General features: G+C 66.5%; 52 protein-coding genes (1 of these 52 cut by a window edge). 23 read left to right on the plus strand and 29 right to left on the minus strand.

Annotation, left to right across the window (positions count from 1 at the left end; translation table 11 throughout):
- Positions 1 to 89 precede the first annotated feature (89 nt).
- The gene (locus C7402_RS02040) at positions 90 to 1454 is read right to left on the minus strand and encodes a tyrosine-type recombinase/integrase (RefSeq protein ID WP_116609462.1); all 1365 of its coding nucleotides are present in this window, start codon (positions 1452 to 1454) and stop codon (positions 90 to 92) included.
- Between the two features lie 718 nt (positions 1455 to 2172).
- Between C7402_RS02040 and C7402_RS02045 the strand changes: the two genes are divergently transcribed.
- Together C7402_RS02045 and C7402_RS02050 are read left to right on the plus strand one after the other, a co-directional pair.
- Entirely contained in the window at positions 2173 to 2481 is a 309-nt protein-coding gene (locus C7402_RS02045) for a hypothetical protein (RefSeq protein ID WP_116609463.1), read from the plus strand.
- Between the two features lie 451 nt (positions 2482 to 2932).
- Positions 2933 to 3157, plus strand: a complete 225-nt coding sequence (locus tag C7402_RS02050; protein ID WP_116609464.1) for a SymE family type I addiction module toxin — start codon at positions 2933 to 2935, stop codon at positions 3155 to 3157.
- A gap of 132 nt (positions 3158 to 3289) precedes the next feature.
- On the opposite strand, the gene C7402_RS02055 is transcribed toward C7402_RS02050, so the two are convergent.
- Positions 3290 to 3736 (minus strand): SRPBCC family protein, encoded by a 447-nt coding sequence (locus tag C7402_RS02055; RefSeq protein WP_112170178.1) that lies wholly within the window; start codon positions 3734 to 3736, stop codon positions 3290 to 3292.
- Between the two features lie 152 nt (positions 3737 to 3888).
- Here C7402_RS02055 and C7402_RS02060 point away from each other — a divergent pair, with 152 nt between their 5' ends.
- Positions 3889 to 4182, plus strand: coding sequence for a hypothetical protein (locus C7402_RS02060; RefSeq protein ID WP_116609465.1), 294 nt, complete (start codon positions 3889 to 3891; stop codon positions 4180 to 4182).
- A 286-nt stretch (positions 4183 to 4468) separates the two neighbouring features.
- Here the strand turns inward: C7402_RS02060 and C7402_RS02065 are convergent, their stop codons facing one another.
- On the minus strand, positions 4469 to 4777 hold the full coding sequence (locus tag C7402_RS02065; protein WP_112170180.1) for a DUF4148 domain-containing protein: 309 nt from the start codon (positions 4775 to 4777) through the stop codon (positions 4469 to 4471).
- 254 nt (positions 4778 to 5031) lie between these two features.
- Here C7402_RS02065 and C7402_RS02070 point away from each other — a divergent pair, with 254 nt between their 5' ends.
- From C7402_RS02070 to C7402_RS02095, 6 genes are all read left to right on the plus strand, one after another.
- A complete protein-coding gene (locus C7402_RS02070) occupies positions 5032 to 5286 on the plus strand; it encodes a BufA1 family periplasmic bufferin-type metallophore (protein ID WP_112170181.1) in 255 nt (84 codons plus the stop codon).
- 40 nt (positions 5287 to 5326) lie between these two features.
- The gene (gene bufB, locus C7402_RS02075) at positions 5327 to 6175 is read left to right on the plus strand and encodes an MNIO family bufferin maturase (RefSeq protein ID WP_116609466.1); all 849 of its coding nucleotides are present in this window, start codon (positions 5327 to 5329) and stop codon (positions 6173 to 6175) included.
- Positions 6172 to 6951 (plus strand): HvfC/BufC family peptide modification chaperone, encoded by a 780-nt coding sequence (locus C7402_RS02080; RefSeq protein WP_116609467.1) that lies wholly within the window; start codon positions 6172 to 6174, stop codon positions 6949 to 6951. Before bufB ends, C7402_RS02080 begins: the two co-directional genes overlap by 4 nt.
- A 282-nt stretch (positions 6952 to 7233) precedes the next feature.
- A complete protein-coding gene (locus tag C7402_RS02085) occupies positions 7234 to 8736 on the plus strand; it encodes a sensor domain-containing diguanylate cyclase (RefSeq protein WP_116609468.1) in 1503 nt (500 codons plus the stop codon).
- A 102-nt stretch (positions 8737 to 8838) separates the two neighbouring features.
- On the plus strand, positions 8839 to 9456 hold the full coding sequence (locus tag C7402_RS02090; RefSeq protein WP_116609469.1) for a DUF2239 family protein: 618 nt from the start codon (positions 8839 to 8841) through the stop codon (positions 9454 to 9456).
- Between the two features lie 411 nt (positions 9457 to 9867).
- The gene (locus tag C7402_RS02095; protein WP_116609470.1) at positions 9868 to 11172 is read left to right on the plus strand and encodes a solute carrier family 23 protein; all 1305 of its coding nucleotides are present in this window, start codon (positions 9868 to 9870) and stop codon (positions 11170 to 11172) included.
- 19 nt (positions 11173 to 11191) lie between these two features.
- Here the strand turns inward: C7402_RS02095 and C7402_RS02100 are convergent, their stop codons facing one another.
- Positions 11192 to 12856 carry a Na+/H+ antiporter gene (locus C7402_RS02100; protein WP_112170187.1) on the minus strand — a complete coding sequence of 555 codons (1665 nt, stop codon included), beginning with the start codon at positions 12854 to 12856 and terminating at the stop codon, positions 11192 to 11194.
- A gap of 589 nt (positions 12857 to 13445) precedes the next feature.
- Here C7402_RS02100 and C7402_RS02110 point away from each other — a divergent pair.
- Complete coding sequence (locus C7402_RS02110) at positions 13446 to 14711, plus strand: EAL domain-containing protein (protein WP_116609472.1); 1266 nt, start codon at positions 13446 to 13448, stop codon at positions 14709 to 14711.
- A 49-nt stretch (positions 14712 to 14760) separates the two neighbouring features.
- Positions 14761 to 15462: a copper homeostasis protein CutC gene (locus C7402_RS02115; protein WP_116609473.1), complete on the plus strand. Its 702-nt coding sequence runs from the start codon at positions 14761 to 14763 to the stop codon at positions 15460 to 15462.
- 71 nt (positions 15463 to 15533) lie between these two features.
- On the opposite strand, the gene C7402_RS02120 is transcribed toward C7402_RS02115, so the two are convergent.
- The 7 genes from C7402_RS02120 to C7402_RS02150 form a co-directional block, all read right to left on the minus strand.
- Positions 15534 to 19160 (minus strand): indolepyruvate ferredoxin oxidoreductase family protein, encoded by a 3627-nt coding sequence (locus C7402_RS02120; protein ID WP_116609474.1) that lies wholly within the window; start codon positions 19158 to 19160, stop codon positions 15534 to 15536.
- Positions 19161 to 19370: 210 nt separating this feature from the next.
- Positions 19371 to 20300 (minus strand): ion channel, encoded by a 930-nt coding sequence (locus C7402_RS02125; RefSeq protein WP_116609668.1) that lies wholly within the window; start codon positions 20298 to 20300, stop codon positions 19371 to 19373.
- Positions 20301 to 20645: 345 nt separating this feature from the next.
- The gene (locus C7402_RS02130; RefSeq protein WP_112170192.1) at positions 20646 to 20891 is read right to left on the minus strand and encodes a hypothetical protein; all 246 of its coding nucleotides are present in this window, start codon (positions 20889 to 20891) and stop codon (positions 20646 to 20648) included.
- A gap of 51 nt (positions 20892 to 20942) precedes the next feature.
- Positions 20943 to 21164 (minus strand): hypothetical protein, encoded by a 222-nt coding sequence (locus tag C7402_RS02135; protein ID WP_091993821.1) that lies wholly within the window; start codon positions 21162 to 21164, stop codon positions 20943 to 20945.
- A 222-nt stretch (positions 21165 to 21386) separates the two neighbouring features.
- Positions 21387 to 22370, minus strand: a complete 984-nt coding sequence (locus C7402_RS02140) for a carbohydrate kinase family protein (protein WP_116609475.1) — start codon at positions 22368 to 22370, stop codon at positions 21387 to 21389.
- Positions 22371 to 22374: 4 nt separating this feature from the next.
- Positions 22375 to 23718 carry an AGE family epimerase/isomerase gene (locus C7402_RS02145; RefSeq protein WP_425273763.1) on the minus strand — a complete coding sequence of 448 codons (1344 nt, stop codon included), beginning with the start codon at positions 23716 to 23718 and terminating at the stop codon, positions 22375 to 22377.
- A 78-nt stretch (positions 23719 to 23796) separates the two neighbouring features.
- Positions 23797 to 24897 (minus strand): LacI family DNA-binding transcriptional regulator, encoded by a 1101-nt coding sequence (locus C7402_RS02150; protein ID WP_116609476.1) that lies wholly within the window; start codon positions 24895 to 24897, stop codon positions 23797 to 23799.
- Positions 24898 to 25127: 230 nt separating this feature from the next.
- Here C7402_RS02150 and C7402_RS02155 point away from each other — a divergent pair, with 230 nt between their 5' ends.
- Positions 25128 to 25283, plus strand: a complete 156-nt coding sequence (locus C7402_RS02155; RefSeq protein WP_112170195.1) for a DUF3309 family protein — start codon at positions 25128 to 25130, stop codon at positions 25281 to 25283.
- A 107-nt stretch (positions 25284 to 25390) separates the two neighbouring features.
- Here C7402_RS02155 and C7402_RS02160 read toward each other — a convergent pair whose 3' ends face one another.
- Both C7402_RS02160 and C7402_RS02165 read right to left on the minus strand, forming a co-directional pair.
- Positions 25391 to 27256 carry an EAL domain-containing protein gene (locus C7402_RS02160; RefSeq protein ID WP_116609477.1) on the minus strand — a complete coding sequence of 622 codons (1866 nt, stop codon included), beginning with the start codon at positions 27254 to 27256 and terminating at the stop codon, positions 25391 to 25393.
- A 253-nt stretch (positions 27257 to 27509) separates the two neighbouring features.
- A complete protein-coding gene (locus C7402_RS02165) occupies positions 27510 to 28556 on the minus strand; it encodes a bile acid:sodium symporter family protein (RefSeq protein WP_116609478.1) in 1047 nt (348 codons plus the stop codon).
- 699 nt (positions 28557 to 29255) lie between these two features.
- On the opposite strand from C7402_RS02165, the gene C7402_RS02170 reads away from it, so the two are divergent.
- The 3 genes from C7402_RS02170 (at position 29256) to C7402_RS02180 (ending at position 32615) form a co-directional block, all read left to right on the plus strand.
- Complete coding sequence (locus C7402_RS02170; RefSeq protein ID WP_244314719.1) at positions 29256 to 29744, plus strand: hypothetical protein; 489 nt, start codon at positions 29256 to 29258, stop codon at positions 29742 to 29744.
- A 607-nt stretch (positions 29745 to 30351) separates the two neighbouring features.
- Positions 30352 to 31449 (plus strand): porin, encoded by a 1098-nt coding sequence (locus C7402_RS02175; RefSeq protein WP_112170199.1) that lies wholly within the window; start codon positions 30352 to 30354, stop codon positions 31447 to 31449.
- 182 nt (positions 31450 to 31631) lie between these two features.
- A complete protein-coding gene (locus tag C7402_RS02180; protein WP_112170200.1) occupies positions 31632 to 32615 on the plus strand; it encodes a LysR family transcriptional regulator in 984 nt (327 codons plus the stop codon).
- A gap of 27 nt (positions 32616 to 32642) precedes the next feature.
- On the opposite strand, the gene C7402_RS02185 is transcribed toward C7402_RS02180, so the two are convergent.
- Positions 32643 to 33608, minus strand: a complete 966-nt coding sequence (locus C7402_RS02185; RefSeq protein WP_112170201.1) for an NAD(P)H-dependent flavin oxidoreductase — start codon at positions 33606 to 33608, stop codon at positions 32643 to 32645.
- Positions 33609 to 33897: 289 nt separating this feature from the next.
- On the opposite strand from C7402_RS02185, the gene C7402_RS02190 reads away from it, so the two are divergent.
- Positions 33898 to 34791: an alpha/beta fold hydrolase gene (locus tag C7402_RS02190; protein WP_116609479.1), complete on the plus strand. Its 894-nt coding sequence runs from the start codon at positions 33898 to 33900 to the stop codon at positions 34789 to 34791.
- Positions 34792 to 34829: 38 nt separating this feature from the next.
- Here C7402_RS02190 and C7402_RS02195 read toward each other — a convergent pair whose 3' ends face one another.
- Entirely contained in the window at positions 34830 to 35309 is a 480-nt protein-coding gene (locus C7402_RS02195) for an Lrp/AsnC family transcriptional regulator (RefSeq protein ID WP_116609480.1), read from the minus strand.
- Positions 35310 to 35468: 159 nt separating this feature from the next.
- Here C7402_RS02195 and C7402_RS02200 point away from each other — a divergent pair, with 159 nt between their 5' ends.
- On the plus strand, positions 35469 to 36377 hold the full coding sequence (locus C7402_RS02200; RefSeq protein ID WP_116609481.1) for a DMT family transporter: 909 nt from the start codon (positions 35469 to 35471) through the stop codon (positions 36375 to 36377).
- 114 nt (positions 36378 to 36491) lie between these two features.
- Positions 36492 to 37802, plus strand: a complete 1311-nt coding sequence (locus tag C7402_RS02205) for a DUF445 domain-containing protein (protein WP_112170205.1) — start codon at positions 36492 to 36494, stop codon at positions 37800 to 37802.
- A gap of 266 nt (positions 37803 to 38068) precedes the next feature.
- Here C7402_RS02205 and C7402_RS02210 read toward each other — a convergent pair whose 3' ends face one another.
- The 6 genes from C7402_RS02210 to C7402_RS02235 form a co-directional block, all read right to left on the minus strand.
- Positions 38069 to 39001, minus strand: coding sequence for an MBL fold metallo-hydrolase (locus C7402_RS02210; protein WP_116609482.1), 933 nt, complete (start codon positions 38999 to 39001; stop codon positions 38069 to 38071).
- Entirely contained in the window at positions 38998 to 39459 is a 462-nt protein-coding gene (locus tag C7402_RS02215) for a MaoC family dehydratase (protein ID WP_112170207.1), read from the minus strand. The genes C7402_RS02210 and C7402_RS02215 overlap by 4 nt, the downstream gene beginning before the upstream one ends.
- Complete coding sequence (locus C7402_RS02220) at positions 39456 to 39635, minus strand: DUF1289 domain-containing protein (RefSeq protein WP_244314732.1); 180 nt, start codon at positions 39633 to 39635, stop codon at positions 39456 to 39458. The genes C7402_RS02215 and C7402_RS02220 overlap by 4 nt, the downstream gene beginning before the upstream one ends.
- A 71-nt stretch (positions 39636 to 39706) precedes the next feature.
- Positions 39707 to 40213: a YbaK/EbsC family protein gene (locus C7402_RS02225; protein WP_116609484.1), complete on the minus strand. Its 507-nt coding sequence runs from the start codon at positions 40211 to 40213 to the stop codon at positions 39707 to 39709.
- Positions 40214 to 40253: 40 nt separating this feature from the next.
- Entirely contained in the window at positions 40254 to 41177 is a 924-nt protein-coding gene (locus C7402_RS02230) for a hydroxymethylglutaryl-CoA lyase (protein WP_112170210.1), read from the minus strand.
- A 66-nt stretch (positions 41178 to 41243) separates the two neighbouring features.
- Positions 41244 to 42191 carry a 2-hydroxyacid dehydrogenase gene (locus C7402_RS02235; protein ID WP_116609669.1) on the minus strand — a complete coding sequence of 316 codons (948 nt, stop codon included), beginning with the start codon at positions 42189 to 42191 and terminating at the stop codon, positions 41244 to 41246.
- A 286-nt stretch (positions 42192 to 42477) separates the two neighbouring features.
- Here C7402_RS02235 and C7402_RS02240 point away from each other — a divergent pair, with 286 nt between their 5' ends.
- Positions 42478 to 43113 (plus strand): RBBP9/YdeN family alpha/beta hydrolase, encoded by a 636-nt coding sequence (locus C7402_RS02240; protein ID WP_116609485.1) that lies wholly within the window; start codon positions 42478 to 42480, stop codon positions 43111 to 43113.
- Positions 43114 to 43120: 7 nt separating this feature from the next.
- On the opposite strand, the gene C7402_RS02245 is transcribed toward C7402_RS02240, so the two are convergent.
- The 4 genes from C7402_RS02245 to C7402_RS02260 all read right to left on the minus strand — a co-directional run bounded on the left by C7402_RS02245 (position 43121) and on the right by C7402_RS02260 (position 46009).
- On the minus strand, positions 43121 to 43444 hold the full coding sequence (locus tag C7402_RS02245) for a type II toxin-antitoxin system RelE/ParE family toxin (RefSeq protein ID WP_116609486.1): 324 nt from the start codon (positions 43442 to 43444) through the stop codon (positions 43121 to 43123).
- Entirely contained in the window at positions 43441 to 43710 is a 270-nt protein-coding gene (locus C7402_RS02250; protein WP_112170213.1) for a CopG family ribbon-helix-helix protein, read from the minus strand. The genes C7402_RS02245 and C7402_RS02250 overlap by 4 nt, the downstream gene beginning before the upstream one ends.
- A gap of 104 nt (positions 43711 to 43814) precedes the next feature.
- A complete protein-coding gene (locus C7402_RS02255; RefSeq protein WP_224045073.1) occupies positions 43815 to 45071 on the minus strand; it encodes an acetate/propionate family kinase in 1257 nt (418 codons plus the stop codon).
- A complete protein-coding gene (locus C7402_RS02260) occupies positions 45068 to 46009 on the minus strand; it encodes a bifunctional enoyl-CoA hydratase/phosphate acetyltransferase (protein ID WP_112170214.1) in 942 nt (313 codons plus the stop codon). The genes C7402_RS02255 and C7402_RS02260 overlap by 4 nt, the downstream gene beginning before the upstream one ends.
- A 468-nt stretch (positions 46010 to 46477) precedes the next feature.
- On the opposite strand from C7402_RS02260, the gene C7402_RS02265 reads away from it, so the two are divergent.
- The 3 genes from C7402_RS02265 to C7402_RS02275 all read left to right on the plus strand — a co-directional run bounded on the left by C7402_RS02265 (position 46478) and on the right by C7402_RS02275 (position 51339).
- Positions 46478 to 49216 (plus strand): DUF3141 domain-containing protein, encoded by a 2739-nt coding sequence (locus tag C7402_RS02265; RefSeq protein ID WP_341869216.1) that lies wholly within the window; start codon positions 46478 to 46480, stop codon positions 49214 to 49216.
- A gap of 161 nt (positions 49217 to 49377) precedes the next feature.
- The gene (gene fabI, locus C7402_RS02270; protein ID WP_112170215.1) at positions 49378 to 50157 is read left to right on the plus strand and encodes an enoyl-ACP reductase FabI; all 780 of its coding nucleotides are present in this window, start codon (positions 49378 to 49380) and stop codon (positions 50155 to 50157) included.
- 162 nt (positions 50158 to 50319) lie between these two features.
- On the plus strand, positions 50320 to 51339 hold the full coding sequence (locus C7402_RS02275) for a sulfate ABC transporter substrate-binding protein (RefSeq protein WP_112170216.1): 1020 nt from the start codon (positions 50320 to 50322) through the stop codon (positions 51337 to 51339).
- A gap of 81 nt (positions 51340 to 51420) precedes the next feature.
- Here the strand turns inward: C7402_RS02275 and C7402_RS02280 are convergent, their stop codons facing one another.
- Positions 51421 to 51747, minus strand: coding sequence for a hypothetical protein (locus C7402_RS02280; RefSeq protein WP_116609488.1), 327 nt, complete (start codon positions 51745 to 51747; stop codon positions 51421 to 51423).
- A 388-nt stretch (positions 51748 to 52135) separates the two neighbouring features.
- On the opposite strand from C7402_RS02280, the gene C7402_RS02285 reads away from it, so the two are divergent.
- A complete protein-coding gene (locus C7402_RS02285) occupies positions 52136 to 53161 on the plus strand; it encodes a hypothetical protein (protein ID WP_116609489.1) in 1026 nt (341 codons plus the stop codon).
- A gap of 112 nt (positions 53162 to 53273) precedes the next feature.
- Here the strand turns inward: C7402_RS02285 and C7402_RS02290 are convergent, their stop codons facing one another.
- The 3 genes from C7402_RS02290 to C7402_RS02300 form a co-directional block, all read right to left on the minus strand.
- Complete coding sequence (locus tag C7402_RS02290; RefSeq protein ID WP_116609490.1) at positions 53274 to 54902, minus strand: ABC transporter substrate-binding protein; 1629 nt, start codon at positions 54900 to 54902, stop codon at positions 53274 to 53276.
- 230 nt (positions 54903 to 55132) lie between these two features.
- A complete protein-coding gene (locus C7402_RS02295) occupies positions 55133 to 55915 on the minus strand; it encodes an SDR family oxidoreductase (RefSeq protein ID WP_116609491.1) in 783 nt (260 codons plus the stop codon).
- Positions 55915 to 56479, minus strand: partial view of a thiol:disulfide interchange protein DsbA/DsbL gene (locus tag C7402_RS02300; protein WP_112170221.1) — the 3' portion only. 89 nt of this gene lie beyond the right edge of the window; the window shows 565 of its 654 coding nt (coding positions 90-654); its start codon lies beyond the right edge, outside the window; it ends in the stop codon at positions 55915 to 55917. The genes C7402_RS02295 and C7402_RS02300 overlap by 1 nt, the downstream gene beginning before the upstream one ends.

A 56479-nucleotide genomic window follows, 5' to 3' on the forward strand; every position in this document is an offset into this window, starting at 1 on the left:
GTCATCCATGACCTCGATCTCATTTCCGGGCGCATTGGTCTATTTGATCCACGGGCCCGGGAGTGAAAAGGCGGACAGTTCGCTCGGCGTCACTTCGGCGGCTCAAACCTGATCTGCGCTTGATCCAAGATCCAAGACTCGATCTTGTCGTGCCACATTCGCAGCAGATCAAGTGGGCGGCGCCGGTAGTGTTTCTCGGCGATTGCCGATGGCTTATGTCCTTGGATTTGGGCGACGACGCCGACAGGAACCTCGACCCACTCAGAAAGCGTACCGAATGATCGGCGCAGACCGTGGAGCGAGATGTGTGGTAAACCCGTCGGTGCCAACGCGCGATTATGTGCGTGACGCGGCTCAGCAATCTTCCCGTCTGCCGCAGTCTTGCTGGCGAATACCCACTCGGACGGTTCCCACTGATTGCCTCTTTGTGCAAGACGGGCGACGTGGCGTTTATTGGGAGGGGTTTCATTAAGTCGTTGAAGATTCGACAATAGGCTCGCTAAATACGGAGTCAGCGGAATAGTCCGACCGCCGGTGCCTTCCACTTTGTCGTTCATCGTCAGACTCCGCCACCGAAAGTCCACGTCTTCCCAGCGCAATGCGGCTAGCTCCTCCCGACGGGCTCCGGTGAGCAGGAGCCCTTGTAGGTATGCGCTGATGACTGGATTCGCGATACCACGTACCGCGCTAAACCAAACAGACAGTTGCTCGCGCTGCAGGCAATCGTCCTTCGCGGTGGTGCGAGGGAGAATGCCCTTGACCTTTGGCGAAGCATAGGCATCTTGGGGGATGATGCCCGCGTACGTCTCGTGAGTATCGCACCACCGAATGAACGCCTTGAAGAGGCCGAAGGCATGGCCGGCATTCGTTGGTCCCCGGGGTATTTCGACCTCGAGCCACTCGGACATGGATGTTGCCGTGATCTCGGTCAACCTGCGCGGCATGAGCGGAGCCAATGGTCCACGCACTTTTTCTTTGCCGCCGCGTTTTGCAATACCGCCACCGGGCGACGAGAGGTTGATATGGTCGAGGATGTATCTTTCCGACCGCGGCTTTTTCGTTTTGGGAGAGATCTTTGTTCGCAGATGCTCCAAGTAATGCTCCCACGCTTCGCCGACAGTTACGTCCTGACGGCGCTTCGCCGCCTGCCGGGCTTCGTGTGCGGCCTTCTGCTCTGCCTCTTGTTCGCGCGGATCAACGCCACCGTCAATAAGCGTCTGGAGACTTCGTGCGCGCTCCTGAGCCTTGTCGATCGTCCAGCTCTTCGGATCGCCGATCGTAATCCGCACGGTCGAGCCATGGATCTTCCCTTGGAAAATGTAAGCCTTTGCTCCGCCAGTTGTGGCTCGCAAACCGAGTCCGGGAGTCTTGCTATCCCAGAGAAACGACTGCGACTTACCCTGTTCGCAGCGATGCGCCTCTACCCGAGCCGCAGTGAAGTTTACCTTCGCCACCTAACCTCCATATCCGTAAGCCGGCAATCTCATGTAACCGCCATGTAACCGGATTATGGAGCAATGAAGGGATGTAGATCAACATCAACGGGAAGGTCGGTAAGAAAAAATCATTGAAATACAATAAGTTGCTGAATCTGTTCAACTCGAATCCATCTCAAGAAATGTCGACTTTTTCGCATTCGCAATGCGAAGGTCGGGAGTTCGATCCTCCTCCGCGCTTTCAACTTCGCGCAAAAGTTTTATCGATGTGACTAGTTCCCCACGGTTAGTCCAATAACCGTATAGAGCTCGTTTAATCTGCTTCAATCCACTAGCCAATAAAAATTAGAAAGATCCAGCACGATTTCGGGTAATTCCAACGCACAACTAAAGACGGCTACACGGTAGCCACGCAGGCGGCGAAGCGGTAATGAGCTCTCAATTGAGCATGCTGCGACATCTTGGGCGCCAGACTGCGGTATGAGCGGCAATACACGTTTTCGCTTGGGCGACCGATCGAACGAGACGGCTGAATCATGGGCGCGTTATGCCCCCATATTGCAAAGACTGATGAGTTAGAGAGCCGGGCGACAAACTCAGATCGAAAAACACGAAAAACACGTTCTGTCTCAAAGACTTAACGCACCACCCCACCGCATGAAATAATTACCCCTTTGAGCGACTGTCGCGAACCGCATCACCCACCGCGACGTCCCCCCGATGCACCAAGGATCAAATGAACGCGTTGCTTTCCCTCTCCGAGGCCTTGCGGCTTACCGTTTCAAGTGAGACGAATCGGACCCACAAAAGCAACTTTGGTCAATTCATGACGCCGGCCGCTACGGCCGGGTTCATGGCTTCGCTACTGGATCTCGATCAGCCCAACATCGCATTGCTCGACCCCGGAGCGGGTCTCGGCGCGCTGACCTGTGCCGTCGTCGATCGTTGGCAGCAAGTCCGCGCGAAAAGGAGCCAGTTGACAGCCGTCGCCCACGAGTTGGACGACGATTTGCGCCAGCACCTGGCGGCAACGCTACCCGAATGAAAAAAACGCGTAGTAAAGGGAACCCCGCTCCGGCGGGGTTCTTTCGTTCAAGCGCGAATCTCCGACATGGCGAGCATAGCCAATCTGTCTTGCATCAAGCAATATTCAAAAGAAAAAGTAGATAAGATCAATGCAATTTACTGCAACGAATATTCCTATAAAATAGGATTGATAATAATAATTTAAAATATTTGAGGAAGTGAATTATTAGGCAAACGGGTAGACCCGCCGCGCACCAGGCAAAGCCCAACGTCTCACCTACACCAGCAGATCGCAGCACTACAACAACTACCCAATCCCAAACAGCAACTCGTCTCAGAAATATCGGAATCCGTGCTCACCGTGGCACAGAAGTAGAAGGAGCATCAAGGCAGTAAACGAAGCGCGGGCTGTGAGTGTTACCAGCACTCACAGCCCGCTAACCAAAACCAACTCACACTAGGAGTTGACCATGGCTAACGCCAATCTTAAAGCATCGCACGCTCACCCTGAGCGCCGCGTAACCATCCAGCAGTCGTGGCGGTACCGCCGCTTGAGCGCGCGAACAAGAACAGATCCTCCGCTATACCCCTGGATCAAACTAGCCGGCCGATGGCTCGAACAAGCAGGCTTTGAGGCAGGCCAGCGCGTAAGAGTCAGCGTGGAGCACCAAAGGCTGGTAATCACCCCAGACTGACCCACGCAGCAACTGCAAAAACCCCAAACAACACGAAGGCCGCGACTCCCCAGGATTCGCGGCCTTCATGCTTTCCAATTCTCACCTCAACCAGCCGTCAAACAAAGACAGCGCCAACCGCCCGAGTGCCCCTCACTGCTTGATCTCCGCCTCAACAAGCTTCGCAAGCAACGCCAGCGACTCCTGCCAGCCGAGATAGCAGGCCTCAGTCGGAATAATCTCCGGTATCCCTTCCTGCACCACCGTCATCTCCGTGCCAAAAAACACCGCACGCAGATCCACGGTCGTTTGCATCGTGCCGCTCAGATGCTGATCCTCGAACACCCCGGTGTAGCGAAGCCGCTCATTCGGCACAAGTTCCAGATACTCGCCCCCAAAAGAATGCCCATGACCGGTCGTAAAGTTCGTAAAGGACATCCGATACCGGCCGCCCACCTTCGCATCGAGCTGATGAACCGTGCAGGTGAAGCCATTCGGCGGCAGCCATTTCACGACCGCGGCGGCGTCGAGAAAGGCGCGATAGATGCGTTCCGGCGGCGCGCGCAGCACGCGATGAAGGCGAACGGTGTTCGATGCCATCTCCAGACTCCCAGGGTGGTGGTTCACCCTGCAATGGTAGGCCACTCGCCCAAACCCATCGCCTAAACTTCCCAATACCGAAGAGGGCCCGGCCGCTCACCCCCGGCCGGGCATTGCCCGCAGCCGCCCACCGGCGGCACCCGGAGGCCACCATGAGTGCTCAACCGCTTGCGATGCATCAGGTCAATTACGAAGGCTTCGAGATCCACGTCAGCGCCACGCCAACCGAAGAGGGCGCGAGCCGCTACACCTACACCGCCTACGTCTGCCATCCCGGCGCTAATCCCGCGCAGCCGGGCCACACGGTCACCTACCACGCCGACGGCGACGAGACCTGGCGCAGCGAGCAGGACGCCACCGACGAGGCGGTGCACGTGGGCCGCAGCATCATCGACGGAACCCACCCCGATCTTTCCGTGCTGTCGCTCGTCACGCACGGCTTCTGAGCGCGGCGCGGCGCCTTCGCGCGCGCCGCCGCAACCCGTGTTCGAAACAGCGGGCCGCGTGCGGTGCGAGGGGAAGGGGAAAAAGGCCCGGACCGAAGTCCGGGCAAAGCCACCGGACATCCGGCGGCGGAGGTTTCGGTGCGTGCGCCGCGCGCGTTGCACGCGGGGCGCGAAAATAGCAACGGGCCCGCTCTCTCTCAATCAGGAGAGCGGGCCCGTGGGGCGGCACGCGCGCGATGCGCGTGCCGTCGTGCACGTGTCAGCGCGCACGACGCGTGAGCCGCGATTACTGGCCGAAGTAGGTCGGCTTGATGTTCGGTGCGCGATTGCCGGCTTGCGTGCTGCCGTTGGTCGATGCGCCGTAGGCCGTCGCTTCAGCGGCGTTGTTCTGCTGCGCAACGCGTGCCTGGGCCGCTTGCATGTCGGCCGGGTAGTACGGGCTCGACAGGCCCGGGCGGTAGCCAGCCTTTTCGAGTTGGACCAGTTCGGCCTTGACTTGAGCGCGCGTCACGGGCGCCTGGTCGGCTTGAGCGAACGACAGGGCCGGAGCGGCGAGGACGGTAGCGGCGAGTGCGGCAGCGATCAGATTCTTCATGGTAACAACCTCCAAAAATTATGTGTTCGATTCGTAACAATCGTGTTGTTCGAGTCGTTGGTGAGACTTTATTGCAGTGCACTTCAAAGAGAAATACTGTAATCCAGCAAACATCGTTACTGGAATCGCAACAATTTCGGTGCTCTGCGGCGATGTAATCGGGTCGCGCCCCGCGCGGTGAGGCAAAATAGTGCGCGCGCAGGCCAGCACGCCACGCGCTGCAAACCCCATTTCGAAGCTCAAGGAGAATCGCCATGAAGAACCCAATCGGCCGTCAGGCGCTGATTGCCGCCGCGCTGGCGGGGCTTGCGACGGCCGGCGCGAGCGTAGCCCACGCCGACGACACCGTGAACTGCTACGGCGTCGCCAAGGCGGGCCAGAACGACTGCTCCAGCAAAACCGGCGTGCACGACTGCGCGGGCCAGGCCAAGGTCGATCACGACAAGGGCGACTTCAAGACCATGCCGAAGGGCACCTGCCAGAAGCTGGGCGGCACGCCGGAAAAATGAGCATCGCGGCCGACGTGGCGCGCGCGCCCGAGCGCGTGAAATGAACGCGGCGCGCGCCCCGCACGGCGTGGGCATCGGCCTGCGTCACGCGCACTACGAGGCCTTCATGGCGGGGCCGCCGCATGTCGACTGGGTCGAGGTGCACAGCGAGAACTATTTCGGCGATGGCGGCTACGACCTGCACGTGCTCGAAACGGTGCGCCGCGATCTGCCGGTGAGCCTGCACGGCGTGGGGCTCGGGCTCGGCTCGGCCGCGCCGCTCGACACGGCGCATCTTGCGAGGCTCGCGCGGCTCGTCGGGCGTATCGAGCCCGCCGTCGTTTCCGAGCATCTTTGCTGGGGCGCGAGCGCGCAAGGCGCGTTGCACGATTTGCTGCCGATGCCGCTCACGCAAGCCTCGCTCGATCATCTTTGCGCGCGCGTGGCGCAGATGCAGGACGCGCTGGGCCGCACCGTGCTGATCGAAAATGTTTCGACCTACGTAAGATTTCGCGACGACGCATACGGCGAGGCGGAATTCCTCGCGGCGCTCGCGCGGCGCACGGGTTGCGGTGTGCTGCTCGACGTGAACAATCTGTACGTCAACCAGTGCAACCACGGCGAGGACGCGTTCGCGGCCATGGCCGCGCTGCCGCCGCAGTTGGTCGGTGAGATCCATCTGGCGGGCCATACGGCAACGGCCGCCGCCGTGATCGACGATCATGGTTCGCGCGTCGCACCGGCGGTCTGGGCGCTGTACGAAGCGGCGCTCGTGCGATTTGGCAACACGCCCACGCTCATCGAATGGGACACGGCGCTACCGGCGCTCGACGTGCTGCTCGACGAGGCGCGTCTCGCGCGTGAGCGGCTCGCGAAGCACGCGCATCCCGAAGCGGAGCCGCGCGCATGACGTCGCACGATACGCTGGAGGCGGCACAACAGGCGTTCGCCGCCGCACTCGATGATCCCGCCGCCGACACCGCATTGGCCAGCCGATTGCTGCCCGCCAATGCCGAACGGCTGCACGAACGCCTCGGCCTGTATCGCGGCAACGCTCGCGCCGCGAGGCGTCTTGCGCTCGCCAACGCCTATCCCGTGCTCCTGGCCCTGACCGGCGACGCCTATTTCGACGCGCTCGCGCTCGCCTACTCACGCGATCATCCTTCGCGCGACGCGGACCTCAATCGCTTCGGCGCGCAGTTGCCCGAGTTTGTCGAGCGCTACGAAACGCAAGCGCGCTACGCGTATTTCGCCGATGTGGCGCGGCTCGAATGGGCGCTGCACGTCGCCGCCTATGCCGCCAACGCCACGCCGCTCGATGCGCAGCAGTGGCAGGCGCTCGGCGCGCAGCGCCTCTCGCAGTCGCGGCTCCATGTGCATCCCGCGTGCGCGGCGCTCGCCCTGCGCTTCGATGCGGCGGCGATCCTGCGCGCTCACGAGCCAGGCGGCGAGTGGCCGGAGCGAGTGGATACACCGTGCTGGGCGCTCGTGGTGCGGCCACACTGGCATCCCGCCGTGCTCATGCACACGCACGCCGCGCACGCCGCATTCCTCGCTCTGGGCGACGGCGCAACGCTCGACGCGGCGCTGGCGCTTGCCTTCGACATCGATCCTGCTTTCGACTTCGGCGCGCAGTGGCGCGCGTGGATCGAGGCGCGCGCAATCGTCGGAGTACGCAACGACTGAACGCCCGCAAACCTCCACCTTTGCGCGGCCCGAAATAAAACAGAGGAATCCGGATGAATTGCTCAGGACAATGAGCATGCAAAAGCGAGGCCCGGTCATCCCATCGGGCTCGCCAACAGCAACCGGACTTGCCCGCATGGCGGCGCGCGCCACCGCATGCGACGATGCGCGAGGATGAATGCATACACTCGGCGAGCGCCCGTTCGCCGATGTACACTCGATTGCATACCGGCGTGCGCGGCGCCGGGCATTTCCCGCCAGGCCAGCCCCCGAAGGCCCGACATGATGACACGCCGACCCTACGCCGTGATCGCCATCGGCATTGCGCTTGCCGGGGCGCTGACGCTCATCGCCGCGTGGGTCATGGCGCAGATGCGGCACGACGCGCTCGCGAGCGCCCGCGCGTCCGCCTACAACATGGCGCTGCTGTTCGAGCGCGACACGGCGCGCAATTTCGACGTCTACGCGCTTTCGCTGCAAGCCGTGGTGGATGCCATCAACGACCCGCGCCTGGCCGCGCTGCCCCCCGACATTCGCCAGAACGTGCTGTTCGATCGCTCGGCCACGGCGAAGAATCTCGGCGCGATTTTCGTGACCGACGCGGCGGGCGCCGTCGTTTTCGATTCGCGCGCGGTGCCGCCGCGCGAGCTCAACGTGGCCGATCGCGACTACTTCACGGCGCAGCGCGATTCGCCGCACGTGGGCCTGTATCTGAGCCGACCGTTCATTCCGCGCGACGGCCCGGCCAATGCGACCATCGGCCTGAGCCGCCGGCTCTCGAACCCCGACGGCTCGTTCGCGGGCGTGGTGGTCGGCACGATGCGGCTCGACTATTTCCGCCAACTCTTCAGCGGCGTGGACATCGGCCGGGACGGCGCGGTGGCGCTCACGCTCGCGGACGGCACGCTGCTCATGCGCAGCCCTTACGATCCCGCGCTGATCGGCCAGAGCGTCGCCGAATCCGCGCTCTACCGGCAATTCGGGCACACGCAGTCGAGCGGCTTCTTCGCCGTCGGCCCGCTGGACGGCGTGCGGCGCTGGTTCGCGATCCGCCGCGTGGGCGGGTATCCGCTGGTGTTCACCGTGGCCGTTGCGGCGGAGGACATCTACCGCGAATGGCGTGTGCGCGCCTGGATCATCGGCACGCTCACGGCGGTGCTCGACGCTTCGCTCATCGCGCTCGCGGTGATGTTCACGCGCCAGTTGCGCCGCCGCGGCGCGGTGGAGGCCGAACTGCGCGTGCAGGCGGGCACCGACGCGCTCACGTCGCTTGCGAACCGGCGCGCCTTCGAAACGCGCGCCGACCACGAATGGGCGCGCGCGCGCCGCTCGGGCACGCCGCTTTCGCTGGCGTTGCTCGATGTGGACCGCTTCAAGCTCTACAACGACCGTTATGGCCACCTCGCGGGCGACGACGCGCTCGCGGCGGTCGCCCACGCGATTGGCGCGCATGCCCGGCGCGCGGCCGACTGCGCGGCGCGTTACGGCGGCGAGGAGTTCGTGATGCTGCTGCCGGAGACGGGCGAAGCCCAGGCGCTCGTGCTGGCGGAGAAGGTGCGCGCGGCGATCGAGGCGCTGGCGCTGCCGCACGAGGGCAGCCCGAACGGCGTGCTGACCGTGAGCGTGGGCGTGGCCAGTACGACGCAAAGCGCGTTCGCCAACTGGCGCGCGCTGACCGACGCCGCCGACGCGGCGCTCTACACCGCGAAGCGCTCGGGCCGCAACCGCGTGGCGGCATGGCTGCCCGCCACCTCCGCCGACATCGCGGACCGCTCGGGTTCGTAACGCATTGCGTCGACCTTGAATAAATTTTACCCGGATGATATTGCATTGCATAATTTACCCGGATAAAATTCGCCATCCATTGCACAAAACAAGGAGTGAGTCATGGTGGCGAAACACGGTTGCACGGCGTTTGCGGGCACGCGCCTGATCGCGCGCGGCGCGCCGCTCGCGGTGGCGCTGGCGGTCAAGGCGGAAATCGAGCGTGAAGGGAATGAACACGGCGCGGCGGTGCTGGTCTTCGACGACCGCGACGCGCGCCCGGTGGAGTTCGACCTGCGCGGCACGGAGCGCGACATCGCGGCACGCCTCGGCGCGCAAGCGGGCGACGAGGAGAGCGACGCAGTCCCCGCGCCTGCCGAAACGCCCGACGACGCCCCGCGCGGCCGTGGCCGCCCGAAGCTCGGCGTGGTCGCGCGCGAAGTGACGCTGTTGCCGCGCCATTGGGACTGGCTCGGCGCGCAACCTGGCGGCGCTTCGGTGGTGTTGCGCCGGCTCGTGGATTCGGCACGCCACGCGAGCGAAGCGCGCGAGCGCGTGCGTGCGGCGCAGGAAGCCGCGCATCGCTTCATGACGGCGTTGGCGGGCAATCTGCCCGACTACGAGGAAGCGCTGCGCGCGCTCTATGCGGGCGAGCGCGCTCGCTTCGAGACGTCGCTCGCGGCCTGGCCGCAGGACGTGCGCGACTACGCATTGGGCTTTGCCGAAGCGGCCTTCGCGTGACGGGCCAAGACCACGCGACCAGGCGAGCGCGCAAAAAAAAACCGCTCGAGCCGAAAGGCAAGAGCGGATAAGTCGGAGAGTTTACAACTTACAACCTCTGCATGAACTGTCATGGGGTCACGCAGCCATGTCAGTGTAGGTCTGGCTTCTCGCGCCTAATATAGGAGGAGTCTTAAATGCCATTCGGCATTTACTTAAGACCCGATCGCCCGGCCCACAAGACATCCGGGCGGCATTCACACGCGATGAAGCCTGCCGCGCGCGCCGTGTTTCGGACACCCGACATCCGGCTTGCCACGCCGATTGCGGCTCCGTACACTCGCGCGTGACCTGCATCAAGGTCGGCCGCTTCGTTCCGTGCGCGCCAAAAACCAGAACCAAACCACAAAATCCCGCCGACAAGAGGAACCCATGTCCGACTCCTATTTCCCCCGCTGGCGCGCGCAGACCGGCCCGGCCCGCAGCGTCGTGGCCCCCGACGAGCGCCTCGCCTGGCCGCAGATGTTCGCCATGGGCGTGCAGCACGTCGTCGCCATGTTCGGCTCGACCGTGCTCGCACCGCTGCTCATGGGCTTCGACCCGAACCTCTGCATCTTCATGTCGGGTGTCGGCACGCTGCTGTTCTTCGTGGTGGTGGGCGGGCGCGTGCCGAGCTATCTCGGTTCGAGCTTCGCGTTCATCGGTCTGGTGATCGCGGTGACGGGGTATGGCGGGCAGGGGCCGAACACCAACATTCCCGTCGCGCTGGGCGGCATCATCGCGTGCGGCGTGGTGTACGCGCTGATCGGCGTGCTCGTCTCGGTCATCGGCACCAAGTGGATCGAAACGCTCATGCCGCCAGTGGTGACGGGTTCGATCGTGGCCGTGATCGGGCTGAATCTCGCGCCCATCGCCGTGAAGGGCGTGAGCGCCTCGACCTTCGACTCGTGGATGGCCATCGTCACCGTGCTTTGCGTGGGCGGCGTGGCCGTGTTCACGCGCGGCATGCTGCAACGCCTGCTGATTCTCGTCGGCCTGCTGATCGCCTATGCGATCTACGCGATCGTCACGAACGGCATGGGCCTCGGCAAGCCGATCGACTTTTCGATCGTCGCCAACGCCGCGTGGTTCGGCATGCCGAAGTTCATGGCGCCCGTGTTCGACCCGCACGCGATGACGCTGCTTGCGCCCATCGCCGTGATTCTCGTCGCGGAGAACCTGGGCCACATCAAGGCCGTGTCGGCGATGACGGGCTACAACCTCGACCGCTACGTGGGCCGCGCGTTCATCGGCGACGGGCTCGCCACCATCGTCTCGGGCTTCGCGGGCGGCACGGGCGTGACCACCTACGCGGAAAACATCGGCGTGATGGCGGTGACGAAGATCTATTCGACGCTCGTGTTCGTGATCGCCGCGCTCATCGCGCTCGTGCTCGGCTTCTCGCCGAAGTTCGGCGCCGTCATCGCGACGATTCCGGGGCCGGTGCTCGGCGGCGTGTCGATCGTCGTGTTCGGCCTCATCGCCGTGACGGGCGCGCGCATCTGGGTCGTCAACAAGGTGGACTTCTCGGACAACCGCAACCTCATCGTCGCGGCCGTCACGCTCGTGCTCGGCGCGGGCGACTTCTCGCTCAAGCTCGGCGGCTTCGGGCTGGGCGGCATCGGCACCGCCACCTTCGGCGCGATCATTCTCTACGCGCTGCTACGCCGCAAGCCCGCGCAGGAAGCGGCGCTCTGAGCGCGTAACGGAGGTCTTGCTAGCGATTGCGCCCGCGCGACGTGATCGCCGTTTCCGTCAGATCGACTTCGCGCATCAGCTTCGCCAGCGTCTCGTCGTTGATCTGCATCTCGTTGCGCAGCTTGAGCAGCGTGGCGCGCTCGGCGCGCATCGCGGCGAGACGCATCTCCAGTTCCAGCGCGTCCGCGCGGCGCGCGTTCGCGCTGCGGTCGCGGTCGGCGTCGAGCGAGGCGAGGCGCCTGCGGTACGAGTCCATCACGCGCGCGGTCGTGTCGGCGGCGTAAGCGGCCTGCGATTCGTCGAGATCCTCGCTCACCTTCTCGTGCACCGCGTCGACGGCGCGAATGGCGGCCTGCGCCGCCTGGATGCGCGCCGTGCGCTCCTCGGCCGCGTGCGGCGCCTGTGCGCCGCGCCGCACGCCGCGCAGCAAGAGCGGCAGCCCCACGATCGCCACCAGCAGCGAGGCGAGGATCACACCCGTCGCGATGAAGATGGCGCTGTCGCGGCCCGGCAGCGGGCTGCCGTCGTGCAGCACCTCGGGCAGCGACAGCACGCCCGCGAGCGTGACCGCGCCGCGCACGCCCGCCACTGTCGTGATCGCCACGGTGCGCAGTCCAGGCACCGCGTTCGCCACGCCATGACGCGCCGCGCCGCGGCTCGCCACCCAGCGCAGCAGCCACACCCAGCCGAAGCGCATGGCGTAGAGCGCGGCCAGCACGGCGGCGATGTAGCCGAGCAGACGCAACATCTGCACGTTGCTCGTGTGGTGCGCGTCGAGCAGCGCCTTGCCAAGAATGCCGGGGAACTGGAGCCCGAGCAGCGTGAACACCATGCCGTTGAACACGAACTCGATCATCGACCAGGTGCTCGACGCCCGCACGCGTGTCGACACCGGCCCTTTGTGCGCGACGCTCGTGTAATTCATCATCATGCCGGCCGCCACGGCCGCGAGCACGCCCGACACTTCGAGGTGCTCGGCGAAGAGATACGCCGCGAACGGAATCAGCAGCGTCAGCACGACGCCGGGCGCGGGGTCGCCGTCTTCGGTCACGTTGAGAAAGCGCGCCGAAACGAAGCTGAAGATCCAGCCGATCGCGGCGCCCAGCGCGAGGCCGCCCGCCGCGATCAGGAAGAAGCTGAGGGTTGCCTCACGCAGCGAGAAATAGCCCGTGAGCGCGGCCGCCACGGCGAACTTGAGCGCGACGAGGCCCGACGCGTCGTTCATCAGCGCCTCGCCTTCGAGGATATGCATGAGCTGCGCGGGAATGCGGTCCTTGCCCGCGATGGCCGAGAGCGCCACGGCGTCGGTGGGCGAGAGCACGGCCGCGAGCGCGAAGGCCACGGGCAGCGAGATCTGCGGCACGAGCCAGTGCACGAAATAGCCCACGGCCACCACGGTGAGCAGCACGAGGCCGAGCGCGAGCATGAGGATCGCGCGGCGCTGCATGAAGAACTCGCGCTTGGGCATGCGCCAGCCGTCGGCGAACAGCAGCGGCGGAATGAACAGCGCCATGAAGATATCGGGATCGAACGTGACGTGCGGGTTCACGCGCGGGAAGGTGAGCAGCGCGCCAATGCCGATCTGCATGAGCGGCAGCGGCAGCTTGATGGGCAGGATGCGCGTGACGACGCCCGATACGGCGACGGCGAGGAGCAGAATGAGAACGGTAAAAAGGATTTCCATCGACAAATGTAGCGGGGGCCAAACGGACACCGGGCGGGACTGGACGAAACCAGCGGGAGCGAACCGGGCAGGGAGAGGAAGCCGGAGTCTCCCTTCGCGGGCGGTGAGGGAGTGCGTTCTGGCGCGCATGAATGGCGCACGCCGGTCGGGGGACAGTTTAGCCGGATGAGGTCGAATTGCGCCGCGAAGCGCGCAGGAAGCACCGCGAAGCACGACGATTTGGCCCGCATTTGAACGCTTCGGGCGATGGCGTCGACGGTGGCGAAGCGGATGCGCGAACTGCGCGCTTATGTGGGCTTAGGCGCGCTGATGTGCGCGGATGTGCGCCACCATCGAAGCAAGCGTGGCCGGAAAGGCGCACGATATCGGTGCATTGTGCGATCGCTCGCGCGGTGCACGGCGTGCCCCGTCACGGCGCACGCGCTGGGCGTTTGTGCATTGGCCGATGCGTGCCAGATCGCGACGCAGTGAGCACGGACCTTGCTTGATCGGTTGCCAACGAAGCAACGGAATCAGGATATGGGCGAACGCGCAGGTCGTGCGAAGGTCGGGCGGATTGCAGCGTCGTTCCTACGCGCTAGAGGATGGCATGATCACAGAGCAACAGGACAAGACGGCCGTGACCCCTCACGGCTTCGATCTCAGCGTGACCTCGGGGATGCAGCGCTACAGTGCACACCATGGCGACCTCACGCTCACGAGCGTGTTTCAGCCCGTGTTCAGTCTTTCGCACATGCGCGCGGTGGGCTACGAAGGGTTGCTGCGCGCGCACGATCCGCTCGACCGTCCGGTCTCGCCGCTCGACGTGTTCGGCGACGCCGCGCGTGTGGGCGAGGCGCTGCTGGTGGACCGGCTGGCCCAGGGGCTGCATCTGGAGAATTTCGCGCTGCTCGGTGCGGAGCGTGAGTGGCTCTTTCTCAACGTGCATCCCGGCACGCTGATCGAGGCGTATCACGCGGCGGCGCTGCTCGCAAATTTGCGGCGCCTGAACATCGCGCCGCGGCGCGTGGTGCTGGAGGTGCTCGAATCCGAAGGCACCGATCTCGACGCGCTCGCGCAAGCCGTCGCGGCGTTCCGCGAGCGCGGCTTTCTCGTCGCGCTCGACGACTTCGGCGCGGGCAATGTCGATATCGGCCGCGTGTGGCAGCTCAACCCCGACATCGTGAAGCTCGACCGCATCATGCTCATGCACGCGCAGCACCGCGCCGACATGGCGGCGACGCTGCCCGCGCTGGTGGCGCTGCTGCACGACGCGGGCAAGCTCGTGCTGATCGAGGGCGTGGAGACGGAGCACGAGGCGCAGCTCGCGCTCGCCTGCAACGCGGACTTCGTGCAGGGCTTCTTCTTCGCGCGCCCGGCGCCCGGACTCACCGACGCGGCGCAGGTGCAGGGCGTGATCGCCGAGGCGACGGAGCGCTTTCGTCAGCAGACCGAAACACGCGAGCGCGGCGAGACGAGCCGCCTCGCGCCTTATCAACGCGCGTTCGAGCGCGCGGTCGAGCGCCTTTCGGCGGGCGAGCCGCTCGAAGAGGTGTGCTGGAATTTCCTCGCGCTCGACCATGCGGCGCGCTGCTATCTGCTCGATTCGAACGGCAGGCAGGCGGGCCGCAACGTGGTGCTGCGCGTCGATCGCGCGGAGCGCGACGCGCGCTTTTTGCCGCTGGAGGACGCCCAGGGCGCGAGTTGGCTGCGCAGGCCGTACTTCCGCGCGGCGCTCATCACGCCGGGGCGCGTGCACGTGACCGGGCCTTACCTGTCGATCAACGAGGCGTTGCCATGCCTGACGCTCTCGATGGCGGTGCAGGTGGGCGAGCGCCTGTGCGTGCTGTGCGGCGATATCGACTGGTTCGAATAGGACGCGCATCTGCGATCATGTCGCGTTATGTACGACATGGCGCGCAAGCATGAGACACGAAAGGGTGTTGCTGGAAGTCATCGCGACCACGGTTGCCGACGCGACGGCCGCCGCGCGCGGCGGCGCGGACCGTCTCGAACTGGTCACGGCAATGGGCGAGGGCGGTCTCACGCCGAGCATCGGCCTGATCGAAGCCGTGGTCGAGGCGGTGGACCTTCCCGTGAACGTGATCGTGCGGCCGCACAGCCGCTCATTCACTTACGATTCGAACGATTTTGCGGTGATGCTGCGCGACGTGCGCGCGGCGAAGCGGGCGGGCGCGCACGCTGTGGTGATCGGCATGCTCACGCCGTCGCGCGAAGTGGATCGCGAAGGCTTGCAACGCGCGATCGACGCGGCCGACGGCATGCCGCTCACGTTTCATCGCGCATTCGACGAAGCGCGCGATCTGATGGAAGCGTTCGACGTGCTGCTCGGTTTCGACGCCGTCACGAATGTGCTCACTTCGGGCGGCAAGCCTTCGGTGCTCGACGCCCAGGCGCAAATCGAAGCGCTGGTGCAACGCGCGCACAACACGCATTGCACGGTGCTCGCGGGCGCGGGGCTCACGGTCGATCGCGTCGGCCCGTTCGTGGGCGTGACGCAGGTACGCGCGGTTCACTTCGGCTCGGGCGTGCGCGTTGACGGCAAGGGACTCGCGCCCGTCGACGAAGACAAGGTGCGCCGCGTGCGGACCTTGCTCGACGCCTGATTCATGAAAAAAGCGCGCGCCGTCCAGATGAACGGCGCGCGCTTCGCGGCTTCACATCACATCACATCACATCACTTCGCGACCACCACGGGAATGCCGCGCAGCGCGCCCGCGCCCTTGAACGACGCGAGGGCTTCTTCCACTGCCGCGCTCGTCTTCACGTCAACGCCAAGGCGCGCGGCCAGTTCGCGTTCGCTGCGCTTGACTGCCGCGAGGTTCGCGAGCTTCACGTGCCCGTAGCCGCGCACACGCTGATGCAGGTTGGCGAGCTTCGCGAGGTCGTCGGCGTTTTCGGCGGTGAGGCTTGCGAACGCGCCGCGCAGCGTCGCCTCGTAGTCGCCGGCGAGCGCGCGCTCCATGCGGCGCTCCAGCGTCTTGCCGAACGGATCGAGCCACGTGCCGCGCACACTGCGGCCTTTCTTCAGCAGGCCGAACGCGCTCCAGAGCCACTGGCCGAACTGCATCTTGCGCGGCGGCTGGCCGTTCTTCTCACGCGCGATGAGCGGCGGCGCGAGGTTGAACTTCACGGTGAAGTCGCTGCCCGCCGTGCCTTCGAACTGCGCTTCGAGCGCGGCGCGGAACGCCGGATCGGTATGCAGGCGCGCGACTTCGTATTCGTCCTTCACGGCGAGCAGTCGATAGAACGTGGTCGCCACGCCCCGTGCAAGCGTCTTGTCCGCCGTCTTGTCCGCATGACGCGCGGCATCGATCAGCGCGCGATAACGCTTAACGTAGCTCGCACCGCCATAAGCGAGCAGACGCGCTTCGCGATCGGCGATCAGTTCGTCGAGCGTTTGCGTGAGCTTGCGCGCCGTGGCTTTGGCGGCCGCCGCCCGTTGCGCGTCGAGCGCTTCGAGCGCGGCAGGGTCGGCTGCGGCCATGCGGCCGATCGAGAACGCGAACAGGTTGGCCTGCACAGCCACGTTGTTCAACTCGATGGCGCGCGTGAGCGCCGCGAACGAAACCGGCACGAGGCCAAGCTGCCACGCAAAGCCGAGCATCAGGATGTTCGCGCCGATGGTGTCGCCGAGATAACGCTGCGCGAGCGCCTGCGCATCGCATGCGGAGAGCGGATCTTTTGCGCCGGGCGTGCCGTTGGTCGCGGCGTGCCGCATCTTTGCGAGCAGCGCGTCGGCGTGCAGGTTCGCTTCGGGGTTCTGCACGAACGACGCGTTCGGAATCTCATGCGTGTTCACGACGATGCGCGTGCGGTCGTGACGCACCGTTTGCAGCGCATCGGCGCTCGCGCCCACCACCATGTCGCAGGCGAGCAGCAGGTCGGCCTGCTGCGTGTCGATGCGGACCTGGTTGAGCAGCGCATCGGTTGCGGCGAAGCGCACGAACGAAAGCACCGAGCCGCCCTTTTGCGCGAAGCCCATGAAGTCGAGCACCGAAGCGCTCTTGCCTTCCAGATGCGCGGCCATGCTGATGAGTGCGCCGACCGTCACGACACCCGTGCCGCCCACGCCCGTTACGAGAATGTCGTACGGCGCGCTATCCAGATGCGTGGCCGGAACCGGCAGCGCATTCACGCGCGCGGCCAGCGCCTGCGGATCGAACGCCGCGCCCGCGGCCTTCTTGAGCTTGCCGCCTTCGATCGTCACGAAGCTCGGGCAGAAGCCGTTCACGCACGAATAGTCCTTGTTGCACGACGACTGGTCGATGCGGCGCTTGCGGCCCAGTTCCGTTTCGACGGGTTCGACCGAAAGGCAATTCGACTGCACGCCGCAATCGCCGCAGCCTTCGCACACTTCCTCGTTGATGAAGAGGCGCTTGTCCGGGTCGGGGAATTCACCCTTCTTGCGGCGGCGGCGCTTTTCGGCGGCGCAGGTCTGGTCGTAGATCAGCACGGTCACGCCAGGCGTTTCGCGCAATTCGCGCTGAACCGTATCGAGTTCGCTGCGGTGATGGAACGTGGTGCCCTTCGGGAACAGGCCGTGATGGCCATCGTATTTCTCGGGCTCGTCGCTCACCACCACGAAGCGCGAGACGCCCTCGGCTTCCACCTGGCGCGCGATCTGCGGCACGGAAATGCTGCCGTCCACGGGCTGGCCGCCCGTCATCGCGACCGCGTCGTTATAGAGGATCTTGTAGGTGATGTTGGTCTTTGCCGCCACCGCCTGGCGAATCGCAAGGATGCCTGAATGAAAGTAGGTGCCGTCGCCGAGATTCTGGAACACGTGCGGCATTTTCGTGAACATCGAGTGCGCGGCCCAGTCCACGCCTTCGCCGCCCATCTGGATCAGGCCCGTGGTGTCGCGCTCCATCCACGAAGCCATGAAGTGGCAGCCAATGCCGGCCTGCGCGATCGAGCCTTCGGGCACCTTGGTCGACGTGTTGTGCGGGCAGCCCGAGCAGAAGTAGGGCGTGCGGCGCACGGCGTCGGCGGCATTGGAGAGGATTTGCGGCGCGACGAGATCCACCACGCGCTCGCGGCGGTCGAGCGCGGGCCGGTGCTTCGCGAGCCACGCGGCGAACACGGGCAGGATGCGCGAGGGGCGCAGCTCGCCCAGCTCCGAGAGCAGCAGCGTGCCGTCTTCGGCGTGCTTACCGATGACGGTAGGGCGTGCCCCTTCCTTGCGGTTGTAGAGGTAGTCCTTGATCTGCTGCTCGATCACCGGGCCTTTCTCTTCGATCACGAGCACGTCGGTGAGACCCGAGACGAATGCGTCGATGCGGGACATCTCCAGCGGGAACGAGAGGCCCACCTTGTAGATGCGCACGCCCGCGCGATCCAGATCCTCGACGGTGAGATCGAGGCGGCGCAGCGTTTCCATCAGGTCCAGGTGTGCCTTGCCGCAGGTGACGATACCCACGTTCGCGTGCGGGCTCGGTGCGATCCACTTGTCGATGCTGTTCACGCGCGCGAAGTGGCGCACGGCGTCGAGCTTGGCGGCGAGGCGCTGCTCGATCGCGAGACTCGGCAGATCGGGCCAGCGGTTGTGCAGGCCGCCCGCCGGCGGCGTGAAACCCGCAGCGGCCATATCCGGCGCTTGCCAGTCGGTTTTCAACGCGTCGAGATCGACGGTCGAGCCTGACTCCACCGTTTCCGAAATCGCCTTGTAGCCCACCCACGCGCCCGAGTAGCGCGAGAGCGCCCAGCCATACAGGCCGAATTCGAGCATGTCCGCCACGTTCGACGGATTTACGACCGGCATGTGCCACGCCATCATCGCGAAGTCGCTCTGATGCGGCATGGACGACGACACGCAGCCGTGGTCGTCGCCCGCCACCACGAGCACGCCGCCGTGCGGCGACGAGCCGTAGGCGTTGCCGTGCTTGAGCGCGTCGCCCGCGCGATCCACGCCCGGGCCCTTGCCGTACCACATCGCAAACACGCCTTCGACCGTGCGCTCCGGGTCTGCTTCCACGCGCTGGGTGCCGAGCACCGCCGTGCCGCCCAGCTCCTCGTTGATGGCGGGCAGGAAACGCACGTCGGCGGCTTCGAGCAGTTTCTTCGCCTTCCACGCCTGCTGGTCGACCATGCCGAGTGGCGAGCCGCGATAGCCGCTGATGAAGCCCGCGGTGTTCAGCCCGTGCGCGCGGTCGAGCGCACGCTGCATGAGCGCGAGGCGGATGATCGCCTGCGTGCCGGTCAGGAAGATGCGGCCGCGCGTGGCGGTGAGGTTGTCGGTGAGCTTGTAATCGGCGAGAGGCGGCGAAGCTGGCGAATCGCCAAACGCGGGGCGCGCGGTCATTGTGGGAAGTCTCCGTATATTGCTGTCGTACGCTCTCCAGGGAGAGCGGCGAAAGAGACTCTATTTTTTCTCGCCAATGACGGAAATTTTTTGCTAACTCTCCGGCGTTGTCACCTGTTCGCGCGAGAGCCTGCCCACGTTGGGCGAATCTGGAGAGAGATTTTCCTGCCCCGGCGCGATCCCGTTCGAATCGGCCTTCGGGCGCGCCCGTCAGATCACGTGAGGACCGTACGGCCGCACCACGTCGAACGGGACGACATCGTGGAAGTGGGTGTAGTCCATCGTGCTCACACCGTCCACGTCGCTCATCAGGTCGACGTAGCGGAAGTGCCAGCGGATGTGCCGGTCCGACCAGCTATAGCGCGCCTGCATGGTTTGCGCGGTCGACTCGTCGGAGCCTTCGATCACGACGTGCAGCGTGGCCTGCTGGCTCGCGAGCATTTCGGGCGTGACGCCGTAGAGCGGGCTCGACTCGTCGATCACATGCATGAGATTCCAGCCGAGCGTGAAAAGCGGATGCTGGTCGCGCACGAGCTTGAGGTCGTAAATGCGCCGCGCGGAATAGCCGTCCGAGGACGTTTCGATACGGATGAGGCGCAGCTTCGCGCCCGCTTCGGCAATCACGTTCTGGCGCGCGTTGGCGGCGCGCGCCATCAGCGTCATGCGGCCTTCGATGGGATGCACCACCACTTCGCGCGCGAACATGATCATGGCGCGCGGGCGCGAGAAGCGCGCGAACACGAGCCCGGTGGCCAACGCGACGCCCGACATGCCGACAAAAATTTCGAACGTGGCGACGATGTGCGCGTAGATCGTTTGCGGATGCATGTCGCCGTAGCCGACGGTGGCGAGCGTTTCGACGCTGAAGAAGAACGCGCCGAGAAAGCCGTGCGGGTACTGGTTGGCGATGGGCGCGGCGCCGAGCTGATACAGGCACGCGAACACGGCGTTCATGAACAGGAACAGCGCGGCGAGCGAGGCGAAGAAGGTGGGCCAGCGCATGGTGAGCGCCGAATGGTAGAAGTCGCCCCACGTGCGCAGGGGCATGCCGTAGACGAGCACCTCGCGCGAGCCGACCACGAGCCTGCGCGGCGCGCCGCGCTTGCCGCGTGAGGGCGTTTCGGCCTTGCAGGCGCCCATGTCCACGCCCGGTGAATTCAGGGGCGCCGAATCGGCTTGCTGGGCGGCTTCCTGGTTCGCGAAGCGCTCCGGCGTTTCGGGCGTCATGGTGTGTCCTGCGCGTCTGGATCAAGAGGAAGAGCGTAGCAATGCCGCAAGGACAGGACAAGCCGGGCGGTCAAGCGCGCAATGGACAGGCCGAATGTAAGCTTGTGCGCATCGCTCGGGACGCACCTCGTCGACGCACGCGCCGTGCGTGGACGCAGACGCCGTATCGTTAGCGCGCGCGTTGAGCCGTGGGCTGATTGGCCGATTCGCCGGGCGGTCGATCGACTGAGCGGCGGCCCGAACGAGTGCGCGAGCGCGTTACGGAAACGCGTGCGGCTTCGGAATGCCCGCGCCGTGATCGATATCGGCGATCGCCTGGCGACGTGCGGCGTCCACGGCTTGCGCGAGCGCGTCGAAGCCCGCGTTGCCGCCGATCGTGATCCACGGCTGCACGGCCTTGTCGCGATGCGTGATCTGATACTCGGCGTCCCAGCGAGCGCCTTGCAGCGCGAGCGGATGCACGTGGATGGCGTAGACGCCGTAGAGAAAGAGCTGTTCGGCCATGATTACCTCCAGCCAGCCCGCCGCCACCCCCGTGGGCAGGGCAATGGCGATCTACAGTTCGAGCTCGCCAAGGATGCGGTGCGCCAGCGCCTTGGCTTCTTCGAGGGCCTCTTCCGGCGTGCCCGAGGCGGCCTCGACTTCATACACCGCGTTTTCGAGTTCTTCGCCGTCGTCGCGCGCCAGGGAGACCAGGCCCTGGTACTGGCCGGCATTCATGGGCCGCACCGTGGCGACGGCCGTATAGATCCCCTTGGTGTAGGTGACGTCTTCCATAACGCGCTCCTCGTGGAAGGAAAACCCTCGGGCCGCGCGGGTCGCGCAATGCAGGCCGGGCCGCACGAGTCTCGTGCGCCGCCTGCAACAGGAGGGAAATTCCATGCTAGCACGTTGCCCGCGCGACTGCGGGGCACGCATGTGACGGCGGCGCGGCGCTTTCGTGTCAGCGCCGCGCCGCAAGGGGCCGACCGGATTCAACCGGGGCCAACGCGCCGCGTGTCAGTCGGCGAGCAGGGCGACGACTTCGTCGAGCGTCGGCGAATGTGCGCCCGGCCGGCGGCACGCGGCCGCACCGGCGGCGAGCGCGAAGGCCAGATGCTGACGCCAGTTGCGCTGCGGCGTGCTCATCAGGCTGAACAGCAGCCCGCCGATGGAAGCGTCGCCCGCGCCCACGGTGTCGGCCACTTCCACGCGCGGCGGCGCGGCTTCGATCACCTCGTCGCCCACATACAGCGTGGCCGCCTGCGCGCCGCGCGTGACGAGCAGCGTGGCCGAGGGATTGAGCGCACGCAGCGCTTCGATGGCCTCGGGCTCGCTCTTGCCGGGGAACAGCATGCGCAGGTCTTCGTCGGAAGCCTTGATGAGATCGGCGAGCGCGGCCATGCGGCGCAGGATCGGCTCATAGCCGTGCGCCATCAGGTTGCGGTAGTTCGGATCGAAGCTGATCTTCACGCCGGCCGCGCGCAAATCGGCGGCGAGCGTGGCGAGCGTTTCGCCAAGCGGCTGGCGCACGAGGCTGATGCAGCCGAAGTGCGCCCACTTCGCATGCGCGCGCCAGCCTTCGGGCAGCTTCGCGGGATCGAAGGCGAGGTCGGCGCTCTGCTCGCCGATGAAGTAGTACGCGGGCGGATGCGTCTGATGCACGATCGCGAGCAGCGGCGAGCGCTCCACGCGCTGCATGAAGCGCATGTCGAGGCCGGCGGCGACGCTCGCGTTCCACAGTTCGTCGGAGAAGTTGTCCACGCCGAGCGAGCCCGCGCAGGCCGTGGGCAGTCCGAGCCGCGCGACCGCGCGCGCGACGTTCCAGCCCGCGCCGCCAGGGTGGGCGCGCCAGTGCGAGTCCATGCCCGGTGCGCCCGACGGCGAAGCGTGCGGGGCGCCTTCGGGCGCGGGCGTGCGCACGAGATCGGTGAGGATGTCGCCGGCCGAGATGAAGGCCGGGAAGCCGGACGAGAAGTCCGGGCCGGTGCTGCACGTGCTCATGGTCTTATTCCTCAGCTTGGTTCTGGCCGCTCGCGCCGCCGCTCCCGGCTTCCTCGCGCCCCACGACCGGCGCCATGCCGCGCCCCGGCAGCGCGTTCAGCGCTTCGTAGCATGCGCCCATGGTGTGATAGTCGGTCTTGCCGGCCGGGCTCTTTTCATCACTGTACTTGCGGTTGTCGCACGTGAGGATGCGATACCACGCACCGTAACGATGATCGACGAAATTCGCCCAGCTATAGCGCCAGATTTCGTCGTACCAGTCCCAGAAGCGTTCGTTGCCGGTGCGGTTGCCGAGCAGCGCCGCCGTGGCGAAGGTTTCGGCCTGGACCCAGAAGTACTTGTCGTGATCGCACACGGTGCCGTCCGGGCCGAAGCCGTAGTAGAGGCCGCCGTGATCGTTGTCCCAGGCGCGCGCCATGGCGGCGTCGAACAGTTCGATCGCGCGCGGCAGGAGCCAGGGCAGCGGGCGATGGCGCTCGAGCAGCAACAGCAGCTTCGCCCACTCGGTTTGATGGCCCGGCTGGAAACCCCACGGGCGGAAGATGTTCGAGCTGTCTTCCTCGTTGTAATGCCAGTCCACCGACCAGTCGGCGTGAAAGTGCTCCCACACGAGTCCTTGCGAGAGCTTCGCCTGGCGCAGCGTGATGTTCGACGCGACACGCTCGGCGCGATCGAGATAGACGAGATGGCCCGTCGCCTCGTAAGCCGCGAGCAGCGCCTCGGTCGTGTGCATGTTGGCGTTCTGGCCGCGATAGCCGGAGACGATCCAGTCGGCGCTCGCTTCGTCGGCGTAGAGGCCTGCCGCGCCGTCCCAGAAGCGGTGCTCCATGAGTTCGAAGGTCGCGCCGATCATCGGCCGCGCTTCTTCGATGCCGGCCATCGCCGCGTGCGCGTACGCGAGCAGCACGAACGCGAGGCCATAGCAGTGGCGCGTGCCGTCGAGCACGCGCTTCTTGCCGTCGCGCCAGTCGATCTCCCAGTCGTAGCCCTGCAATTGCGGGTCCCAGTGGCCGTCGCGCAGAAACTGCAAGCCGTGACGCGCGTACGCCAGGTGCTGCGGATCGCCGGACTCGCGATACGCCATCGCATAGTTGAAGACGAACCGGCAGCTGCTCACGAGATGCCGCGAGTGCGCGTTGTAGATCGAGCCGTCGTCGCGGAAGTAGTGGAAAAAGCCGCCCGAGGCGTCGAACACGTTCGGCGCGTAGAAGCGCAGCGTGTCCTGCACGTGGCCGAGCAGGAAGCCGCGGTCGCGAAAGCTCGCAACGGGCGGCGCCGCGGCGGGGGCAAGGGAGGCGACAGGTGCGGCGGCTTGCGCGCTGGCGGTGGAGGCGGTGTCGGCGGTCATCGTCATGGCGTTCTCTTCTGGCTTGGACGTGGCTTCAACGTGAGTTCGGCCTGAGTTCGGCGTCAGTTCAGCGAGTTTTCAGCGTGTTTTCAGCAAGGCGGCTTGCTCGCCTTGCGATTCGGTTGCGAGCGCATCGACCGGCAGGCCGGCGGCGTGGCCCGTCATGTGAGCGACGCCGGGCAGCGGCGCGGCGCCCAGCGTGCTCGCGCGCGCGACGAGTTGCACGGGCAAGCGGATCTCGGCGGCGGCGGGCGTTTCCTCCAGCAGCAGCTCGACGCCGCGCCGCCCGAGCGCTTCCTTGTCGACGGCGATGGTCGAGAGCGGCGGCGTGGCGTGCGTCGCGCCCGCGATGTCGTCGAAGCCGATGATGGCGATGTCCTCGGGCACGCGCAGGCCGTGCGCGAGGCACACACGCATGGCCGCGAGCGCGGCGGCGTCGTTGTAGGCGAACAGGGCGTCGGGCGGCGGGCTGCCGGTGGCGCGCGCGGCGTCGAGCAGGCGCTGCATGGCGAGCGATGCGCCCGTGTCGGGGTCGAGCCCGCCGTCGATCGTCGTTTCGAGCGACGGGTCGAACAAGAGCCCCGCCTCGAAGAACGCGCGCCGGTAGCCGAGCGCGCGCTGCGCGATGCTGTAGTGCGCGAGCGACCCGCCGATAAAGGCGATGCGGCGGCGCCCGAGCGCGAAGAGGTGCTGCATGGCAAGCGCGGCGCCCGCTGCGTTGTCGATGTTCACCGAGCGCAGCCCCGGCGACCACAGGTCGATCAGCACGAGCGGGCGTTGCAGCGCGACGAGCGCGGCGAGCATTTCCGGCTCGACGAAGCCCGCCACGGCGATGGCGTCGGGCGCGTGCAGGCGCAATTGCTGGACGGTGTCGTCGGCGGGGCCGGCCGTGAGGAGCGCGGGCACGATGGCGTGCTCGCGGCAGGCGTCTTCCACGCCGTGCAGGACGTGCGAGAAGAACGGGCTCGCGGCGAAATTGTTGTGCTGGCGGTGCAGCAGGAAGGTGAGGCGGCGGATGCGCGGCCGCAGTTGCCCGCAGTCGTAGCCGAGCGCGCGCGCGACTTCCACGACGCGCTCGCGCGTGGCTTCGGAAAGCCCCGGCTGGTTTTTCAGTGCGCGCGACACCGTGCCGATCGACACGTTGGCCGCCTGCGCGACGTCACGAATGGTTGTCCCCATGATTCCTGGCTTGCGGTGGCGCGAAGCGCGTTCCGGGAGTGGTCAGGTGTGCGGCGATTGTATAGTAAAAACATGGTCAGGAAACCTGAATCAACGCTGAAAACCCCCGGTAAATACCCGTAAATACAGAGATAAACGTAAATTTACATGTTTAGTAAAATTAACTAAACAAGCGCGGGAACGACGGTTGCGAGATAGGCGAACACTGACATTCGACACTCGGAGGCATCATGCTAGGCACCCTGCTTCTGGTCATTCTGATCCTGCTGCTCATCGGCGCGTTTCCGGCCTGGCCGTATAGCCGCTCGTGGGGCTATGCGCCTTCGGGCACGGTTGGCATCGTCGTTGTCGTCGTCGTCGTGCTGGTGTTGATGGGGTCGATCTAGCGACGCGGTGACGAAGGCGCGGTGAAAGCGCAACGGGCCGGCGCGCGGCGGGAGCCGCGCGGCCGGCCCGTTCTGTTTGGGGCGGTCGCGGGAAAGGCGGCAGGGTGTCAGGCGCTCGCGATCTCGCCTGTTTCCCCGGCCGCGCCGGGCTTCGCGCCGAGCGTGGGGAGGAGCGCGGCGCTCGTGCTGCCGTCGATGACGACGAGCCCGGTCGCTTCTTTTTTCGCGCTGCGCTTGGCGATGGCCGCAAGCGAGGCGATCGCGTCGCTGCTGTGCTGCGTGCCCTGGCCCGGCGCGATGTGCACGCAGCCGATCGCCATCGTCACGAAGGAAAAGAAGGTGGGGTTGCCGTGCCGGTCCTCGCCGTGAATCCCGCCCGCGAGCCGGTCGCCCGGCGCATAGAAGCGCTGCGCGCCTTCGTTGAACGCTTCGATCGCCTGGCGCGCTCGCTCGCGCCACGTCTCGCTCTGGAACAGGATCAGGAAATCGTCGCCGCCCACGTGGCCGAGGAAGTCGCGCGTGGGGTCGCAGGCGTCGGCGAGCACCGTCGCCGCGAACTTCAGCACCTCGTCGCCCTGCCAGTAGCCGTACTGGTCGTTGAAGGGCTTGAACTGGTTCAGGTCGACATAGCACGCATGAAAGCCCGCGTCGTGCGAGAGCAGGCGCTCGATGTGCGAGCTGATCGGGATGTTGCCCGGCAGGAAGGTGAGCGGATTCGCGTAGCGCGCGGCCTGGATGCGCACCTCCGTCACCGCGCGCACGAGGCTCTCGCCGGTGCCGAGACCGGCATAACGGCCGCTGTCGGTGATGACGAAGCCGTCGGCGAGATAGCGCTGGTCGTCGCTCGCGAGGAGCGTGGCCATCTGCTCGACGGTCATCGACTGCTCGATCAGCACGGGCTGCGCGTTGGCGAATTGCAGGCAGGCCTTCTTGCCGAACAGCTCGCGGTGATACGGCAGCGCATAGCGGTCCATGAACGCGCGCCGGTTGATGAGCGCCACCGGCCTTTCGCCTTCCACCACGGCCACCGCATGCAGGTCGGGCAGGCCGTTGAAGAGATCGAGCACGTCGTTGTTGGTCGCATGGCGCGGCAGCGCGGGCGCGCGCACCAGCATCTTCCCGGCGGGCGAGCCGCCGCCCGCGGGCTGCGTGGCGGCGCTGCGCGTGGCTTCGGGGAACACGGCGATATGGTCCGCGCGGATCGCCTCGCGCGCCTCGCGTGCAAGCACGCGCAGCGGCTCCACGGCGGGCCGGCCGAAGAAGAAGCCCTGGCCGCAGGCAATGCCCATGTCGCGCAGCACGATCAGGTCGGCGGCGTTCTCGATGCCTTCGGCCACGAGCCGCGCGCCGCTTGCCTGCGCGAAATGCTGCATGGCGCGCACGGCTTCGAACTTGAGCGCGTCGTTGGCGATCTCGTGGATAAAGAAGCGGTCGATCTTCACCACGTCGGGCTGCAACTGCACCCAGAGGTTCAGGCTCGCGTTGGCGGTGCCGTAGTCGTCGAGCGCGAACTGCGCGCCCGCATGGCGCAGGGCATCGACCACGGGGGCGAGGTTGCGCAGGTCGTCGATGGCGCTCTGCTCGGTGAGCTCGATCACGAAGCGCGTGGGGTCGATCGGGCCGTCGAAGAGCGCGAGCGCCGAGTCGCTCGCGGCGGTGAGCTGGCGCAGCGCGTCGGCGCTGAAATTGAGGAACAGCTTGCCGGGGCAGTCGAGCCCGGCGAACGTCTCGATGCAGGTGCGGGCCGCCGCGCGTTCGAGCGATGCCGTGCAGCGCTCCTCGCCGGCGCGCGCAAACAGCGCGGCGGGCGTTTCGAGCGGCGAGCCGGCCGGCCCGCGAATCAGGCCCTCATAACCGAGAATCGCGCCGTCCTCGAAATCGACGATGGGCTGGAAGACGGCGCGCAACTGGCGCTGGGCGATCAGTGCCCCGACGCCGGTCGTGGCGTGATGGAGTGGCGCGCGAGCAGACATGGACAAGCCAGAACGGGCGAAGACGTTGAACTTAACGGCATATCATCGGATGAATTGAATGAAATTTTGGTGACAGTGCGTCAGAAGCGCCGTCTGGAAGGGACGGGCAGGGGGCGCAAGGAGAGGCGCGGCGGCGGACAAGCCGATGCGGAATCGGGCGCGATTTGCCGCAATTTGCCGTGAAGCGGGGCGGCGATGGCTCGCCGCCCCGTCAGGAATACAGGGGAAACCGGGTACGGGAACCCGGAGCCGCTCAGCGGCGCGCGGCCGTGGCGGCGCGCTCGTTCGCGCCGGCGCGCGACTCGTCGCCGGCGTTCGCGCCGCGTTCGGCGCTCATGTCGCGTGCGCCCCAGCGCTGGGCGAGCGCCGCGCACACCATCAGCTGGATCTGGTGGAACAGCATGAGCGGCAGCACCACCGCGCCCACGGCGTTCGCGGCGAAGATCACCTTCGCCATCGGCACGCCGGCCGCGAGGCTCTTTTTCGAGCCGCAGAAAATGATGGTGATCTGGTCGGCGCGCGAGAAGCCGAGCTTCTTGCTCGTGAAGATCGTGATGCCGAGCGCGAGCGCGAGCAGCACGGCGTTCACGACGAGCAGGCCGCCGAGCGCCGTGAGCGGGATGTGATGCCAGAGCCCTTCGTTCACCGCCTCGGAAAACGCGCCGAACACCACGAGCAGGATCGAGCCCTGATCGACGAACTTGAGCACGCCCTTGTTGCGCTCGATCCAGCGGCCGATCACGGGGCGCAGCAACTGGCCCGCCACGAACGGCACGAGCAGTTGCAGCACGATGTTCCACACGGTATGCCAGGCCGAGCCGCCGCTCGCGCCCTGGTTCGTGACGATAAGGCTCACGAGCGCGGGCGTGACGAAAATGCCGATCAGGCTCGAAGCGGAGGCGCTGCACACGGCGGCGGGCACGTTGCCGCGCGCGATCGACGTGAAGGCGATGGACGACTGCACCGTGGAGGGCAGCGTGCAGAGGAACAGCACGCCCGCGTAGAGCGCCGGGGTGACGAGCGGCGAAAGCACCGGCTTGAGCACGAGCCCGAGCACCGGGAAGAGGATGAAGGTGCTCGCCAGCACGACGATATGCAGGCGCCAGTGAGTCGCGCCCGCGATGATCGCCTCGCGCGAAAGCTTGGCGCCGTGCAGGAAGAACAACAGGCCGACGGCCACGTTGGTGAGCCAGTTGAAGCCGGTGGCGGCCTGGCCGTGCACCGGGAACAGGCTCGCAAGAATCACCGTACCGACGAGGCAGAGGGTGAAGTTATCGGGCAGGAATTTCGGACGTGCCATCGGACAATCTCAAGTGCGCGCCAAGGCGCCGGGCCGCGCGCGACTCGATGCGCACGCAACGGTGGATTCAGGGTCTCTATTGTCGGCGCAAGCCGATTGAAAAAGCAAATTCATTTGAAGCATCGATTAATGATTGATGTGCATGGATCGACGGTATCAATGCGCCGCTCGTGCGGCTCCCTCATGACTCCGCGACAAGCGTTCCTGCATCTCAAAAATCATCAGGAGTCCCGCCATTCTTTAGACGATAAGACGACGCCTGGCATCCAGCACGCCCTCGCCAGGTGCTGCCCGCAACGCCTTGCCAGGCGGCCTTCCGGACCCCTTCCTGGATCCAGAAAACCGTGCAGTAACATGGTGTTACAACCCTTCGGGCGGCATAACATCTTTTGGCTCGACACCCATTCGGCACGCCCATAAATTACCGTCAAAGGGACGCACGAATCGTTGCGGCGGCAAGCGTTACGTATTGTGGTCGTGTACTGCGTGAAGTGAGTCCCGGGACTGGCCCGCCATGGCCCGAATGGCGGGTTCCAGCGGTTCCAAACGGAAACGTCGGGCAGGTGAAACTTCACAATGCACGCAGGGTTGTCAAAACTGGGACGATGGGTCTTGGGGGCCGGATTGGCGGCCTTCTTTGCGTTCGCCCATGCTCAGCCCGGATTCGCGGGGCACGGCGGGGGGGGCGGCTTTGCCCACATGCCTTCCATGCCCGCCATGCACTCCGCGCCCGCGCCGCGCGGCGGCAATCCCGGCATGTCGTGGGGCGGCGGCTACCGCAACGCCATGTACGGCGGCCAGGGGGCGCCCGGTCGCTCCGGCGCTGGCTATCGTGGCGGCTATGGCGCCGCGCCTGTGCGCGTGGCGGACCAGGGTGGCCGGCACGAGCGCGGCGAGCGCGCGCCGAACCAGTGGCAAGGGCAGGTCCAGCCGCAGGCGCCCCGCCGCGAATACGCCTACGGCACGCCTTTCGGCGGCTACGGCGGCGGTTATCGCGGCAATCCCATCACGCCGGTCAGCGCGGAAACGCGCCAGGTGCCGCACCCGCCGGCCGACTCGCCGGTGCGGGCGGGCTCGATTCGCGAAGACGTCGCCCGCTACAACGAGGAGCGCGGCGCATTCCGGCCTTTGCAGCGCAACGGCGGCGAGGTTCCGCGCCCGCCCATGCCTTCGCCGTACCGCAACTGAGCCCGGCTTTCCGCTTCATTCGTCCTTCCTTGGCCGGTCCTGATCCTTCGCTCCATCGGCTCGCGGACGCCGTCGCGTTCCCAGCCGTCGTTTTGTCCTCCTGTTTTTCCCGTTTTTCCTGCTTTTTCCCCGCCTCCTCCGCCTGATTTCGCTGCCGGCATTCGCCCGTTAGCGTCGTTTGCACGCCTTCAACACCCTCCCGGCACGTCCGTCGCCCGAAAACTGACGCGTGGATACCACACTTTTTTGGAAACCTCTCGTCATACAGAACCCTTTCGTCAAAAAATCTCGCTTTTGTAACGGCGGCGCGCCATTCGCGGTCCGCGAGCCGCACCAGCGCCCCGCTGGGCGCGGCCCGGCAGGCAGCGGTCCGGCGTGGTGCAACGCAGCGCAAACCGGTATCGGCAACCTCGAAACAGGCTTCAGAGGCGGCAAACTAATCCGCCCGATATACCGGCAATAACACCGTATATTTTTGACCACAAAAATGGTCCGCAAAGATGGATCCGCCCAGAACGGCCACGCCTGCGAATCACGAAAAAACAAAGCTTTGCGCGAGCACCTTCGCCGCCAGTCACACCTTTTTTTGACAAAGACAGGAGAACCCATGAAGACCACGGTCAGCCACGCGCTGCGCACCACCCTGAAGGCGAGCGCGCTCGCCGCCGTCCTTGCCGCCGCGTCGTCGTCGGCGTTCGCGCAGTCGAGCGTCCAACTCTATGGCCAGGTCGACGAATGGGTCGGGGCGACGAAATTTCCGGGCAGCCAGACGGCCTGGAACGTGGGCGGCGGCGGCATGTCCACGTCGTACTGGGGTATGAAGGGTTCTGAGGATCTGGGCGGCGGCTACAAGGCGATCTTCACCCTGGAAAGCTTCTTCCGCGCGCAAAACGGCCAGTACGGCCGCTTCACCGGCGACACGTTCTTCGCGCGCAATGCGTACGTCGGCGTCGAATCGCCGTACGGCACGGTCACGGCGGGCCGCCTCACGACGCAGCTCTTCGTCTCGACGATTCTCTTCAACCCGTTCATCGATTCGTACACCTTCTCGCCGATGGTGTACCACGTGTACCTCGGCCTCTCGACGTTCCCCACCTACACGACCGACCAGGGCGTGGTGGGCGACTCAGGCTGGAACAACGCCGTGCAGTATTCGACGCCCAACTTCAACGGCCTCTCGGGCTCGGCGATGTACGCGTTCGGCAACCAGGCGGGCCAGAACGGCTCGAAGAAGTGGAGCGTGCAGGGCCTGTACTTCCACGGCCCGTTCGCGGCCACAGCTGTTTATCAGTACGTGAACTTCAACAACACGCCGGGCGACATTGGCAGCATCGTGAGCGGCGACACGACCATCGTCGGGCTGAAGAGCCAGGGCGTGGCGCAGGTCGGCCTCTCGTACGACCTCAAGTACGTGAAGTTCTTCGGTCAGTACATGTACACGGCGAACTGGCAGGACGTGGGCAGCTGGCACGTCAACACCGCCCAGGGCGGCGTGACGGCGCCGGTCGGTCCGGGCACGGTGATGGCCTCGTACGCGTACTCGCGCGACGGCGGCGGCCTGAACCAGACGCGCCAGACGGCGGCCATCGGCTACGACTATCCGCTGTCGAAGCGCACCGACGTCTACGCGGCCTACATGTACGACCACTTCGACAACATGTCGAGCGGCCAGACCTACGGCGTGGGCCTGCGCGCGAAGTTCTGAGCGTCGCGGCCGTCAAAGCCGGCGTTCAACGGAAAAACCCCGCGCTGCGAGCAGCGCGGGGTTTTTGCTTTCTGCCGCGCCCGGCGCCTGTGCGTTTCAATACCGGCATTTGATAAAGCGAGCACAATACTGCCGATTGATTCCTCTTTATTTACGTTCGAACTGAAGGTGAAGGCCGCGCGATGGATACTCTCGTCAGCATGAAAGTGTTCCGCCAGGTGGTGGAGGCGGGCAGCTTCGTCGCGGCGGCCGAGCGCATGAACATGTCCGCGGCCATGGCGAGCAAGCACGTCATGCATCTGGAGCAGCAACTCGGCGCGCGCCTCTTGAACCGCACCACGCGCCGCGTCGCGCCCACCGAGGCCGGGCGCGAGTATTACGAGCGCGTGGCCCAGGCGCTCACCGAACTCGACGAAGCGGGCCAGGCCGTGGGCGCGGCGAGCGTCGTGCCGCAGGGGCGGCTGCGTGTGTCGTCGCTCACGGCGTTCGGGCTGCGTCACGTGATGGGCGCGGTAGCCGACTATGCCGCCGGATTTCCGCAAGTCACCGTCGACATCACGCTCTCCGACCGCGTGGTCGAGCTGATCGACGAGGGTTTCGACGTGGCGATCCGCGCGGCGCCCTCGGGCCTGAAGTCGTCTTCGTTGATCGCGCGGCCGCTCGCCACCGCGCACATCGTGTTGTGCGCCTCGCCCGAGTACCTGCGCCGCCACGGTGTGCCGAAGACCGTCGCCGATCTCGCCCGGCACAACTTCGTGCAGTACGCGGGAGCTTCGGCGCAGGAGCTTGCGCCGTTCACCGAAGGGGCCGGCGGCGTGAAGCCCAAGCCCGGCGGCAACCTCATCGTCAATCATCTGGAGGCGCTGCGCGTGGTCGTGCTGCAAGGCGGCGGCCTCTCGATGCTCGGCACCGAGGTGGTGGGCGACGATATCGCCGAGGGCCGCCTCGTGCCGCTGCTCGTCGACGCGCTGCCGCCGCGCGAGCTGCCGATCTACGCCGTGTACGCGAGCCGCCGCCATCTCTCGGCGAAGGTGCGCTCGTTCGTCGATTTCCTCGCCGCGCGTTTTTCGGAGCGCGACCTTTGGCCCGGCGTCGAGGCGATCCGCGCGGCGGCCGCCAATGTCGACGCCGCGTTGCGCGGCGTGGAACCGCGCAACGCGGCATAGAACGCCAAGGCTTCTAGCCGGGGCGCTTCAGCGCCCCGCGCCGAGCCGCGCCCTGGTCTCGTCGTACTCGCGCTTCAGACGCGCCACGAGCTCGGCCACGGTGGGCACGTCGTCCATCAGGCCCACGCCCTGGCCCGCGCCCCACACGTCTTTCCAGGCCTTGGCCTTGGAGGTGCCCGCGCCGAAGTCCATCTTCGACTTGTCCGACTCGGGCAGCGCATCGGGATCGAGCCCGGCGTTCACGATGCTCTCGCGGATGTAGTTGCCGTGCACGCCCGTGAACAGGTTCGTGTAGACGATGTCGGCGGCCTTGGCGTCGAGAATCGCGTGCTTGTAGGCGTCGGCGGCGTGCGCTTCTTTCGTCGCGATGAAGCGCGTGCCCATGTAGGCGAGGTCCGCGCCCATGGCCTGCGCCGCGAGGATCGAGCCGCCGTTGGCGATCGCGCCCGAGAGCACGATCGGGCCGTCGAACATGCGCCGCACTTCACCCACCAGCGCGAACGGCGAGGTCGTGCCCGCATGGCCGCCCGCGCCGGCCGCCACGAGAATCAGCCCGTCCACGCCCGCTTCGAGCGCCTTGCCCGCGTGGCGCAGGTTGATGACGTCGTGCAGCACGATGCCGCCGTAGCTGTGCACGGCGTCGAGCAACTCCTTCGGCGGCGCGCGCAGGCTCGTGATGAAGATCGGCACGTGATGCTCGATGCACACGCGCACGTCGTGCTCGAGTCGCGCGTTCGACTGATGCACGATCTGGTTCACGGCGATCGGCCCAATCACGGCGTCGGGATGGGCGGCCTTGTGCGTGGCGAGTTCGGCCTTGATCTGCGTGAGCCATTCGCCCAGCAGTTCGGCGGGGCGCGCGTTGAGCGCCGGGAACGAGCCGACGATGCCCGCCTTGCACTGCGCGAGCACGAGCTCCGGATAACTGACGATGAACATCGGCGAGCCCACGACGGGCAGCGAGAGGTTTTGCAGAACGGCGGGCAAGGCCATGTCGGAGGTCTCCTTGTGGCGCGCGGGCGGAAGGCCGGGCGGGCAGGAACGCGGCGCCGGTTTCGATGAGGATAAGGCTGTCTTGACCGAACGCAGCGGCCGGCGGAATCGAGTCGTGAACGGACTGCGAAAACGACCGTTCGATTATAGGCTCGGGGTGATCCGGGCACCGGTCGTGCGGCATTCGAGGGAGTGTTCGGTTTCTACCGTTACGCACGCGAAAGCGTGTTTTCGAGTCGCACTCGCCCCATACAATGACCGCAGACCAACAAACAAAAGAGACTTCCCCATGCCCTTCGACGGATTCCAGCCTTTCACCGTTCGTACCGGGAGCGGCGTTGACATCTGCGGCGTGAAGGGCGGCGAAGGACCGCCGCTGCTGCTGCTGCACGGCCATCCGCAGACCCACATGATCTGGCACCGCTGCGCCCCCGCGCTGGCGGAGCATTTCACCGTCATCGCGACCGACTTGCGCGGCTATGGCGCCTCATCGAAGCCGGCCAGCGACGCCACGCATGCCGCCTACTCCAAGCGCGCGATGGCGGCCGACCAGGTGGAGGTCATGCGCCACTTCGGCCACGAGCGCTTTCTCGTGTGCGCGCACGATCGCGGCGCGCGCGTCGCGCACCGCATGGCGCTCGATCACGCGCACGCCGTCGAGCGGCTGATGCTGCTCGACATCGCGCCCACGCTCGCCATGTACGAGCAGACGGACCGCGAGTTCGCCACGCTCTACTTCCACTGGTTCTTCCTGATCCAGCCCGAGCCGCTGCCGGAAACGCTCATCGAAGCGAATCCCGATGTCTATATCGAACGGGTGATGGGCAGCCGCCACGCGGGTCTCGCGCCCTTCGCGCCCAAGGCGCTCGGCGCCTACCGCGCGGCGCTGCGCCAGCCGGGCGCGGTGCACGCGATGTGCGAGGACTACCGCGCCTCCGCGACCATCGACCTGGACCACGACCGCGCCGACCTCGAACGCGGCAACAAGGTGGCGTGCCCGTTGCGCGTGCTGTGGGGGCAGGAGGGCGTGATCGAGCGCTGCTTCGACCCGCTCGCCGAATGGCGCAAGGTGGCGCGCGACGTGAGTGGGCGCTCGCTGCCGTGCGGGCATTACATTCCCGAAGAAGCGAGCGACGCGCTCGTCGAGGAAATGCGGGCGTTCTTCGAGACGACGGAGCCATGAGCGCGCACTAGCCAGGCACTAGCGCGCCCGCCGCCGCTTTACCCGAGCGGCGGCAACCGGCGCGGCACCGGCGTGGACTTGACGATGGCGGTGCTGGTCTCCGCGCGCTCGGTGACTTTCGCGAGGATCTCGTCGAGCTGTTCGATCGAATGCAGATAAAGCCGGGCGATGAAGCAGTCGTCGCCGGTGACCTTGTCGCACTCGACGAACTCGGGAATGCGCCGCAGCACGTCTTCCACCAGATGCAACTGGCCGGGCAGCGGCTTCACGCGCACGATGGCCTGCAAGGTGTAGCCGAGCGCGCGCGGATCGATCTGCACCGTATAGCCGCCGATCACCCCCTGCGCTTCGAGCCGGCGCAGCCGCTCGGACGTGCTCGGCGCGGAAAGCCCGACGTGCTTCGCGAGCACGGCGACGCTTACGCGCGCATCTTCGGCGAGCGCGGCGAGCAGCATGCGGTCGATCTCGTCGAGCGTGGCCGCGGCGGCGGAAAAGGCGGAGTTGGGGCGTCGGTTCATGATTTCGTGGGTGCTCCGGCGGGTTGGCCTTTCAATCGAAGGCGAGTTTTGCACTTCTCCTAAGTTTAGCCATATATTCCTCGTCCGCACGCCGATAAACTGGCTTGCAGATGCGAAGGGCCGCGCGCCCGTCGCCCGCCAGAACGAGGATGCAAGCCCATGTCTTCCACCACCCCTGAAATTCGCCGTGGCGCGGCCGAGATGATCGTCGCGATGCTGATGTCCGGCACCATCGGCTGGCTCGTGGTCGCCTCGCGGCAGGCCCCGATCAACATCGCCTTCCTGCGCTGCGTGCTGGGCGGCTTGACGCTCACGCTCGTGTGCGCCGCGCTGGGTCTCCTGCGCCGCAAGCTGCTGCCGCCGCGCACGCTCGCGCTCGCCGTGCTCGGGGGCGCCGCCATCGTCGCGAACTGGGTGCTGCTGTTCGCCGCCTATTCGCGCGCGTCGATCTCGATGGCCACGGCCGTCTACAACACGCAGCCGTTCATGCTCGTCGGCCTCGGCGCGCTCGTGCTGCGCGAGCGTGTGAGCGTCTCGACCGTCGCGTGGCTCGCCGTGGCCTTCGTCGGCCTCGTGTGCGTGGTCGAGGTGCAGCCCGCCGTGCTCGCGGTGCCCGGCCAGTACCTGCAAGGCGTGGCCTGCGCGGCGGGCGCGGCCTTCCTCTACGCCGTTTCGTCGATCATCACGCGCCATCTCAAGGGCACGCCGCCGCATCTCCTTGCGCTCGTGCAGCTCGCCTTCGGCGCGCTCGCGCTCGCGCCGTTCATCCACTACGGCACGCTGCCCGCCACGCCCCTGCATTGGGCGCAGCTCGTCACGCTCGGCATCGTGCACACCGGCATCATGTACGTGCTGCTGTACGGCGCGATCCAGAAGCTGCCCACCGCGATGACGGGCGCGCTTTCGTTCATCTATCCCGTGGTCGCGATACTCGTGGACTGGTTCGCGTTCGGCCAGCGCCTCGCCTGGATTCAGGTGGCGGGCGCCGCGCTCATCCTGCTTGCGGCGGCGGGCGTGAACCTCGGCTGGCGGATCGTGCCGCAGCGGCGCGACGCGCGCTCGGCGTAAGGCGCAACGAGAGTACGGGCCGCGCGGGCGCGCCCCGTGCGGCGCTTTGCCATGCAAGGGCGGCGGCGCCGGCCGCATAATGTCGCGGTTCGAACCCCCGACGTTTTCCTGCGCATGACTTCTACCCACGGCGCCCCCGCCAACCACGACGAAATCGAACTGGCGCGCGCCAAGCGCCGCGCGCTCTTCCTGCTGCTGGGCGCGGCGCTCGTGTTCGTCGGCACGGCGCTTTCCCCGCCGGGCGTGGTGATCGACGGCATCAAGGCCGTGAGCGAAGCCGCGATGGTCGGCGCGCTCGCCGACTGGTTCGCCGTGGTCGCGCTGTTCCGCCGCGTGCCGATTCCGTTCGTCTCGGCGCGTACGGGCGTGATTCCGCGCAACAAGGACCGAATCGCCGACGAACTCGCCACCTTCGTGCGCGAGAAGTTTCTCGACGTGGGCTCGCTCGTCGGCCTGATCCGCCGCCACGATCCGGTCGAGCGCCTTTCCGCGTGGCTCACCGCGCCGGACAACGCGCAACGTCTGGGCGACTACGTCGCGCGCATGATGTCGGGCCTGCTCGGCCTCACCGACGACGCGCGCATCCAGAACTTCATCCGCGACGGACTGCACGCGGCGCTCGCGCGCGTCGATCTTTCGAAGTCGGCCGGCGCGATACTCGACACGCTCACGAAGGACGGCCGCCATCAGGAATTGCTCGACCAGATGCTCGACCAGCTTGGCGCGCTGCTGCGCGACGAGGGCACGCGCGGGTTCGTCGCGGCGCGCATTGTGGACGGTCTCAAAGGCGAGTTTCCGAAGACCGAGAAGTTTCTGCCCTCGGAGTGGATAGGCGAGAGCGGCGCGCGCGTGCTGGAAAGCGCTGTGAACCGGCTGTTGCTACAGGTGGGCGAGGATCGCGAGCACCATTTGCGCCAGAAGTTCGACGAGGTCGTGGAAAAGCTGATCGTGCAGCTCAAGAGCGATCCGGCGTTTCTGCGCAAGGGCGAGGAGTTGAAGGCGAGCTTGCGCGAGGGCAGTGCGCTCAACGACTACACGCGCGAACTGTGGGACAGCCTGCGCACCTGGCTGCGCGAGGATCTGGATCGCAAGGATTCGGCGCTGCACGCAAAGGTGGCCGCGACGGGCCGCTGGCTGGGCGAGACGCTGGCCGCCGACGTCGAGTTGCGCGCCTCGCTCAACGGCCATCTGGAAGATGCCGCGCGTGCGATGGCGCCCGATTTCGCGCGCTATCTCACGCACCATATTCGCGACACCGTGAAGAACTGGGACACGCGTGAAACCGCGCGGCTCATCGAACTGAAGATCGGCAAGGACTTGCAGGAGATTCGCGTGAACGGCACCGTGATTGGCGGCGCGATCGGGCTGGGGCTTTATTTGTGCTCGCATCTATTCGAGCTGGTGCGCCTGAAGCTGGGCTATTGACCCGACGTTTGACGCCACACCGCGCGCATTTGATTCGCATTCCAGATGAATCATGTGCGCGGCGGCATGGCTCGTGGAGCGGGCCTGCGGCCGTTGGTCATCTGTAGGGAAATCACCGATGCTTCGCGTATTCTGGCGCGAGTATGATGCCTTCGACAGTTTGATCACGTCAGAGCTAATTCCAACGCTCGTCCGGAAAACGGACGAGCGTTTTTTTTCGCCCGAAGCGACCGGACGGCTGCTGGGCCGTTCGGAAGGCGAAACGCTTAAACCGCGGCCGCGGGCGCTTCGAGCCGCTCGCCGTTCACGACGAGCGCGCCGCTTTTCGCCAGCTCCCCCGCCAGATCGCGCAGCAACGCGGGCCACGCGGCGCGCGGCGCGAGTTGCTGTGCGGCGGCGCGCATGGACGATGCGCTTTCGAGCATCGCCACGAGCGCGTCGAACGTCATGGTGCGCACTTCGAGCAGCTTGAAGACGATCAGCACCTTGAGCGCGTTCTTTGCGTTGCGCGCGGGTTCGGCGCGCAGCCAGTCGAGGCGCGAGAACGCGCGGGCGAGCGCCTCGTCGATATTCGAGAACGGCTTGCCGTGGCCGGGAATCACCGTCTGCACGTCGAGTTTCGCAATGGCTTCGAGCACCGCCTGCTGCTCCGCGAAGCCGCTTTCGCCGTCGAGTTCCGGAAAAATGACGCCGAAGCCGTGTTCCCAAAGCGCGTCGGCGCTGATCAGCAGGCGCGGCCCGGCCGCGTAGAGCATCACGGAGTCGGGGTCGTGCCCAGGCGCGCCGATCACCTCCCAGTCGAAGCCGCCGAGCGCGAGCCGCTTGCCCGCCACGAGCGCGCCGGTGAAGCCGAAGCGCTCGCAGGTCTGCCCGGTCGCGAGAAAGCTCAGGCGCGCCTCGTCCCACTCGCGCACGATCGGCGCACTCGCGGCCGGAATGAGCGTGGCGCAGGGCCAGTGCGCCTGCAAGCGCGCGTTGCCGCCGCAATGGTCCGAGTGCAGATGGGTGTTGACGATCAGATCGAGCGCTCGATTGCCTAATGCATGTTGCACGAGCGCGAGCGTTTGCCCGGCATGCGTGGCGTAGCCGGTATCGACGAGCGCGGTGCGCGCGTCATCGACCAGCAGCACATTGTTCGACGAAAGCCAGCCGCGCTCGAATACGCGGATCGAATCAGGCAGTGCCGGCGCCGCGCTCATGCTGGCTCGTGCCGCGTGGCGGGTGCGGCCTTCGGCATGACGAGAATCGTCGCGCGCCCCACCACGAGCGTCGCGCCGTCCTGGTTCACGGCTTCGCCCGCGAGCTTCACGAGATCGCCGTTCAGGCTCGGCTTCCACCACGCTTCCTCCACGCGCCATTCGAACGTGAGCGTGTCGCTCGCGTGCGCGGCGCGCTTGAGCTTCATGTCGAATTCGAGGCCGAGCGGTTGCGCGTACTGCGAGAAATGCGTGGCGAGCAGCGCCATGAAATGGGCGGTAGGCTGCGTGCCCGAAGCGATCAGGCCGCCGAAGCGGCTTTGCGCCGCGTAGGCTTCGTCATGGTGCAGCGGGTTCAGGTCGTTCACGAGCAGCGAGAACGACTTCACCGACTCGGGCGTGAGGGCGAGCGTCGAGCGGAACGTCTCGCCGATCGTCACGACGCGGGCGGGTGCATTCAATATTTTTCTCCTTGCTGCGGGGCCGGCGTGTCGAACCGCTGCGCGAGCCATTCGGCATGGCGCGCCTCGATCGCGTCCCACACGGCGCGCTTCGCGTCGTCGTCGAAGCCGGACCACGACGCGATCTCGTCGATCGTGCGCAGGCAGCCTTCGCACAGGCCGCTGCGCTCGTGCATGCGGCACACGTTGATGCACGGCGAAGGCGGCGAGGCGGGTGCGGGGCGTGACACGGGCGCGCTCATGTGGCTCACGCGTCGCGCAGCGCGACGTCCACCACGGGTGCGCCCGTCAGCGCTTCGAGTTCCTGCGGCGAGAGGTTGAACACGGCGTGCGGGTGGCCCGCCGCGGCCCACAGGCTTTCGAGCGCGAACAGGTCGGCGTCGATGAGCGTCACGGGCTTCGTGGCATGGCCGATCGGGCAAACGCCGCCAATCGCATAGCCGGTCTTCTCGCGCACGAACTTCGCGTCGGCGCGGCCGATTTCGCCCACGTGCGCGGCCACCTTCTTTTCGTCCACGCGGTTCGCGCCGCTTGCGATCACGAGCACGGGTGCGTCGTCATTGCGACGGCGGAACAGGATCGACTTGGCGATCTGCGCGACTTCGCAGCCAAGGCCTGCTGCCGCTTCGGCCGAGGTCTTGCCGGTTTCGGGCAGCATCACGACCGGCTTGGCGTGACCGCGCTCGCGCAGCATCAGCGCGACGCGGCGCGCGGAATCGGGCAGGGCGTCGAGGTTGTCGAGGGATTGCGTCATGAATTGATTTCCTTCGTACTACGATTCAACAGCTTGCGCTTCACGCGCATGCAGCTTCGTTGCGCGCCTTCGCGAGCAGCGCCTTGCCCGCGCGCGAGACGTTCGGACGGCCGATGGCGGTCGAGATGAAGTCGCCCGCCGCGACGACCTGGTTCAGGTCGACGCCGGTGTGGATGCCCAGGCCGTTCATGAGGTACAGCACGTCCTCGGTCGCGACGTTGCCGGTGGCGCCCTTCGCATACGGGCAGCCGCCAAGCCCCGCCACCGAGGCGTGGAAAATGGCGATGCCTTCTTCGAGCGCCGCATAGATGTTGGCGAGCGCCTGGCCGTAGGTGTCGTGGAAGTGGCCCGAGAGGCGTTCGCGCGGGAACACCTTCGTCACCGCCTGGAAGACTTCGTGCACGCGCTTCGCGGTGCCCACGCCAATGGTGTCGGCGATGTCGATCTCGTCGCAGCCGAGCGCGGCGAAGCGCTCCACCACGTCGACGACCGAAGCCACGGGCACCTCGCCCTGGTACGGGCAGCCAAACGAGCACGACACGCTGCCGCGAATGCGCACGCCGTGGTCCTTCGCGGCTTGCGCGACGGGCGCGAAACGCTCGATGCTCTCCGCGATCGAGCAGTTGATGTTCTTCTGCGAGAACGCTTCGCTCGCCGCGCCGAAGATCACGATCTCGTCCGCGCCCGCGGCGAGCGCGCCTTCGAAGCCGCGCAGGTTGGGCGTGAGCACCGAGTAGATCGCGCCCTCGCGGCGCTCGATGCCGGCCATGACCTCGGCGCCGTCCGCCATCTGCGGAACCCATTTGGGCGAGACGAACGAGGCGGCCTCGATATTCGGAAAGCCCGCGGCCGTGAGCCGGTTGATCAGCTCGATTTTCGTTGCGGTGGGGACGAAATCTTTCTCGTTTTGCAGGCCGTCGCGCGGGCCGACTTCGACGATCTTGACTGCGGTGGGTAAGGCCATTGCTGTGTCTCCAGACTTATATTCAGAAATGATTCGGCATGCTCAGTAATCGCATCGGCAACCGGATCAGTAACCGCGCCCGGCATGCACGATGCCGCTCACGGTCTCGCCGCGCGCGAGCGCGCCGATCTTGTCGGCCACCTGCGAGACGGCTTCGTCGCGCAGCGTGAGCGCCGAGCTATGCGGCGTGATCGTGATGCGCGGCTCGCGCCAGAACAGATGATCGGACGGCAGCGGCTCCTCGCGGAACACGTCGAGCGTCGCGGCGGCGAGCGTGCCGTTCGCGAGCGCGTCGAGCAGATCCTGCTCGTCCAGATGCGTGCCGCGCGCCACGTTCACGAGATACGCGCCGCGCGAAAGCTTGCCGAAGGTGCGCGCGTTGAGCACGTTCTCGGTGTCGGGCGTGGCGGGCAGCAGGTTCACGAGCACCTTCACGCCGTCGAGGAAGGCGTCGAATTGCGCGCCGTGCAGCTCACCCGAAAATGTCTCGATGCCCGCGATCGACTTCGCGCTGCGCGAAAAGCCGCGTACCGGCACGCCGAGCGCGGCCACCGCATGCGCGACCTGCGCGCCGAGCACGCCCAGACCGAGCACGCCGACGGTGAAGGTCTCGCGGGGATGCGGCGCGAGCACGTGCCATTCGCGGCGCGCCTGCGCGAGCGCGTATTCGTCGAAGCGGCGCAGGTAGCGCAGCACGGCATGCTGCACGTACTCGCTCATTTGCGGGCCCATGCCCGAGTCTTCCAGGCGCACGAGCAGCGCGTTGCCGGGCAACGTGCCGGGCAGTGCGCGCTCGTGGGCGAGGATCGCGTCCACGCCCGCGCCGAGGTTAAAGATCGCGCGCAGGCCGGGCACGCCGAACAGCTCGCGCGGCGGGTGCCAGACGACCGCATAGTCAGCGGGAGCGGTGTCGCCCGGCTGCCACTCGCGCAGTTCGGCGTCGGGCAGGGCGCGCGCGAGGCCGTGCAGCCACGCGGAGGCGTCGGCTTGCGGAAACCAGAAAATGATCTTCATGGCGCTCATCACATTGCGAAAAGGCGGCCGATGCCGGCAAACGCCTTGAGTTCGAGCGCATTGCCGCATGGGTCGGGGGTGGCCGGCGGGTTTGGCCAACTGCACCGGCACCATTCTACTTTTTCAGGCTCGCGCCCGCCGGGCAAATCGCGGCGCGGCGCGCGCGGCATGGCAGGCAAGGGCGCGGCGGGGAAGGCGCCGAAAAGCAAAGCAAAAAAAATTGGTTCGGCGGGAGCGGCTCGCAGGCCACAATCGGTTCACGCCGTGTTCCAGCGAGGAAAAAATCATGCTTTCGTGCGCGCAATCGCGTTGGCCGCCCCGCCTCGTCACCGTGCCCGGCCTGCACGGCAGCGACGGTGCCCACTGGCAAAGCTGGCTAGAACGCCAGTTCGCGCACTCGCTGCGCGCCGAGCAGGACGACTGGGATGCCCCCGACCTCGCGGTGTGGGGCGCGGCGCTCGCCCGGCGGCTGGCCGGCGAGCGCGGGCCGTTCCTGCTGGCCGCGCACAGCTTCGGCTGCCTCGTCACGGCGCATGCGTTGCAAACGGGCCTGATCGGCGGGGGCGCGGGGAGCGAAGGCGGCGACGCAGGCGGCGCCGATATTGCGGGCGTGCTGTTCGTCGCGCCCGCGAGCCCGGAGAAGTTCCGCTTCGCGGGCGCGTTCGAAGCGAGCAGCCTTGGCGTGCCGTCCATCCTGATCGGCAGCGAAACCGACCCCTGGATGCCGCTCGAAGGCGCTCATGCGCTCGCGCATCGACTGGGCAGCACGTTCGTGAATCTCGGCGACGCGGGTCACATCAACACGGCGGCAGGCTTCGGCCCGTGGCCGCGCGCGAAGTATTTCGTCGATACGCTCGTGCATGGCGCAGCGCACGGGCGGCTGCGCGACGAGGCGGTTGATGGGGGGCGGGCGTTGGCGTGAGATCGGATCAGCGGTCTTGCCGCGTGTCCCACGCTCTCAGGATGGCAATGACGGTGGGGTCTTCGGAGTAAGGCGGCAAAACTTCGTAGTGCAATTCATAGCGCCCGGCGAGACAAACCCAACGATGCACTTCGCGAGCAGGCGGCCCGTCGTAACCGTCCAGTTCTTCGCCCAGGCGGTGAAAGTGGTCTTGCCCGAGTCGCCGCGCCTGCGCGACGAGTGCGCTGACCAGGCGGCGCGCGACAACAGTGTCGTTGTATTTCGCGATGTGCCTTGCAATCCCGTCGAGATCGGCGGTCGCCTTGCCCGTGAAGACGACTTGGATGCTCACGGTTTCGGCGCGGGTAGCTCGTTGTCGGTCCCGATGCTGTTTGCCCACGCCTCGACTTGCTCGATAGTGACAACCCGTCCCGCCGTCACATCGTCCAGCCCTTCCTGAATCAGACGGCGCTTCTCGGCCTCGCGCGCGAGATACTGGACCAGCGCCTTCTTGATGATCCACTGCTTGGGACGTTCAATCAGTTCTGCCAAGGCGTCTACCTCCTGCGCCAGTTCGACGGGCACTTGTGCCGTCAGCGTACGCATTTCCGCAGCCATATCGAATCTCGTCTATTGGATTTCAATAGACTCTATTATGGAATGGTAAACGCGCCCGCGCCAATATTCATTGACGCAGGACAGGGCCGCAAACGTGCGGATCACTAGCGTTTCAACGCCTCGCGCAACAACCGCGCCGTATGCAGCGCGATCATCCCTTCCTCGTCGGTGGGAATGGCGAACACCGGCACGCGGCTCTCCCGCGCGCTCACGCGTTCCTTGCGCGCCTCCCTGCCGGCTTCGTTGGCCTGCGCGTCGAGCACGATGCCAAAGAGCGGCGCGAGCCGTTCGCACACCTGCGCGCGGATCGGCGCGGCATGCTCGCCGATGCCGGCCGTGAACACGAGCCCGTCGAGCCCGCCGAGCCCCACCGCGAGCTTGCCCACTTCCTGCGCGATGCGGTACGTATAGAAGTCGATCGCGAGCTTCGCCTGTTCGCTGCCGTTCGACAGCAACTCGCGCATGTCGCTGCTCACGCCGGAGAGGCCCTTGAGGCCCGACTCCTGGTAGAGCAGCTTTTCGATCGCGTGGTAGTCCATGCCGCGCGCCATCATCCAGAGCACCGCGCCCGCGTCGAGCGCGCCGCAGCGCGTGCCCATGGGCAGGCCGTCGAGCGCGGTGAGCCCCATGGTCGTCTCGACGCTCTTGCCGTCCTTCATTGCGCACAGGCTCGCGCCGTTGCCCAGATGCGCGACGATGACCCGCCCGCGCGCGATGTCGGGCGCGACGAGATGCATGTGCTTCGCGATGTACTCGTACGAGAGGCCATGAAAGCCGTAGCGGCGGATCCCCTCGGTGTAATAGCTGTACGGCAGTGCGAAAAGCTGCGCCATCGGGCCCGTGGTGGCGTGGAACGCGGTGTCGAAGCAGGCCACCTGCGGCAGCTCGGGCGCGGCCTGGCGCACCGCGCGGATGGCCGCGAGATTGTGCGGCTGATGCAGGGGCGCGAGCGGCGTGAGCGAGTCGAGTTCCTCGATCACTTCGTCGTTGATGAGCACGGCGTCCGAGTAGCGCGCGCCGCCGTGCACCACGCGGTGGCCGATCGCGGCGGGCGGCGTGTCGCGCAGGCCCACGGCGAGCACGAGGCGCAGGAGGCGGAAGGCGGCGTCGTGATCGGCGACCTGGGCCACGGGAAACTTCTCGTCGACGATCAGGCGTCCGTCGGCCATATGCGCGACCACGCGCGGCGCGACGCCGATGCCTTCGATCTGCCCGCCCGCGCCGTGCAGCGCGCGGGCGCCGCCTTCCACGTGGTCGTCCTCGATCACGCGATACACCGAACACTTGATGCTGGACGAACCCGCGTTCACGACGAGCACGACATGGCCTTCCGCGGCCGGCTGGGCTTGGATGCTGCTCACAGGATCTCCGTGGCTTTGCGCGCGCGCCGCGCATGGGCGAGCAGCACGGCGATCGCGCAACTGCCGATGCGCGAGCGCACGCTGTCGGCGCGGCTCGTGAGGATGATCGGCACGCGCGCGCCGAGGACGATACCGGCCGCTTCCGCGCCGGCGAGGAAGGTGAGTTGCTTGGCGAGCATGTTGCCCGCTTCGAGGTCGGGCACGAGCAGGATGTCGGGGTCGCCGGCCACGGGCGAGGTGATGCCCTTGATGCGCGCGGCCTCGGCGCTGATCGCGTTGTCGAAGGCGAGCGGTCCGTCGAGCAGGCCGCCCGTGATCTGGCCGCGATCGGCCATCTTGCAGAGCGCGGCGGCGTCGATGGTGGAGGGCATCTTCTCGGAGACGGTTTCCACCGCGCCGAGAATCGCGACCTTGGGCGTGCCGACGCCAAGCGCCTGCACGAGATCGATCGCGTTGCGCACGATATCGGCCTTGTCGGCGAGCTTGGGGAAGATGTTGACGGCCGCGTCGGTGATGAATAGCGGCTTGTGGTACGAAGGCACGTCCATCGCGAACACGTGCGAGAGGCGGCGCTCGGTGCGCAGGCCGTTGGCGCCGAGCGCGACTTCGTGGAGCAGCTCGTCGCTGTGCAGGCTGCCCTTCATGAGCAGCTCGGCTTCGCCCTCGCGCACGGCGCGCACCGCGAGTTCGGCGGCGGCGTGGCTGTGCGGCGCGTCGACGATGGTGATGCCGGTGAGGGGCAGGTCGGCTTCCTCGGCCACGGCGCGGATCTTCGCTTCGGGGCCGACGAGGATCGGCACGATGAGGCCGAGGTTCGCGGCGTCGAGCGCGCCGGTGAGCGAGGAGACGTCACAGGGGTGCGCCACGGCCGTGGGCACGGGCGCGAGGCCGCCGCAACGGGCGAGCAGAACCGAATACTTGTCGGGCGATGACGTCATGACGGAGTCTCCATGCTGGTCGTGCATAAAGGCCATGCTGCGGCGCGCAAAACCGTAACAGTGTAGACCAGCGCGAACGAGCCGGTCGGAAAGATGTGCGCCAGTATGGCGCGGCATCGTGACACAGCGGCGGCGCCGGCCGGCAATGCCCGGCCGCCTCGCCTGTCACGCTTCGTTCACAGGGCGGCGCGATCATGGGGCGAACTTGCGGGGTCGTCCGGGAACCACCGGGGGCCGTGCCGCGCCTTGACTTTCGGGAGGCTGCGGCCTAAGTTTTTAGTTGCCGCAGTGCAACATGATCTGGCTCTTTTCATCTCGCGGCCGCGCAGCGCACGAGGCGTAACCAGCGCCTGACAAGCATGTAGCAAGCGTGTGACGTGCGCACGCGAGCGTCGCGACCCCCTTTTGCCGGCCTGGCGCATGCTTGCCGCCAGGCCGGTGTGCGCTCCCTTAAAGGAGATTCGTCTCGTGGCAGTTTCCACCTCGTCGCCTTTTTCGTTCCTGCCGACGCTCGCATCGGGCACGCCTTTCTGGCCCTTTGCTTCTTTCTGGCCCCTCGCGGCCGCTTCCGACGAGACGTCATCGCCCCCCGCGCCGCTTGCCGAAGCGACTTCGGCACTGTCGTCCGCCGTGACCTCGGCGGTGAACCAGGCCATCGAATCGGCGCCGCCCACGGCCGCGCAACCGTTTTACGATTACCTGTACGACGCGTGGCAACGCAGCGTGCTCTTCCTCGATGTGCTGCGCGAGCGCGGCAATCAGACGTATGTGCACGAGCAGGCCGGCATGCCGCCCGTGCTGGCTTTCGACTATGAAGTCGTCGTCGATGGCCGTGAGCTCGACGATCCCTGCAATTACGCACTTCTGCGCATCAAGCCCGAAACGGACGTGCCCACCGACCCGCGCATGCGCCCGTTCGTCGTGATCGACCCGCGCGCGGGCCACGGCCCCGGCATCGCCGGCTTCAAGATGGACAGCGAAGTGGGCATCGCGCTGCGCAAGGGCCATCCGTGCTACTTCGTGACGTTCTTCCCGGTGCCCTGCGAAACGCAGACCATCCAGTCGGTGGCGCAGGCCGAGGGCGTGTTCGTGCAACGCGTGCGCGAGCTGCATCCCGATGCGGACGGCCTGCCGTTCATCATCGGCAACTGCCAGGGCGGCTGGGCTGCGGCGCTGCTCGCGGCCTCCGCGCCGGCGCTGGTCGGCCCGCTCATGCTCGCGGGCTCGCCGCTTTCGTACTGGGCCGGCGTGCGCGGCAAGAACCCCATGCGCTATTCGGGCGGCATGCTGGGCGGCTCGTGGATGTCGTCGCTCGCCGCCGACCTTGGCGACGGCCGCTTCGACGGCGCGCATCTCGTGCAGAATTTCGAGAACCTCAATCCCGCCAACACGTACTGGGGCAAGCTCTACAACCTCTATTCGCGGGTCGATACCGAGCGCGAGCGCTTCCTCGAATTCGAGCGCTGGTGGGGCGGCCATTTCCAGTTGAATCGCGCCGAGATCGACTGGATCGTGCAGAACCTCTTCGTCGGCAATCACCTCACGCGCAACGAGGTGTACGCGAAGAACGCGCGCGCGCCCGTGGACCTGCGCAACATCCGTACGCCGATCATCGTGCTCGCCTCGTGGGGCGACAACATCACGCCGCCGCAGCAGGCGCTCAACTGGATTCCCGATCTCTACGCGAGCGTGGACGAGATCGTCGCCAACGAGCAGGTGATCGTGTATTGCCTGCACGACAAGGTGGGGCACCTGGGCATCTTCGTTTCGGCGAGTGTGGCCAATAAGGAGCACACCGAACTGTTTTCCGCGCTGGACCTGATCGACGTGCTGCCGCCGGGACTCTACGAGGCGAAGATCACCGACTCGACGCCGGAGGCGGGACGTCTCGAGGCGCTCGAAGGGCGCTATGAGATCCGCTTCGAACTGCGCACGATCGAAGACATCCTCGCGCTCGACGACGGCCGCGACGACGAGCAGCCGTTCGAAGTGGTGCGCCGCTTCGCCGAGAACAATCAGCGTCTCTATGACCTCCTGGTCTCGCCGTTCGTGCGTGCGTCGAGCAATGCGCTGAGCGCGCACGTGCTGCGCGAGTCGCATCCGGCGCGCGTGGAGCGCAGCGTGATGAGCGACGCGAACCCGGCGCTGGGCGTGCTGCCCGCCATGGCCGAAGCGGTGCGCGGGCACCGCAAGCCGGTTGCGCCCGACAATCCGTTCACGCAAATCGAAAAACAGACCTCGGCGACCATCGAAGCCTCGTGGGATGCGTACCGCGACGCGCGCGACGCGTGGGTCGAAGCCGCCTTCTACAACGTCTACACCGCGCCGTGGGTGCAGGCCTGGGTGGGGGTGGCGCCGAACCGGCCGCTGGAGCCCATCGCGCCGCCGCTCATGGCGCTGCGCAAGGAGCTTGCGCAGTACCGGCTGCGCGCGGCGCGCGCGCACCTCGACAAGGGCACGCTCGTCGACGCGTTCATGCGCATTGCCGCGTATATCGTCGATGAAATGCACACGGTGCAGTACCGGCCGTTCCAGCGCATGCGCGAGCTTGCGCGCGAGTATCTCGGCGATCGCCAGCCGAGCATCGCCGAACTGAAGGAAGCGGCGCGCCGCCAGGGCGCGATCGTGCAACTCGATCCCAAGGCCGCGATCGAGGCCCTGCCCGCGATCGTGCCCGACATGAAGACGCGCCGCGCGCTGCTCGCGGCCGTGTATCGCATCGCGACGGTGTCGGGGCCGCTCGAAGGCGAGCGCCGCGAGCGCTATCGCGACGTGCAGCGCGCGCTGGGCGTCGAGCCGGGCAGCGAGAAGTCGGGGCTGCCGCCGCTCGATGGCGGTGGGTCGCCGGATGAAGGCACGCCTTCGGGTGGCGCGGTGTCCGGTGGTGCGGCCGCCGGTGCTGGCGGCAGCGGTTCCGCCACGCCGGCCGGCGCATCGGCTGCCGCGCCCAAGCCCGTTGCGGTTCCGGCCAAAGCGCGCAGCGCGAAGACTGCCGCAGTGGCGAGCGAAACCACGGCGAGCGCGAAGCCCATGCGCGCCGCGCGCGCGGGCGTGAAGACGAAGGCCGCGGAAGCGCCCGAGGTCAAGAAAGCGCCGGTTGCCGCGAAAACGGCGCGTCGCCCGCGCGCGGCGGCCGCGCCGACGCCCACGCGGGCGGCGGGCACGACGGCCACGCGCCGGCGCGCCACGCGCGGCGCGGGCGAGTAAGCCGAAGCCGCACGCGCGCCAGGAAAGCGCGGAGGTCGCCCTCCGCGCTTTTTTTGCATCGCGCCTTGCCCGACCGCAGCACGATCCGCAAACGCATCCGGGGCCGTGAACGGCCGCCCGCGTCCTGTTCTTGAACCGCGTCTTCAACCACGAGGTCAGCCATGCATACCCCTCCCGACCGGCCGCTGGCCGGCATGCGCGCGCTCGTCACGGGCGTGGCGAACGCCGAATCGATTGCCTACGGCTGCGCCCGCGCGTTCGCCGACCTCGGCGCACAGCTCGCACTCACCTATCTGAACGACAAGGCCAGGCCCTACGTCGAGCCGCTCGCCAATGAGCTCGGCGCGCAATTGCTGCTGCCGCTGAACGTCGAGGAAGACGCGCAACTCGACGCCGTTTTCGAGGCGATCCGCAAAGAGTGGGGCGCGCTCGACATCGCGTTGCACTCCATCGCCTATGCGCCGAAAGCCGATTTGCAAGGCGGGCTGCTCGAGTCGTCGGCGCAAGGCTTCGCGTATGCGATGGACGTGTCGTGCCATTCGTTCATCCGCATGGCGAAGCGCGCCGCGCCGCTCATGACGCATGGCGGCACGCTCTTCGCCATGAGCTACGACGGCGCGAATCGCGTCGTGCCCAACTACAACCTGATGGGCCCCGTGAAGGCGGCGCTGGAGGCGTCGTGCCGCTATCTCGCCTATGAGCTCGGGCCGCTCGGCATTCGCGTGCATGCCATCTCGCCGGGGCCGCTCAAGACGCGCGCCGCCTCGGGCCTGCCCGACTTTGACCGCATGCTGGCCGACGCCGTGGACCGCGCGCCGCTCGGCGAACTCGTCGACATCATGGACGTGGGCTATGCGACCGCCTTTCTCGCCACACGCTACGCGCGCCGCATGAGCGGCAACACCGTGTATATCGACGGCGGCGCGCACATCATGGCGTGAACGACGTGAACGGCATCGAGGCGGCACTTAGCACGAAAGCCGAAAAGCAAAGCTCGCATCGGTATAAGCCGTACGCCCCGGCTCGCTAGAATCGAGCGTTCGGCCTGCTTACAAATTCCTGAAACGCAGGCCGATGCCTTTCAACGACAGACGGGGATCACCATGGCAGGCTTGGGACGCACGGCGCGCTGGCTCGGCGCGGGCATCATCGCCATCAACACATTGGGTGCGGCGGCGGCGCACGCCGACACATCGCTGCTCAACGTCTCGTACGACGTGACGCGCGAGCTGTACAAGGACATCAACGCGAGCTTCATCGCCGACTATCAGAAGAAGAACGGCGAGGCCGTGTCGATCAAGCAGTCGCACGGCGCTTCGAGCGCGCAGGCGCTTTCGGTGCTGCAAGGCCTTCAGGCCGACGTCGTGACGATGAACCAGCCCAACGACATCGACCTGCTCGCGCAGCAGGGCCATCTCGTGCCCGCGAACTGGCGCACGCGTCTGCCCGATGCGAGCGCACCCTACACGACGACGATGGTGTTCCTCGTGCGCAAGGGCAACCCCAAGCACATCAAGGACTGGGACGATCTCGCGAAGCCCGGTGTGCAGGTGGTGATCGCCAATCCGAAGACCTCGGGCAACGGCCGCTACGCGTATCTCGCCGCATGGGGCTACCGCAAGCAGCAGGGCGCAAGCGACGCGCAGGCGCTCGACTTCGAGCGCGCGCTGCTGAAGAACGTGCCGGTGCTCGACGCGGGCGGCCGCGGCGCCACGACGACCTTCACGCAGCGCGACATCGGCGACGTGCTCGTGACCTTCGAGAACGAAGTGGCGCTCATCGATACGGGCGTGGGCGCGAAGGACTTCGAGGCCGTCTATCCTTCGGTGAGCCTGCTGGCCGAGCCGCCGGTCACGATCGTCGACAAGGTCGTGGACAAGCGCGGCACGCGCAAGGTGGCGCAGGCGTATCTCGAGTATCTGTACACGCCCGCCGCGCAGGAGATCATTGCCGCGCACCATCTGCGTCCGCGCGACGCGGGCGTCCTCGCGAAGCACGCGAGCGAGTTCAAGCCGATCAAGACCTTCACGGTCGAGCAAGTGTTCGGCAGCTGGCAGAACGCGCAGGCCGCGCATTTCGCCGATGGCGGCACGTTCGATCAGATCGTCTCCGACCGGAAGTGACGCAGGCGCTCGAATGCGCCAGGGCATGAAAAAAGCGCCTCGCGTTTTGCGCGAGGCGCTTTTCTTTTACAGGCCGCAGTCTTAGTACCAGCCGCGGCGGCCGTGCCACTCGCCGCGGCCATACCAGCGGTGGCCGTCCCAGTAGCGGTCGCCGTGCCAGCCGATCACCACGGCGGGCGCGTAGGCCACGCGCATGGGCGGTGCAACGTACACCGGGCGAGGCGCGACGTACACCGGGCGCGGCGCGACATAAGCCGGTGCGGGCGCAACGTACACCGGTGCGGGCGCAACATAAACCGGAGCGGGCACGCCGACATTCAGGCCCACGACCACGCCAGCCATGGCGGATTGCGAGGCGGCGAGGACGAGCGCACCGGCACCCAGCGCGGCAAAGAGTCTGGTTTTCATTTTGAGCCCCCTTCGGTTGAAGATTGGATGGCTTCAATGTAGCGAAGCGCCCGCCCGCTTGAGTTACCGGATTGCAACAATCTGCGCGCGAATTTTACGCGCCGCGCTCGCATCGGTTGCCGCAAAGCCTTGTGCCGCGGGCTTTGCGAGGGTTTGGCCCATGTCGGCGCGTTGCAAATCGTCATCGTCACCCGGGTGTCTGTAATCGACGCGCCGGGCGCGGCCGGCGCGAACGCGCACCGTGTTATCCCTTTATTAAGCGTATCCTGTAAACAGGCGTAATCTTCGGGCCCTGTTCTGTAACCCTTGTAACGATCCTGAAAATTAAACTCGCCCTTCATCACGAAGGCGCGAGGCGAGCGGCTTCGACTCGCTACGGGGTTAATCGATGGTTTCCGAAGTCAATGCGATGCGCCCGGCACGTGAGCGCAGCGAGCCGGATGCGCAAGGTCGCAGCGCGCCCATACCGCTGCGCCGCATCCGCAATACGTTCTTCAAGCTGCTCTATCGCTACACGCACCCGCGCGCGTTCCATCACAACGAACGGCTCGGCCGCGGCGTGAGCATCGAGCGCGACGCGGCGGGGCGGCTGACGGGCATGAGCATCGACGGCCAGCACCTGCCGTGCGTGAACGGCATGCCGCTGCCCGTGCGCGACGCGGCGGAGTGCCATCTCATCGCGACGGGGCCTTCGATCAACGCCATCGACTACGACGTGCTGCCCATGCCGCGCGCGATGGGCGTGAACGGCGCCATCGCCCTGCGCCGCAAATACGACGTGCGCTTCGACTACTACTGCATCGTCGACGCCGGGTTCGTGCGCAATCATGGCGAGCTCGTCGATCTCATCGTGGCCGAGCCGCTCACGCTGTTCGCGACGCCCACGGTGCTCTGGCACATCGCGCAGCGCTGCGCGCCTTCGCGCATGCGCTGCCGCGTGTTTCTGCTCGACGAGATGCTGTTTCCCGCCGGGAGCGGCGCGCTCGACGTGGCGCAACTGCGCGCGGCGCACGGTGCGGCGTCGCTTGCGTGGTTCGACGCGGCGCGCCCGCTGGGCTTTAGCCTCGACATCCGGCGCGGCGTGTTCGAAGGCCGCACGGTCGCCTATACGGGCCTCCAGGTGCTCGCCTCGCTCGGCTTTCGCCGCATCTACCTGCACGGGCTCGACCTCGTCGACGCCGCGCGCACGCCGCGCTTCTACGAGCGCCAGGGCGCCGTGCAGCCGAGCCAGCTCGACAAGCATCTGCGCGACGTGATCGCGCCGTCGTTCCGGCATGCGGGGGCGCTCCTGCGCCGCCGTGGCGTGCAGGTGACGAATCTGTCGATGCGCAGCGCGCTGGGCGAGGACGTGTTGCCGAAAATGCGCTGGCAGGCGCTCGTCAACGTGGAGGAGCGCGAAAGTCTTTGCGCGTGAGGCGCGAGTGAAGCGCGCAAGGGTGAGGTGCGGGAAGGTGAAGCGCGCCCGGCACGGCGGCCGGGCGGCATGAAGCTGCAACACATGCCGGACGCGAACGCCCGGCGTGCCTTTACTGCACCGCGACGCTCGCGAAGTTCTGGCGTCCGAACGGGCTCACCTGATAGCCGCTCACGGCCGTGCGCGTGATGGCGGCGGCGGTCGGGTAGCCGAGCGGAATCCACAGCGCCTGATCGTGGATGATCTGCTGCGCGGTTTCATAGAGTTTGGTTCGTTTGGCCTGGTCGGACGTGGTCTTGCCCTCGGCGATCAGCTTGTCGAGCTGCGGGTCGCAGAAACGCGCGAAGTTGATGCCCGACTGCACCGCATTGCAGCTAAAGAGCGGCGAGAGATAGTTGTCCGGGTCGCCGTTGTCGCCTGCCCAGCCCATGAAGAGCGTGTCGTGCTGGCCTTGCTTGGCCTGCTTGATGAGCTCGCCCCACTCGATCACCTTGATCTCGGCCTTCACGCCGATCTTCGCGAAGTCGGCCTGAAGCAACTCCGCGCCCGCGCGCGGGTTCGGGTTCAGCACGCTGCCGTTCGGGCGCACCCAGATCGTGGTCGAGAAGCCGTTGGCGTAGCCCGCGTCGGCGAGCAGTTGCTTTGCCTTCGCCGGGTCGTACGGATAGGGCTGGATCGACTTGTCGTAGCCCCAGGTGATGGGCGGCCAGGGGTTCGTCGCGGGCGTGGCCGTATTGTCGAAGATCGCCTTGAGATAGGTCGTGCGGTCGAACGCCATGTTCAGCGCCTGGCGCACCTTCTGGTTGTCGAGCGGCTTCTTCTGCGTGTTGAGCGCGACGAAGGCCGTCATGAACGCGGGCGTTTCGACCACCTTGAGCGACTTGTCCGTCTTCGCCGCGGACACGTCCTGGGGCTTGGGCGAGAGCGCGATCTGGCATTCGCCGGCCTTCACCTTTTGCGCGCGCACGGCGGCGTCGGGCGTGATCGCGTAGATCAGGCGGTCTACCTTCGGCTTCGGCCCCCAGTAGGTCGGGTTCACGTCGTAGCGGATCAGCGCGTCCTTCGTGTAGCTCTTGAGCACGAACGGGCCCGTGCCCACCGGCTTCGCGTTGAGGTCGATCTGCTTGCCGGCCTTGAGCAACTGGTCGGCGTACTCGGACGAGTAGATCGACGCGAAGCCCATGGTGAGGATCGAGAGGAAGGTGGCGTTCGGCTCGTTGAGCTCGAACTTCACCGTGTTCGCATCGACCTTCGTAACCGACTTCACGAGCTTGACGAGTCCCATGGACTGCGCGTGCGGGAAGCCGCTCGCGCCCGCCACCTTGTGCCACGGATTGTTCGCGTCGAGCATGCGATCGAAGGTGAACACCACGTCGTCGGCGTCGAGCGTGCGCGTGGGCTTGAACCATTCGGTCGTCTGGAACGCCACGTTGGGCCGCAGATGGAACGTGTAGGTGAGGCCGTCGGCGCTCACGTCCCACTTGTCCGCGAGCGCGGGCACGACCTTCTTCTGCGCTTCGTCATACGTCACGAGCGAATTGAAGATGACGTCGGCGGACGCGTTGGTCGTGACGAGCGAGTTGAACTGCACGACGTCGAAACCGTCGGGGCTCGACTCAGTGCAGACCGTGAGCGGTTTCGCGAACGCGGACGTGGCCGCGAGCGCGCAAGCGGCGCCGAGCGCGGTCGCGAGCACGAGTCGAGGCACGAGCCTGGGCGCGGTGGGCGAGGTGAAACGCATGGGATCTCCGTGGTTCTTCGGTGGCGGGCGGCGCCCCGTTTTGTTTGAGTCAGGAGAGGCGGGAAGGCTGGTAAGGGCGCCCGGACGTGGCAAGCTTATCGAAGGGAAATTGCCGAGACAACAATTTAATCCACATACCCATATGGAATGGGGGGCGGGCACGCGCTCGCTTCGCGAGCGGGCCCCGGCGATTCAGCGGCTCAGCGGGCAGACGCCCTGTGGGCAGAGACTCAGTGGCCCGCCGTTTCAGCGCGCGGCTTGCGCGGCGCCTTTTCGAACACGCGGTCGTAGAGCCAGCGCGGCAGCGCGCGCAGCAGCATGGCGGCCACGCGCATGGGCCAGGGGAACACGGCGAACGACGTGCCGCGCGCAATGGCGTCGGCCGTTTTCGCGGCGAAGCGGTCCGCGTCCATCAGGAACGGCATGCGGTAGGGGTTCTTCGCCGTCATCGGCGTGCGGATATAACCCGGCGCGATGGTGACCACGGGCACGCCGAACGGGCGCATCTCCACGCGCAGCGCTTCGAGATAGGCGAGCGCGGCGGCCTTCGAGGCACTGTACGCGCCCGAACCCGGCAGCCCGCGCACGCCGGCCACGCTCGCAATGCCCACGAGCGTGCCGCGCTTGCCCTGCGCCATCGCCGAGGCGAACGGCTCGAAGGTGGCGACCATGCCGAAGTAGTTGGTGTCCATCACGTCGCGGAACGTGGCGAGGTCGCCTTCGCCCGTGAGCACGCCGCGGCTCACGCCCGCGTTGGCGATCACGATGTCGGGCAGGCCGTGCTGGGCGATGAAGTCGCGCGCGGCGGCGGCGAGCGCATCGGCGTCGCGCACGTCGGCGGGATAGATGGAGACGGCGTGAGCGGGGTGGGCCTGCCGGAAGCCGGCAAGGGCCTCGCCGCGACGCGCGACGAGCCCGAGGACGGCGCCGCGCCGCGCGTATTCGGCGGCGAGGGCGGCGCCTATGCCGCTGGACGCGCCGGTGATGAAGACCTTCAGCGGCGCAGCCTGCATCACATTTTCTTCGCGCGGATCTGCGAAATGATGAAGTCCATCACCTGGAGCGTGCCCGGCAGCGCCTTGTCTTCCGGTGCCTGGATCATGGCCGGGCCGGTCTCGTACTTGCCCTGGATGGCGATGGTCGGCACGCCGTCGATCTTGTAGGCGTCGAGCAGCCCCTTGTCGCGCTGGAGCGCGCTCTGGGTCGAGAACGAGTTGTACGCTTCCAGGTACTTCTTCGGATCGACGCCCTGGGTTTGCAGGAACTTGGCCTGGTCTTCCGGCGTGAGCAGGTAGTTCTTGTTCTCGTGGATTTCGTGGAACACGGCCGGCGTGAGCTTTTGCGCGAGGCCGAGCGCGTCGAGCGCGTAGTACATCTTCGAGTGCGGGATGAAATCGTCACGGAATGCCACCGGCACGCGCTTGAACACGACATCGGGGCCCTGCTTCTTGATCCAGCTTTCGAGGAACGGGTCGAACTTGTTGCAGTGCGGGCAGCCGTACCAGAAGAACTCGGTCACTTCGATCTTGCCCGCGGGCGCGTCGACCGACTGCGGCGTCTTCAGGATCGTGTAGTCC

The organism is Paraburkholderia unamae (genome assembly GCF_003096875.1).
GTDB lineage: Bacteria > Pseudomonadota > Gammaproteobacteria > Burkholderiales > Burkholderiaceae > Paraburkholderia > Paraburkholderia unamae.

Coding starts and splice junctions, on each gene's coding strand:
- C7402_RS02045 (WP_116609463.1), top strand. CDS start 2,173: ATGAACGCGTTGCTTTCCCTCTCCGAGGCCTTGCGGCTTACCGTTTCA.
- C7402_RS02050 (WP_116609464.1), top strand. CDS start 2,933: ATGGCTAACGCCAATCTTAAAGCATCGCACGCTCACCCTGAGCGCCGC.
- C7402_RS02055 (WP_112170178.1), bottom strand. CDS start 3,736: ATGGCATCGAACACCGTTCGCCTTCATCGCGTGCTGCGCGCGCCGCCG.
- C7402_RS02060 (WP_116609465.1), top strand. CDS start 3,889: ATGAGTGCTCAACCGCTTGCGATGCATCAGGTCAATTACGAAGGCTTC.
- C7402_RS02065 (WP_112170180.1), bottom strand. CDS start 4,777: ATGAAGAATCTGATCGCTGCCGCACTCGCCGCTACCGTCCTCGCCGCT.
- C7402_RS02070 (WP_112170181.1), top strand. CDS start 5,032: ATGAAGAACCCAATCGGCCGTCAGGCGCTGATTGCCGCCGCGCTGGCG.
- bufB (WP_116609466.1), top strand. CDS start 5,327: ATGAACGCGGCGCGCGCCCCGCACGGCGTGGGCATCGGCCTGCGTCAC.
- C7402_RS02080 (WP_116609467.1), top strand. CDS start 6,172: ATGACGTCGCACGATACGCTGGAGGCGGCACAACAGGCGTTCGCCGCC.
- C7402_RS02085 (WP_116609468.1), top strand. CDS start 7,234: ATGATGACACGCCGACCCTACGCCGTGATCGCCATCGGCATTGCGCTT.
- C7402_RS02090 (WP_116609469.1), top strand. CDS start 8,839: ATGGTGGCGAAACACGGTTGCACGGCGTTTGCGGGCACGCGCCTGATC.
- C7402_RS02095 (WP_116609470.1), top strand. CDS start 9,868: ATGTCCGACTCCTATTTCCCCCGCTGGCGCGCGCAGACCGGCCCGGCC.
- C7402_RS02100 (WP_112170187.1), bottom strand. CDS start 12,856: ATGGAAATCCTTTTTACCGTTCTCATTCTGCTCCTCGCCGTCGCCGTA.
- C7402_RS02110 (WP_116609472.1), top strand. CDS start 13,446: ATGATCACAGAGCAACAGGACAAGACGGCCGTGACCCCTCACGGCTTC.
- C7402_RS02115 (WP_116609473.1), top strand. CDS start 14,761: ATGAGACACGAAAGGGTGTTGCTGGAAGTCATCGCGACCACGGTTGCC.
- C7402_RS02120 (WP_116609474.1), bottom strand. CDS start 19,160: ATGACCGCGCGCCCCGCGTTTGGCGATTCGCCAGCTTCGCCGCCTCTC.
- C7402_RS02125 (WP_116609668.1), bottom strand. CDS start 20,300: ATGGGCGCCTGCAAGGCCGAAACGCCCTCACGCGGCAAGCGCGGCGCG.
- C7402_RS02130 (WP_112170192.1), bottom strand. CDS start 20,891: ATGGCCGAACAGCTCTTTCTCTACGGCGTCTACGCCATCCACGTGCAT.
- C7402_RS02135 (WP_091993821.1), bottom strand. CDS start 21,164: ATGGAAGACGTCACCTACACCAAGGGGATCTATACGGCCGTCGCCACG.
- C7402_RS02140 (WP_116609475.1), bottom strand. CDS start 22,370: ATGAGCACGTGCAGCACCGGCCCGGACTTCTCGTCCGGCTTCCCGGCC.
- C7402_RS02145 (WP_425273763.1), bottom strand. CDS start 23,718: ATGACCGCCGACACCGCCTCCACCGCCAGCGCGCAAGCCGCCGCACCT.
- C7402_RS02150 (WP_116609476.1), bottom strand. CDS start 24,897: ATGGGGACAACCATTCGTGACGTCGCGCAGGCGGCCAACGTGTCGATC.
- C7402_RS02155 (WP_112170195.1), top strand. CDS start 25,128: ATGCTAGGCACCCTGCTTCTGGTCATTCTGATCCTGCTGCTCATCGGC.
- C7402_RS02160 (WP_116609477.1), bottom strand. CDS start 27,256: ATGTCTGCTCGCGCGCCACTCCATCACGCCACGACCGGCGTCGGGGCA.
- C7402_RS02165 (WP_116609478.1), bottom strand. CDS start 28,556: ATGGCACGTCCGAAATTCCTGCCCGATAACTTCACCCTCTGCCTCGTC.
- C7402_RS02170 (WP_244314719.1), top strand. CDS start 29,256: ATGCCTTCCATGCCCGCCATGCACTCCGCGCCCGCGCCGCGCGGCGGC.
- C7402_RS02175 (WP_112170199.1), top strand. CDS start 30,352: ATGAAGACCACGGTCAGCCACGCGCTGCGCACCACCCTGAAGGCGAGC.
- C7402_RS02180 (WP_112170200.1), top strand. CDS start 31,632: ATGGATACTCTCGTCAGCATGAAAGTGTTCCGCCAGGTGGTGGAGGCG.
- C7402_RS02185 (WP_112170201.1), bottom strand. CDS start 33,608: ATGGCCTTGCCCGCCGTTCTGCAAAACCTCTCGCTGCCCGTCGTGGGC.
- C7402_RS02190 (WP_116609479.1), top strand. CDS start 33,898: ATGCCCTTCGACGGATTCCAGCCTTTCACCGTTCGTACCGGGAGCGGC.
- C7402_RS02195 (WP_116609480.1), bottom strand. CDS start 35,309: ATGAACCGACGCCCCAACTCCGCCTTTTCCGCCGCCGCGGCCACGCTC.
- C7402_RS02200 (WP_116609481.1), top strand. CDS start 35,469: ATGTCTTCCACCACCCCTGAAATTCGCCGTGGCGCGGCCGAGATGATC.
- C7402_RS02205 (WP_112170205.1), top strand. CDS start 36,492: ATGACTTCTACCCACGGCGCCCCCGCCAACCACGACGAAATCGAACTG.
- C7402_RS02210 (WP_116609482.1), bottom strand. CDS start 39,001: ATGAGCGCGGCGCCGGCACTGCCTGATTCGATCCGCGTATTCGAGCGC.
- C7402_RS02220 (WP_244314732.1), bottom strand. CDS start 39,635: ATGCACGAGCGCAGCGGCCTGTGCGAAGGCTGCCTGCGCACGATCGAC.
- C7402_RS02225 (WP_116609484.1), bottom strand. CDS start 40,213: ATGACGCAATCCCTCGACAACCTCGACGCCCTGCCCGATTCCGCGCGC.
- C7402_RS02230 (WP_112170210.1), bottom strand. CDS start 41,177: ATGGCCTTACCCACCGCAGTCAAGATCGTCGAAGTCGGCCCGCGCGAC.
- C7402_RS02235 (WP_116609669.1), bottom strand. CDS start 42,191: ATGAAGATCATTTTCTGGTTTCCGCAAGCCGACGCCTCCGCGTGGCTG.
- C7402_RS02240 (WP_116609485.1), top strand. CDS start 42,478: ATGCTTTCGTGCGCGCAATCGCGTTGGCCGCCCCGCCTCGTCACCGTG.
- C7402_RS02250 (WP_112170213.1), bottom strand. CDS start 43,710: ATGGCTGCGGAAATGCGTACGCTGACGGCACAAGTGCCCGTCGAACTG.
- C7402_RS02260 (WP_112170214.1), bottom strand. CDS start 46,009: ATGACGTCATCGCCCGACAAGTATTCGGTTCTGCTCGCCCGTTGCGGC.
- fabI (WP_112170215.1), top strand. CDS start 49,378: ATGCATACCCCTCCCGACCGGCCGCTGGCCGGCATGCGCGCGCTCGTC.
- C7402_RS02275 (WP_112170216.1), top strand. CDS start 50,320: ATGGCAGGCTTGGGACGCACGGCGCGCTGGCTCGGCGCGGGCATCATC.
- C7402_RS02280 (WP_116609488.1), bottom strand. CDS start 51,747: ATGAAAACCAGACTCTTTGCCGCGCTGGGTGCCGGTGCGCTCGTCCTC.
- C7402_RS02285 (WP_116609489.1), top strand. CDS start 52,136: ATGGTTTCCGAAGTCAATGCGATGCGCCCGGCACGTGAGCGCAGCGAG.
- C7402_RS02290 (WP_116609490.1), bottom strand. CDS start 54,902: ATGCGTTTCACCTCGCCCACCGCGCCCAGGCTCGTGCCTCGACTCGTG.
- C7402_RS02295 (WP_116609491.1), bottom strand. CDS start 55,915: ATGCAGGCTGCGCCGCTGAAGGTCTTCATCACCGGCGCGTCCAGCGGC.